Source organism: Candidatus Marivariicella framensis, assembly GCF_982709265.1.
Genome location: NZ_CEXPNT010000013.1, coordinates 1 through 42,176 on the forward strand (window position 1 = coordinate 1; position 42,176 = coordinate 42,176).

The window sequence follows — 42,176 nt, forward strand, 5'->3', positions numbered from 1 at the left end:
ATTTTCACTCATCATTTTGTTAGCCATTGCAAGATCACTTTGAAGTTTCGTGAATTCATTCCTATAAGAGTTATAAGTTTCATAGTCTGCCCCCTTCAGAACTCCATCACGAATAGAGTTTACATCAAAATTAATTGGACCATCCAATAATTTATATTTTCCATTAGCTTCTAAATATATGCTAGCACTATACTTTCCAGGAATAGCCATAGGGCCTCCCCAGCTTCTCCATCCTCTTCCCTGCCCTCTTGAAACTCTATCTGGATCAATCGGAGTAGATGAAGAATGTCTTAAGTTCCAAGATATTTTTCGAGTCCCTTTTTTAGCTGGTTGACTTATATTATTAATTATGTTTCCATCTGAATCTTTTATATTAAGCCAAACCATCGATTTTTTTTCATTTTTTTCATCTTCTAAAGCGTCCCATCCAGGAAAAGGAATATTGGAATTTGCTTTGTTTAGCTTACCCTCTTTTTTCATTCTTTTTTGCTTGATGGTAGAAAAGTCTCCATTTAAATGATATGTAAAAACAGCACCAAAAACTGGATTTTCAGCAAAATAATAATCTGCTCCCGTGTTACCCGTAGTGCTTTTTGGATTATACCATTTTGCAGGTCTAGGACTATATAATTTTGCTTCTTTTTTCAAATTATCTGGAGTCATTTCTCTTAATGCACTATAATCATCAAGTACAAAGAAGCCTCTTCCAAATGAAGCAGCAACCAAATCATTTTCTCTTTTTTGAATAACTAAATCTCTAATTCCCATATTAGGCATTCCAGGAAGTCTATTCCATGAATTACCTGAATCTAAAGAAGTGTAAACTCCAGATTCAGTAGCTACAAAAAGTAAGTTTTTAGCAACTGGATCTTGAACCATTCTCCATATTAGAATCCTGTCTGGCAGGTTTCCTTTAATCGATTTCCAAGTAACGCCCTTATCTGTACTTTTAAAAATATAAGGGTTGAAATCTCCTTCTTTATGATTATCTAAACTTACATAGACGGTATTTTCATCATATAAATCAGCTTTAATATCGTTAACAAAACTTCTAGAAGGTATACCTAATTTAGTAACTGGGATTTTCATCCAGCTTTCACCACCATTAGAAGTTACTTGAATAAAACCATCGTCTGTTCCAGCATATATGAGACCTTCTTTTACTGGAGATTCTGATAAGGAAGTTATTGTATTGTAATTTGACATCGCTCCAACATCCCATGCATTATCCCAACTCTGTTGACGTCCCATGATAGGTAAAGTTATTCTCTCCTCATTTCTTGTCAAGTCTTCTGATATTGGGATCCAATCATCCCCTCTATTTTCAGATTTCCAAACTCTTGAAGATGCAAAATAAAGTCTTGATGCTTTGTGAGGACTGACCAAAATAGGCGCATCCCAATTAAATCTTTCAAAAGGATCTCCTAGATCAGGCTGTGGCTGAATCATTATTTGGTCACCAGTAGTTAAATCAATTCGATGAAGCCCCCCTTGTTGTGTTTCAGCATATATAATATCGTTAAATTCAGGGTCAGTTGCAGATTGGTGACCATCTGCTCCAAGAGTTTTATACCAATGCTTATTACTTATTCCTTCTCTTTCATCAGTAGCAGAAGGGCCTCCAGCTGATCCATTGTCTTGTGTTCCTCCAAAAATATGATAAAAAGGCTCATGGTTATTTACCGCAACTTTATAAAACTGTGTTAATGGGAGGTTCTTTATGTATCTCCATGTATCAGCTAAATCGAAACTTTCATAAATTCCAGCATCTGTTCCTATCATTAGGTAATCTGGATCATCTTGTTTAAAAACTAAAACATGATTATCAGAATGCTTTTTTTCTTCTTTTAATTGATTGAATGTTTTCCCTCCATCTTCTGATTTAAGAACTCGAACATTCATCAAATATAATCTGTCAAATTTATGAGGACTAGCATATAGTTCTTGATAGTAATGAGGTCCAGTGGCTCCAGAAACAGTATTTGACATTTTTTTCCACGATTCTCCTTTATTTTCTGATCTGAATACACCTCCTTTTGTTCTATCTAGTTCGACAGCAGCATAAACAACATCAGGATTCTGCGGAGAAATTGCCAAACCAATTTTACCTTTATTGGATTTTGGGATTCCATTATTTAATTTTTTCCAGTTATTACCTCCATCATCTGAGCGGTAAATTGCAGTTCCTGGTCCTCCACCCATTAATGCAGCAACAGTTCTGTGACGATCCCATGTAGCAGCATATAAAGTGTTTGGATCTCTTGGGTCAATTAAAATATCTGTAACTCCTGTCCATTCTTTATTTCCTAGAGTCTGAACCCATGTTTTACCACCATTTTCAGTTTTATATAATCCTCTTTCCCCTCCTTTACTCCATAAAGGACCCTGAGCAGCTACCCATACAATATCTGGATCTGTAGGATGAACTATAATTTTTGATATATGTTCAGATTTTTTTAATCCCATATTCTTCCATGTCTTTCCTTCATCATCAGATCTGTAAACACCATCTCCATAGGCAACATGACGACCACCCACATTTTCTCCAGTTCCAAGCCATATAGTTGATGGATTGTTATTATCAATAGTTACACATCCAGTAGAGTATGAAGATTGCTTATCAAACAAAGGGGTCCAAGTTGTTCCTGCGTTTTCAGTTTTCCATAAACCTCCAGAGCCCACAGCAACATACCATGTGTTTTCTTTGTTTGGATGTATTGCTATATCAGCGATTCTACCTGACAAAAAAGCAGGGCCAATATTTCTAAATTTAAATGCTGATAAATCTATCCTATTTGTAGTTTTTGATTCTTGTTTTTTTTGCCCTCTCTTTTTTTGGGCATTTGTAAATGAAGAACTAAACATAAATAGAACACTAAATACTAATAAACTAAATTTTTTCATTTTATGGTTTTTAATTGGGTTTTAATTTATATTGATATGAACATCAATTATATAGACTATAAAAAAATTAAAAGGTTTAATTTTTAACCTTATCAAATAAATATATAAATTTTTTATGTTTTTATATGAAATTTATTATTAGTAAATTCAAATTGAAAAAAAATAATGATCTTTATACCCTATGGAATTTATTGTTGAATATTTTAATAACATACCCACCCTTCATAGGGCAATAATTCTAGTAGGAGGTATTTCGTTTTTTTGGATTTTAGAAGGTGCTCTTCCCCTTTTTTTATTTAAATACAAAAAATGGAAACATGCCATTCCAAACTTTTTTTTCACAACAACAACAATTTTAATAAACTTCTCATTAGCCTTTTTACTTTTAGCTATTTCTGATTGGGTTGTATATAATAAATTTGGATTTATATATCTTTTTAATCAACTCCCATTAATTCTTGAAGTTTTCATTGCAGTTCTTTTACTTGACTTTTTTGGTGCTTTTCTGGCTCATTATGTTGAACATCAATTTAATTCTTTATGGATGATTCACCTTGTCCATCATTCTGATCATAAAGTGGATACAACTACAGCAAACAGACACCATCCTTTAGAAAGCTTAATTAGATTTAGCTTTACTTTACTAGCAATATTAATTGTTGGAGCCCCAATAGCATATGTTTTGCTATACCAATCCCTTTCTGTTATTTCTACTCAATTTAATCATGCAAATATTAAACTTCCTAAAAAAATCGATAAATTAATAAGCTATGTTCTGGTTTCTCCAGATATGCATAAAATTCATCATCATTATAGATTGCCATACACAGACGCCAACTATGGAAATATATTCTCGATCTGGGATAGAATTTTTGGCACCTATATGGATTTAGATAGAGAAAAAATAGTTTATGGAGTTGATGTTTTTCCAGATGAGAAAAAAAATTCTAAAATAGTAGATTTGTTGAAACAGCCTTTTCAAGTTTATCAAAGGCCAACAAAATCAGAAAAAATTTAAAATTTAGATAAATTTTTTAATATTTTTATCATGTCAACTAATGGATATTCATTTTGCTCTCCAGAAGACATATCCTTAAGAGTAAATTTTTTATTTTTAAGTTCTTCATCTCCAATTATCACAACAAAACCAATATTTTTCTTGTTTGCATAATTTAACTGCTTACTCATTTTAATTTCGGAAGGGTAAATTTCGCAAATAACTCCAACTGATCTTAATTTAGTTAAACTACTGAAAGCAACATCAGAACTGTTCACTCCAAGGTTTAAAAATAAAATTTCTGTATTTATTTCTATATTTTCCGGGAACAAATCTAGTTCTTCTAAAACAAGATATATTCGATCAAAACCAAAAGAAATACCAATTCCACTTATGCCTTTCATTCCAAAAGAACTAGTCAAATCATCATACCTTCCTCCTCCTCCAATTGATCCCATTTTCACACTTGGAGGTCCATCTACCTCGACTATCATACCTGTGTAATAATTAAGACCTCTAGCAAGAGTAAGATCAAAAGACAACTTTACAGATTTCAGAAGACCTACTTTATTTAATTTATCAAAAACAAACCTTAACTCCTCAACTCCATTTAATCCCTCAGGGATGTCCTTAAATAAAAACTCTAAATCAAGTAATATTTTATTAATATCACCTTTTAAAGAAATAATAGGTTTAATTTTTTTTATTGAATCAGCTGAAAAACCCTTAGACAACAATTCGTTTTCAACGCCTTTAAGACCAATCTTATCAATTTTGTCAACTGCAACAGTAAAATCGATTAATTGATTATCATTACCAATTAACTTTACAATTCCTTCAAGAATTTTTCTGTGATTAATTTTTAAAGTTACTCCTTCTAGTTTTAGATCAGAAAATACTCGATCATAAAGTGAAATAATTTCAACTTCTTGCCACAGCGATCTTTCACCAACTATATCAGCATCACATTGACAAAATTCTTGAAAACGTCCATGTTGTGGTCTGTCAGCTCTCCATACATTTTGAATCTGATATCTTCGAAAAGGAAAAATCAAATCATTTTGATTTCCAGCTACATATCTGGCAAAAGGAACAGTTAAATCATAACGTAAGGCTTTTTCGCTCAAAGAATTAGAAAATTCTTTCAAAGAATTATTTTTAAGAGAATTTATATCAGCTTTTTTTAATTTCTCACCAGAATTAAGAATTTTAAAAATTAGTCGGTCTCCTTCATCCCCATATTTGCCCATTAAAGTTGTTAATTTTTCAAATGATGGTGTTTCAAGTGGTTCAAATGCAAAAGATTCAAAAGCTTTTTGCAAAATCATCTTAAGGTAATTACGTTTAGACAACACTTTAGATGAAAAATCTCTTGTGCCTTTAGGAGTAGTTGGTTTTAATGACATAATAATTATCTACAAAACAAATATCTTACTTTTCACTTGATTTTAAAAGTCTTTCATCATACATAATAAATAGTTGACCCTCAGAAATTTGTGAACCCTTTGAAATCAATGAATAAATCTCATTATTTTTATCAGTATTAAATTTTTTAGTTGATTTTAAAACTTCAATATTATTGGAATGTAAATTATTTAAAAGCCAAACTTGACCTTCAGAAGAATTTAAGTTAATTGAAGATTCACTAGATTTAATTATTATTGAATCAATTGAGTTTTCATTACACTTAAAAAGAAAAAGATGAGTTGAGCTAATGTTTTCAATAAATTTTACTTTCTGGAGAATGTCATCCCAGACTAAATCACTAAATAAGTCTAAAATATGATCAACACTTTCTTTTGAACTTATTTTAATCTTATCCCATTGTTTAGAATCAATAGACTGTGACGCCAAGAAAAGAGAAAATTCATCACTAAGAGATTCAAATTGTTCTTTTGTTAATCTAGAGTATTTCAATATTATATATAAAAAAACCCCATAAAATGGGGTTTAAATTTAATTGTTAAGTATTTAAGCCTGAGCAGTAATTTCAAATGGAAATTGAATACTCACGTCTCTGTGAAGGCGAATGCTAGCTTCATATTTACCAGTTCTTTTGATCGATCTTCCTGGGATACTTATGAATTTCTTGTCAACAGATTCACCTTTAGAATCAAAAAAAGCAACTATATCTTGTGAGGTTATCGAGCCAAAAAGCTTATCCCCACTTGAAACTTTAGAAACTAGTTTCATTTCAATTTTCATTAACTTATTACCGAAAGACTTTGCTTCTTTAACAATTTTTTCTTCTTTGAAAGCCCTTTGTTTTAAATTTTCATTTAAAACTTTTTTGGCTGAAATAGTAGCTAAAACTGCTTTTCCTTGGGGAATTAAAAAATTACGGCCATATCCATTTTTTACCTCTAAGAGGTCATCTTTAAAACCTACGTTTTGAACATCTACTTTTAATATAATTTGCATGATATCTATAATTTATTTTAACATATCTGCCACATATGGCATTAAGGCAAGATGACGAGCACGTTTTACGGCAATTGAAACCTTTCGTTGGTATTTTAATGAAGTTCCTGTTAAACGTCTCGGTAAAATTTTACCCTGCTCATTTACAAACTTAATTAAAAAGCTAGAGTCTTTGTAATCAACATACTTAATTCCAGTACGCTTAAATCTACAATACTTTTTTTTATTTGTTGTGTCAATATTAAGAGGAGTTAGATATCTAATCTCTCCTTCTTTTTTTCCACTATTTTGTTCTTCAATTTTTGACATAAATTATGCTTTTACAGTGTTCTTTTTTCTTCTTTTTTCAGCCCATGCTAGAGAGTGTTTATCTAGCTTAACAGTTAGATATCTCATTATACGTTCATCTCTTCGAAAAGAAACTTCTAACTCGTCTATTGTATCACCAATAGCTGTATATTCAAACAAATGATAAAAAGCACTTTTTTTATTTTGAATTGGGTAAGCTAGTTTTTTTAAGCCCCAGTTTTCTTTACTGGTTATGCTTCCACCTTCGGAAATCAGAAATTTTTCATATTTCTGAACTGCTTCCTCTATCTGGGTTTCAGACAGAACGGGATTTAGAATGAAAACAGTTTCATAATGATTCATAATTTTTATTTTAGTCTGCAAAAGTAGTAGAACTCATTTGAACCACCAAGTAATTAGGTTTTTTTCTATATTATTTTTTAAAAATATTATACTAACAAGGATCAACATCAATAATAAATTTTGTGCTTTTAAAAGAAGCTATGCTTTCAAAGCTTTTTTTAGTTTTTTGTAAAACTTTTTTAAAATGCAGTCTAGATGATTTGGTGTCAAGCTTAATAAGTAATTGTTTATGGTAATAATTTCTAACTCTTGCAACTGGAGGATAAACCGGACCTAAAATCTTTCCACGGAAAGACTGACTCAAAACATTCAAAAACCAATCAGAAGCTATTGAAAGTGTTTCTATATTTCTATTTTTTAAAGTTATTCTAACTAACCTTACAAAAGGCGGGTAAGAATGTAATTTTCTATCCTTTAATTCAGAATCAACGAAGGAATTCATATCATTATCAATCACATTTTTAATCACTGGGTGGTGAGGCTGGTATGTTTGAATTAAAACTCTACCCCTTTGATCAGATCTTCCCGATCTTCCTGCAACTTGAGTAAGCATCTGAAAACTTCTTTCATAAGACCTAAAATCAGGAAAGTTGATTAAATGATCTGCATTTATAACACCCACTAAATGAACATTTTTAAAATCTAATCCCTTAACAACCATTTGTGTCCCAACTAAAATTTTTATTTCTTGCGATGAAAACGAATTAATAATTCTATCAAAATCATTTTTACCCCTTGTACTATCCCAATCCATTCGAGCTATAGCTACATTTGGAAAAAGATCATTTAATTGTTTTTCAATTTGCTGAGTTCCAGTTCCTTTAGTAGTTATATTAGGAGAGCCACAGGAATGACACATTACAGGAATAGGTATATTATATCCACAATAATGACATTGAAGTTTACCGCTGTTTTTGTGATGAGTCAATGTTACATCACATTGAACACATTCAGGCATATGTCCACACGTTATACATTCTAAAATTGGAGCATAACCCCTTCTATTTTGAAATAAAATCACTTGTTTATCCGACTCTAAAGTTTTAGAAATTGACTCAATTAAATCAATAGATAAATCCCCTTTAATCTTCTTTTTTTTATGAGCATCTTTTAGATCGATAGTTTTAATTTCTGGCAACTTTACGCCTCCAAATCTCTTTTTCAGATTAACAAAACCATATTTCTTGTTTTTTACATTAATCAAAGTTTCTAGACTTGGAGTCGCAGATCCTAAAATGACTTTCGAATTTGAAATATTTGATAAATAAATGGACGCATCTCTAGCATGATATCTCGGAGCTGGGTCAAATTGCTTGTAAGATGTTTCATGCTCTTCGTCAACTACAATTAGATCAAGGTTTTTGAATGGTAAAAAAAGTGAAGATCTTGCTCCTATAATAACTTTCGCATTGTCAGCCCCTTCGTAAACATTCCTCCAGACTTCAGTTCTCTCATTTAAGCTAAATTTAGAATGATAAACTTGAACTAGACTTCCAAAATAAGCTTGAAATCTTACAACCATTTGTGAGGTAATTGAAATTTCTGGAAGTAAAAACAAGACTTGACCGCCTTTCTCAATAACTTCCTTGATGTATTTCATATATACTGCAGTTTTACCTGAAGACGTAACTCCTTGTAGAAGAACTACTTTTTTATCATTAAACTCCTTTTTTAATGAAACAAAGGCCTTCTCTTGATCAATAGAAAGCTGCTGAAGAGATGCTTCGACTTTTCCTTTATATACAAATCTTTCAATTTTAATATATTTTTCCTCAATAATAAATTTACTCAAAAGTGCTCTAGAAATTGAACTTGACGTATCTGACTTTTTAAAAATTGTTTTTGCACTTATCCATTGATTTTTATTATTTCCTAAGGCAAATAAAGACATTACAAAATCTCTTTGCTTGGGAGATCTGTTTAGGGAAGTGAAGAGCTTTTCAAATGTTTTAGATTCTATGACTTTTTGATTTATTCGAAAAACTCTTTCTGTTTTTGCTTTATATTTTTCTTGAATATTTTGATGAATAATTACAGCTCCCATTCTAACTAAAGGCTGAAGTAATTTAATAGCATTTCTTTTTCCTGAAATTTTTACAACATGTTCAATTTTTAAAACTGACTTTTCTAGAGCCTCATAAACAAGGTATTCTTCGTCTGAAAGAATATTTTTATCAATTGAAAGACTAGGGTTTTTAACAATATTAGTTTCACTCTCCAAAAGCAATGTTGCAGGTATTGAAGCTTTCAGAACTGATCCAACTGAACATTGGTAATAGTCAGCTATCCATTCCCAAAATTCAATTTGAAAAGAATAAACACAGGGTTTATCATCTAAAATTGATTCTATGTTTTTCGCTTCATAAGTTTGAGGTGATACATTATGTTTACGAGCAACTATACCTGTATAAATTTTTGATTTACCAAAAGGAACAGCAACTCTATATCCTGGAGAGATAATTTTAAATTCTTTCTCGTTTACTAAATAAGTAAATGGTTTTGGCAAAGCCAATGGTAAATAAACATCAACAAAAAAATGCATATTCAAAATTAATAAAAGTTCATGTCTTATTCTTTTTTTGGAACTTCATTTTTTAAGCGCATAAGTGTTGCGTTTAACTCAAAACCAAGAAGAAGCACGTTTGAATTTAACCATATGTAGAGCATGAAAATTAATAATGCACCTATTGAGCCGTATAGTTGATTGTATGTGGAGAAATTTTCTATATAAATTCCAAAAAGCCAAGTAGTAAGCATTATCAATAATGTTGTCATCAATGCACCTGGAGAGAAAAACTTTGACTTTCTACCTTCGATTGTTCCAAAGTAATACAAAATAGAAACCGAGAAATATGTAAGTACAATATAAAAAAATGACTGTCCCAATCTTATCCAATCTAAAGTATTTTGAAGCAGCTGTTTAAAATGTTTGTATATGTATATTTCAAAATAGACAGCAAAAACTACAGCTAATAATAAAGTAAATGCTAATAATATTGCAACGCCAACAGAATATAAGTATTGCTTAAAGAAATTTCTAGAAAGCTCAATATGGTATGACTCTTCAAAGCCTGAAAATATTGCACTAACTCCATTGGCTGTTAGAATTACAGATAGTATAAAAACCGAGGACAACAAACCCCCACGAGGTTTATTCTGAATATCTTGAAAAATTTGAGAAAAAAACCCTTGACTATCATTTGGAACTAATAACTCTATAAAGTTTAATAAAATTGAATCAAAATTATTAATTGGGATAAAAGGTATAAGATTTAAAATAAAAAGAAGAAAGGGGAAAATAGCCATGAAAAAACTAAAAGAAATACTTCCAGCTCTTGCAGTAAGAGCTCCCTTTATAATTCCTGAAAAATACATTTCAAGTAAATCAAAAAAAGAAAAACCATTAAAACCTGGTAGTTTAACAGAATCCAAAAGTTCAATTATTGACTTTAATAAGGGAATGTTTTTAAATCGATTTCTCAAAATTCATCTTTTTCAATTCAAATATAACATGGAATTATAGATTTTAAATGTGTTAATTATTTAATCTCCATTATTTTTGTAATATGGAGATCGTACTATTAAACGTAAATAAGACTAAAAGTAATAATCTAAAGAATTTATTGAATGATTACAAGCAAAGGATAGGGCATTATATTTAATTTTCAACTATTAATACTTCTGATAAAAAAAACTCCAAAAACCTGTCTCTTAAAGGAAAAAAGAAAAGGAAGGAGTTTTGATTCAAATAAAATTAAAAAATGGAGATTTGTGCATCTTGCTTGATGAATCAGGTGATTCATTAAGTTCTAATGATTTTGTAAAATTCTTAAATAAAAAAGATGATGCTAATTGTAAAAGAATAGTTTTTGTTATTGGAGGTACATATGGGTTTTCAGAATCTATTTATAAATTAAAAAATCAAAACATATTTTTGTCATAAATGACCTTTACTCATCAAATGACTAGACTGTTTTTTTATGAACAATTGTATAGAGCTAATACTATATTGAAAAATGAAAATTATCACCACACATAAAATGACTCTGGTTTTTGCCACTAACAATCAAAATAAAATAAAAGAAATAAAAACTTTTATTCCAAAGTTCATCAAAATATTAAGTTTACAGGACATTGGGTGCTTTGAAGAAATTGAAGAAACAGGAAAAACAATCTCTGAAAATGCATTTATCAAATCAAGTTATATAAAAAATAATTATGGATATAATTGTTTTTCAGATGACTCTGGACTAGAAGTTGATAAGCTTGGAGGTGAGCCGGGTGTTTTTTCAGCTCGTTATGCTGGTATACCAGTAGATTCTGATAAAAATATTGATTTGATTTTAAAAAAAATGAAATCAATAATAAATCGTTCTGCGCAATTCAGAACATGTATATCGTTAATTACAGAAAATAAAAGTCAACTATTTGAAGGAATTGTAAAGGGTAAAATTATTGATTCTCCAAGGGGAAGCGCAGGATTTGGTTATGATTCTATTTTTAAACCTGATAATTTAAATAAAACTTTTGCAGAATTAAGTTTAAAGAAAAAAAATGAAATAAGTCACAGAGGAATTGCTTTAAAAAAGTTAATTAAATATTTAATAAAACTAAATATATAGATTTGACTTTAAAGACCTTTATATTTGTATTAATCACAATTATATTCGGTATAATTAAATGAAATATTTTTTCTATATAGCATGTTTTCTGAGTTCTTCCTTAATAGAAGCTCAAGATAAAATCAAGATTTTTAAAGGGTCTGTTGAAAACGAGATCACTGAAGCTCCAATGCGAAGTGTTCATGTTATTAATCTTAATAGAGTAATCGGAACAATAACAAATCAGAAAGGAGAATTTGAGATTGAAGCATCTCTAAATGATACTTTGTATTTTTCTTATGTGGGTTATAAACCATTAAAAATATCAGTAACAGGAGATATGATAAAATTTGGAAATTCTAAGTTTAAATTGACTGGCTTAGCTTTTGCTTTAGAAGAAATCATTTTACGTCCATACGAACTTACAGGATATTTAGAAATTGATGTGAAAAATGTACCAATAAATTCAGCAGCAAGGTATAGTATTTCAGGTCTTCCTAATTCTGGATATGAAGCAGGAAACAGAAACAAAGGTGCTATTAGTAAAGCATTAAGTACTTTATTTAACCCTGCAGATTTTCTTCATAATCTGTTCGGAAAAAACCCAAAACAGTTAAAAAAACTCAAACAAGTGAGAGCAGATGATGAAATTAAAAACTTACTGATTTCTAAATTTGACAGGGAAGTTTTAGTTCAACTACTTGGTATTAAAAAAATTGATTTAGAAGAAATTATTCGGAATTGCAATTATTCTGATTTATTTATTAAACAATCTAATGACTTACAAATTTTAGAAGCAATTAGTTCTTGTTATGAAGAATACAGAATAATGCTTGGAACTCAATAATTTAATTATAAATTAAAAGAAATGTATCTTTGTGGACCAATTTATATTAAATATGTTGCTAACAGCATTAAATGCGATTTCTCCTATTGATGGTAGGTATAGGTCTAAAACAAAAGTTCTATCAAATTATTTTTCTGAAGAAGCTTTAATTAAATATAGAGTGCAAATTGAAATAGAGTATTTTATTTCTTTGTGCAAACTACCCTTACCTCAATTGTCAGAATTCAATAACTCATTATTTGAAGATCTTCAAAGTATTTACATACATTTTAGTTCTGATGATGCTTTAGAAATAAAAGAAATTGAAAAAAAAACAAATCATGATGTAAAGGCAGTTGAATACTTTATAAAACAAGAATTTGATAAACTTGATTTACAAGATTATAAAGAGTTTATACACTTTGGCTTAACTTCTCAAGACATAAACAATACCGCAATTCCTCTATCAATAAAAGAAGCAATCAATAAAGTTTATTTGCCTGAATTAGAAGAAGTTTTAACTAAAATGTCTTTGCTTTCAGAAGATTTTAAAGATATACCGATACTTGCAAGGACTCATGGTCAGCCTGCTTCTCCTTCTAAATTAGGTAAGGAGTTTATGGTTTTTATTGAGAGAATTGAAAATCAAAAAGTATCTCTATTACAAATTCCACATTCAGCTAAATTTGGAGGAGCTACTGGTAATTTTAATGCTCACCATGTAGCATACCCAAACATTGATTGGAAAAGTTTTAGTACAAATTTAGTTGAAAAAAACTTTGGCTTAAAACATTCATTTCCAACAACACAAATAGAGCACTACGATTCATTTGCTGCTCTATGTGATTCCTTAAGAAGGATTAACACAATTTTAATTGATTTTAATAGGGATATTTGGTCTTATGTATCAATGGATTATTTTAAACAAAAAATAAATGATGGAGAAGTTGGATCTTCTGCTATGCCTCACAAAGTCAATCCAATAGATTTTGAAAACTCTGAAGGGAACCTTGGACTTGCTAATGCAACCTTTAGCTTTTTTTCAGATAAGCTTCCAATATCAAGGCTTCAACGTGATTTAACTGACAGTACTGTTTTAAGAAACATTGGTGTCCCATTAGGTCATACAATTATTGCACTTAAATCTACACTAAAAGGTTTATCAAAATTATTAGTTAATAAAAATAAAATTCATGATGATCTAGAAAAAAACTGGGCAGTAATAGCTGAAGCAATTCAAACAATATTAAGAAGGGAAGGTTATCCAAACCCTTATGAAGCCTTAAAAGATTTAACAAGGATTAACACCAAAATAACTAAGGAAAGTATGTCAGATTTTATAGACAAATTAAATATAAGTGATTCTATAAAAACAGAACTCAAAGCAATTACTCCCTTTAATTATACAGGAATTTAAATCAATGAAAATTTTAAAACACATACTAATTTTGATTTTGTTTATCAGTTATGGTTGCTCAAAAGATAAAGATGATAATTTAATTGAACTCAGTGATAATCTTGAGATTAGTGATTTTATATGGAAAGGATTGAATGAATTTTATTATTGGCAATCTGATGTTCCAAATCTTGCTGACACTATGATTGAAAATCAAAATACATACACCCAGTTTATATCCCAAAATTCTAACCCTGATTCATTTTTTGATTTATTATTATATTCAGCAGATAGATTTAGCTGGATAGTTGATGATTATGTTGCTCTGGAAAATTCATTACAGGGAATTGTAGCGTCTAACGGATTGGAGTTTGGTTTAACAAGACAATGTAGCGGATGTGATGATTTAGTTGCCTATGTTAAGTATGTTCATCCAGAATCTGATGCTTCATTAAAAAATATTTTCAGAGGTGATTTATTTACGATAGTTAATGGTTTTAATTTAACGATTAGTAATTACAGAGATTTATTATTTAGTGATGAAGCAATGACTTATACCATTACTCTTACTAATTATGAAAGTGGTAGCTTTATTCCAAATGGTCAAAACATAACATTAACCAAAGAGGAGAATTTTGAAAAAAATCCAGTGCATGTTAGTAAAACTATCCAATCTGGATCAATAACTGGTTCAGTAACAGGCACATATAAGATTGGATACTTAATGTATAATCAGTTCGTTTCTAGTTACGAAAATGAGTTAAATGATGTTTTTGCTGATTTTAAAGCTGAAAACGTAACTGACCTTGTTCTAGACTTAAGATATAATAGAGGAGGATCAATTAATAATTGTATCGTTTTATCTAGTCTAATAACTGGTCAGTTTACCGGTGAAGTTTTTTCTAAACAAAACTGGAATTCTAAACTTAACATGTATTGGGAAGAAAAAAAAGAAGATCTGAATGATTATTTTGTAGGTTCACTATCTAGTGGCATGGCGCTGAATAGTCTTAATGTCCAAAAACTATATGTTTTGACATCAAGTGAAAGTGCTTCTGCGAGTGAACTTTTAATAAATAGTTTAGCTTCATATATAGATGTAATACAAATCGGTGACACAACTACAGGAAAAAACGTAGGCTCAATTACCATTTATGACTATATAGATAATGATGGTAATAAGAATCCTAATCATAAATATGCAATGCAACCAATTGTTTTAGCAATCGCAAATAGTGAAGACTTCTCTGATTATACTGAAGGATTAAAACCAAATTATGAATTTAAAGAAAGTGTTTCTCAACTCGGAGCATTAGGAAGTCCAGATGAACCATTATTTTCAAAGGCAATAGAAATAATTAATGGTATTAATTTTGCGGCGCGAACGCCGTTTTATCAAGATAATCTTATTGAAAATAGGGTTATTGACCCTGAAATGGAAAGAGAGCAAAGATTAATTATAGAAATTCCTGGTTTTGGAATAGTTAAAAATTAGTAAAAACTATTTAGTCAAATACATTTTTCTTCTTGAATATAAGTTATAGAATTCATCATCTTTAAGGTCATCAATAAATAAAATACTTTCTCCTGTACTTTTCATTTCAGGACCCAATTGCTTATTTACATTATGGAATTTATCAAAAGAAAAAACTGGTTGTTTTATAGCATAGCCTTTTAAAATGGGATTAAATTTAAAATCACTCACCTTTTTATCTCCCAACATTATTTTTGTAGCATAATTAACATATGGCTCATTATAAGCCTTTGATATAAATGGAACTGTTCTAGAAGCTCTCGGATTAGCTTCAATTATATATACTTTATCATTTTTAATTGCAAATTGAATATTAATCAATCCTTTTGTTTTTAGAGCTAATGCGATTTTACGAGTGTGATCTTTAATTTGTTGAAGTACATACTCGCCCAAATTAAAGGGAGGTAAAGTTGCATTAGAATCTCCAGAATGAATACCGCACGGTTCAATATGTTCCATTATTCCAATAATATAAACATCTTCTCCATCAGAAATAGCGTCAGCTTCAGCCTCTATAGCCCCGTCTAAATAATGATCTAACAAAAGCTTGTTGTTAGGCATTTTTCTTAATAAATCAACAACGTGAGCTTCTAAATCTTCTTTGTTTATAACAATTTTCATTCCTTGACCGCCTAAAACATATGATGGTCTGACTAAAATAGGAAAACTCAACTCTTCTGTTAATTTGATTGCATCTTCTGCAGTTTCAGCAACACCAAAATCAGGGTATGGAATATTATTATCTTTTAAAAGGGTTGAAAAACTTCCTCTATCCTCTGCTAAATCAAGTGATTTATAGCTTGTGCCAATAATTTTAATCCCATATCGGTCAAGCTTTTCAGCTAATTTTAAAGCTGTTTGACCACCTAATTGAACAATGACTCCATAAGGTTTTTCATGTCTTATAATGTCATATATGTGCTCCCAAAACACAGGCTCAAAATAAAGCTTATCTGCTACATCAAAATCTGTAGAGACAGTTTCGGGGTTACAATTAATCATTATGGTTTCATAGCCTGCCTCACTTGAAGCCAAAACACCATGAACACAACAATAATCAAACTCAATACCCTGACCGATCCTATTTGGACCAGACCCAAGTACAACAATTTTCTTACGATCACTCACAACACTTTCATTAACACTAAAGGCTTTGTTAGAATTTGCTAATTGCATTTTTTCTTCAAAAGTGGAATAATAGTATGGAGTTTTAGCTCCAAATTCAGCTGCACAAGTATCAACCAACTTATAAACACGCTGAATACCAAGCATATCTCTTTTTTTATAAACTTGACTTTCTAAACAATTTAACATATGAGCAATTTGTCTGTCGGCAAAACCCTTCTGCTTAGCTTCTAACATTAAAGGAGAAGCAATTGTTTCTATTGAATAATTTGTGATTTCACATTCTAGCTTGAACAGCTCTTCATACTGCTTTAAAAACCACATGTCAATCTTAGTAAGATCATGTATTGTTATTAAAGGAATCCCTATTTGTATTGCATCATAAATAACGAATACTCTATCCCAACTAGCATTTTTTAATTTATATAAAATTTGATCATAATCAGTATAACCTTTACCGTCAGCACCTAAACCATTTCTTTTAATCTCTAGTGATTGTGTTGCTTTGTGAAGAGCTTCTTGAAAAGATCTTCCAATTCCCATAACCTCACCTACAGATTTCATTTGCAAGCCAAGTGTTCGATCAGATCCTTCAAATTTATCAAAGTTCCATCGAGGAATTTTAACAATAACGTAATCTAGAGCTGGTTCAAATAGCGCTGATGTGGATTTTGTTATTTGATTTTCTAATTCATCTAAAGTATATCCAATTGCTAATTTAGCTGCTATTTTTGCTATTGGATAACCAGACGCCTTAGATGCTAAGGCTGAAGAACGAGAAACTCTTGGGTTAATTTCTATAGCTATGATATCTTCTTTTTTATCAGGGCTTACCGCAAATTGAACATTACAGCCACCAGCAAAATCTCCAATACTTCTCATCATCTTAATAGCCATATCTCTCATTCTTTGAAAGGTATGGTCAGAAAGGGTCATTGCAGGAGCTACTGTTATCGAATCTCCAGTATGAATACCCATTGGATCCATATTCTCAATAGTACAAATAATTACTACGTTATCGTTTTTATCTCTTAATAATTCTAATTCATATTCTTTCCATCCTACCAAAGCCTTATCAATAAGGACTTCGTGAATGGGGGATGCTTCTAGACCACGCGTTAATAATTCGCTAAAAGCTTCTTCCTTATGAACAAATGACGCACCAGTTCCACCAAGAGTAAATGAAGGTCTAATAACTAAGGGAAAGCCAAATTTTTGAGCAATTTCTTTACCTTTTAAAAATGAGTTAGCGGTTTCAGCAGGTGCTACTGGAATATTAATTTTTTTTAACAATTGTTTAAACTGTTCACGATTCTCTGTTATTTGAATTGCGTCAATATCGACACCTATGATTTTAACATTAAAATCATTCCACACACCTTTATCATCAGCCTCTATACATAGGTTTAGAGCAGTTTGTCCTCCCATAGTAGGTAAAACAGCATCTATATTATGTATTTTTAAAATTTCAATTATGGATTTAGTTGTTAAAGGTTTTAAATAAATATGATCTGCCATGGATGGATCAGTCATAATAGTTGCAGGATTAGAATTGATCAAAATAGTTTCAATTCCATCTTCTCTAAGTGAACGAAGAGCTTGAGTTCCAGAGTAGTCAAATTCACAGGCTTGCCCAATTATTATGGGTCCTGAACCTATTATTAGTATACTTTTTAATTTATTATTTTTTGGCATTAATCTAAGGTTACTTTATAACTTCAATATAAAAAAAAAGGTGCTACTTAAAAAAAGTAACACCTTAATAAATTTTCATAATGTCCAGCATTATTTTTTATGTCTTGGTTCTGAGGAAACAGATATCTTATTTCTACCCTTAGCCCGACGACTAGCTAGTACTCTTCTACCGTTAGCACTTGCCATTCTCTCACGAAAACCATGCTTATTACGTCTTTTTCTTCTTGAAGGTTGAAATGTTCTTTTCATATTTTAAACTTTAAGGCAATATGTGCCTTACAAAAGCCGTGCAAATATATAACATCTTTTTATTTAACAAAACCTTTAGTTGATAATTCCAAACCTTTTTTTTTACCTTTGATAATTAAATCAAAAATTATGTTTCCAAAGATTATTAAATTATTTTTTGCTTTCTTTTTATTTGCATATGCAATATATCAATTTATTGAGAACTACATTGGAAATGGAATTTTCAGCTTACTACTATTTGGGATGTTTATCCTTTTATATTTTAAAAATGAAATAATATTTTTAGCATTTTTAAGACTACGAAAACAAGATTTTAATGGAACAGAAAAATGGCTAAACAAGATTACCAATCCTGAATCAAGTCTTGTGAAAAAACAACAAGGATATTTTTACTACCTACATGGAATTATCAAATCACAAACTAATTTAACAATTGCTGAAAAGAATTTTAAAAAAGCAATTAGTTTAGGACTTTCTTTTAATCACGATTTGGCGATGGCTAAGATGAGTTTAGCCGGTATATCAATGCAAAAAAGAAGAAAGCGTGAAGCAGTTATGTTGCTTGCTGAGGCAAAAAAATTAGATCGTCAAGGAATGCTTAGTGCTCAGATGAAATTAATGCAACAGCAATTAAAAAAAATATAAACTTTCAATCTAAAATCAGTTTAGGTAAATTATCATTAAGCCAATTAGCTTGAGTCAGTATTAAAGCATGAGAACCTTTAATCTTTATAACTGGCTCTTTAATTTGTCGAATTGGAAATATATTATCTTTTTTTCCGTGAATATGAATAACAGATTCAATATTGTAATCCTGCTCCCAATTAACTAAAGCGTTAATTGCCCAATCTAGATATTCAGGATCTCTATGTGATAAATATTTTTTATAAAGATTTACTCTGACCTTAATTGAATCACCAAAAACAAAAAGTGCTAAGTTTTCAATATTTTTTATCCATTCAAAAGGTAAAAGCCTATGAGCTTTTGTATGTTTAGACATTTTCATGTGGATTGGCAATTCACTCTTTGATTTAATACTAGAAATAATAATTACTTTTTCACAATTAATTATTTTAGATATTTCTTGCACCAATATACCACCTAACGAGACTCCAATAAGTATAGGGTTTTTATGTTTTATCAACTTACTGATTCTATAGGCATAATCTGATAACTTTTCGTTTTTGACGGGTGGTATCCATGATAAAAATTCGACAGAAAAAGAGCTAGGGAATTTTAATAACTCAAAAATTTTTGTGCTTGCAGCCATTCCTGGCATTAAATATATATATTTATTTTCCATATTTTAACTTACAACTACTTAATGATCAACTATTTTTTTGTAAATTTGAGGCCCTTTTAATTTTTATTTATAATCGTTTTCAGACCTTTAAGGGTACATTTCTTTAAAAACATAAATCAATTCAATATGGCAAATATAGTTCTAGAAAACAATGAATTCCTAAGACAGTTTGAAGTTAAAGTAGATAACACCTTAGCGCGTATTGAATATGCCGAACAAGAAAGAAAAATATTTCTCACAAAAATAATTATACCAGACGAAGTTAAAGATAAGAATTTTGAAGAAAAATTTATACGTTGTGTTTTAGAAGTTTTAATAGAACGAAACATGAAAGTTGTTCCTACATCTCCAAAAATTGCAGGATTTGTTCGCAGAAACAAATCATACAAATCAATTCTGCCTGTTGGAATAAAACTATAAATCTTTACTCCTTAAATATCCTTCATTATCTATTTCATGTAGCTTAACAACTTTTATTTTATTTGTTAATTCTGGATTCCAAGGTGTTCTAACTTTCACATAGTTCTCTGAAAAACCATACATATATCCTTTTTTATTTTCTCCCTCAAACAATACACTTAACTTTTTACCAAGCTGAGATTCATAAAAAGATCTGCGTTTTTTAACAGATAATGTTCTTAGCATTTTACTTCTTTTAATTCGAATATTAATAGGTATACTATTTTTCATTATTGAAGCTTCTGTACCCTGTCTTTCCGAATATGTAAAAACATGTAGATAGCAAATAGGTAGATTATTTAAAAAATTATAAGTTTCAATAAAATTATCATTGGATTCGCCAGGAAAACCTACTATAACATCAACTCCAATACAAGCGTTTGGAATTAGTGTTTTAATCTTTAAAACACGTTCTGAATATAATGATGTTAAATACCTTCTTTTCATTTTTTTTAATATCAGATCACTGCCACTTTGCAGAGGGATATGAAAATGGGGAACAAAACGCTTACTTTTAGAGATAAACTCAATAGCTTCATTTTTAAGTAAGTTAGGTTCTATAGAGGATATTCTTATTCTTTCAACAGGTTCAACATCATCTAACGCTTTAATCATGTCTAAAAAAGTGTGATTGTGCTTTTTATTTCCATCCTCTCCTTTTCCATAGTCTCCAATATTAACTCCTGTTAATACAATTTCTTTTATTCCATTTGAAGCAATTTTTTTTGCATTTGATATAACATTAAACAAACTGTCACTTCTTGAAACTCCTCTTGCTTTAGGTATAGTACAATATGTACATTTATAATCACATCCATCTTGAACTTTTAAAAAAGATCGTGTTCGATCATGCAATGAAAAACTTCCAACATATTTACTTACCTCATCAATTTCACAAGAGTGAATTTTTCCAGTTTCTATTTTAGTTAGATCATTTAAATAATCTGGAAGCTTAAATTTTTCATTTGCACCCAAAACCAAGTCAACTCCTTTAACTGATATAAGCTCTTCAGGTTGTAATTGAGCATAACAACCTATTGCAGCAATAAATGCTTTATTATTTAATTTAAGTGCCTTTTTGACTAATGATTTAAATCTTTTATCTGCTTTCTCAGTAACTGAACAAGTATTAATAACGTATACATCAGCAATATCAGTGAAATCAACATGCTCATATTTTTTATAATCAAATTCACGTGAAATAGAAGCTGTTTCAGAAAAATTAAGCTTACAACCTAATGTATGAAAAGCAATGCGAGAACGAACTGAGCTTTTTTTATTAACATTTAACTTGGTGTCAACAGAAAACAAGAGAGTAGAATTAATTTAAGAAGGAACAGATCTTAGGTTGATTAAACGAATATACAAAGTAATATATTACTTCTTAAACTTGGAATATTTGTTTTTAAACTTATCAATTCTTCCTGCAGTATCGACCAACTTAGACTTTCCTGTGTAGAAAGGATGTGAAGTCCTGGAAATTTCAAGTTTAACAAGGGGATATTCAACACCTTTAACTTTTATGATTTCTTTTGAATCAACGGTAGATTTAGTAATAAAAACATCTTCGTTTGACATGTCTTTAAATGCAACAAGTCTGTAGCTTTCTGGATGGATATCTGTTCTCATTTTATATATTTGAAGGATGCAAATTTACTTTTTTTTTCAAAACATACAAAACAGTAAAGCTTATTTTAATAATAAAAATTACATATAAAAAACTATTTTTGTAAAAACAACATTAAAAAATGGATAAATCAACAATTCAAACATCATCATATGCATTAAACTTTGGCACTCTGCTTGGTACAGCCTCAGTGATTTTTTCGCTAATGTTATTCTTTTTAGATGCTCATTACCAAGGTGATACCCTCTCTTCAACTGTGCCTTTAATTTTAAGTGTAGGTTTTATCAATTTTGGTATATATGAATTCAGAAAAGATAATGATGATTTCATGTCACTCTCGCAAGGTCTTAAAGTTGGTGTAGGAATAGCACTGGTTTCTGGGGTCATAGGAACTATTTACGGAATTATCTTAACCGAATTTTTAGATCCACAATTTATGGATAAAACCTTTGAAATTGCAAAACAAAAAATGTTAGATGCAAATCAAGAATTATCACTTCAAGATGCAAATCAAGCGATAGAGATGTCAAAAAAACTCACAACACTTCCTATTAGAATAGCTGGTGGATTACTTGGCTCAATTTTTATAGGTTTTTTTATTTCTCTTATTGGTGGTTTAATTCTAAAGAAGTCAAAGCCTGAATAAGCTTCAATTTTTGTAGATTTGTTATAAATATTTTAATGTGCATCTTTCTATTGTAGTCCCCTTATATAATGAAGAAGAGTCTTTAATAGAATTACATCAATGGATTAAATCTAGCCTAGATCCTACTGACTATTCATTTGAAATCATTTTTATTGATGATGGCAGTTTAGATAACTCCTGGATAATAATCGAGGGTTTATCAAAAAGAAATAAAAATATTAAAGGAATTCGTTTTGCTAAAAACTATGGTAAATCTCAAGCATTAAACGCTGGTTTTAAATCTGCTAAAGGCAAGTTCATAGCTACCCTGGATGCTGATTTACAGGATTCGCCTGAAGAACTCCCCTCAATGATAAAAAAGCTAAATAAAGAAGATTTAGATTTAGTGTCAGGTTGGAAAAAAACTAGACACGATAATTTATTCCTAAAAAACATACCTTCTAAACTTTTTAATTTTGCAGCAAGATTAGTTTCAGGAATTAAACTGCATGATTTTAATTGTGGAATTAAAGTTTATACTAAAAATGTAGTCAAAACTATTGATGTAAGTGGAGAAATGCATAGATATATTCCATTTCTAGCTTCTCAGGCTGGATTTAAAAATATATCTGAAAAAGAAGTAAAGCATCAATCAAGAAAATACGGGATTACTAAATTTGGTCCAGAAAGATTCTTAAATGGTTTTCTAGATTTATTAACATTATGGTTTTTAAATCAATTTGGAAAGCGACCAATGCATTTTTTTGGCCTTCTGGGAAATATTATGTTTTTTGTAGGTTTTGGATTTACTCTATATCTTGGAATTGATAAATTGTTTTTTAATATAAACTCCAGACTTATTACTGATCGACCTGAATTCTTTATAGCATTAGTTACAATTATTATTGGGGTTCAATTTTTTATTGCTGGGTTTATAGGTGAGCTTTTAGTAAGACAAAAACCTAGTCAAAATAATTATTTGATTTCTCAAACCACCTTGAATGAATAAGATTAAAGAAAAAGCTTTACAATGGTGTAAATCTCCTTTTGATATTCAAACTCAAAAAGATGTTAAATTTCTATTTGATCATCCGGATAAGCTCGAGGAGGCATTCTATAAGGAATTAGAATTTGGAACTGGTGGAATGAGAGGAATAATGGGAGTTGGAACTAATAGAATTAATAAATACACTTTAGGAAAAGCCACGCAGGGACTTTCATCATTTCTAAAAAGTAAATTTATTGAAGATAAGATAAAAGTTGTAATAGCATATGACTGTAGGCATAACAATGAATTATTTTCAAAAATAGTTTCAAATGTATTATTAGCCAATGGTATAGAAGTATATATGTATTCATCACTAAGAACTACTCCGCAACTTTCTTATTCTGTCAGGTATCTTAACGCAAATTGCGGTATTGTTTTAACAGCATCTCATAATCCTCCAGAATATAATGGGTTTAAAGTTTATTGGAAAGATGGTGGACAATTAGTCCCTCCTTTTGATAAAGAGTTAATGGATGAAATTAATTCAATAAGTTTCGATGAAATTCTTTTTAAAGGACTGAATGACAATTTAAAAATAATTGATAAAGAGTTAGATGATGCATTTATAGATACATGTACTAATCTTGCCATACAAGATGATATTAAATCAAACAATATAAAAATTGTCTACACTTCTCTTCATGGAAGTTCGATTGTTTCAATTCCTGAGGTTTTAAAAAGAGCAGGATACAAATCTTTGATTATTGTTAATGAACAAGCTAAACCTGATGGAGGTTTTCCGACTGTTAAATCTCCAAACCCTGAGGAACCAGAGGCTCTTAAAATGGCTATAGATATAGCCAAAGTTGAAAATGCAGATGTTGTAATAGGTACAGATCCAGACTCTGACAGACTTGGAGTCGCTGTAAAAAATAAAAAAGAAAAATTTACAATTCTTAATGGCAATCAAACTATGCTAATAATGGCTCATTTTTTATTAAGTAAAAGAAAAGAAAAGGGACTTATAGATTCTAAGGATTATATTGCATCAACAATTGTTTCTTCTTCAATAATGAAGAAAGTAGCAAATCGATTTGGAATAAAATATTTGACTACTTTAACTGGATTCAAATGGATTGGAAAAGAAATTGAAGAAAGAAAAGATCAAAATTTTATATTTGGAGGAGAGGAAAGTTGTGGCTACTTAATTGGAAATAAAATCAGGGACAAAGATGCTGTTACATCCGCTCTTTTAATATGTGAAATTGTAGCTGTATTAAAGGCCAAAGGCAAAACTTTATATGACTATATGATTGAGTGTTATAAATTATATGGCCCACATAAAGAACGTTTAATAAGTTATAAATTAGATGGGATAAGTGGAGAAAAAAAAATAAAAGAAATGATGAAAAACTTCAGAAATAATCCCCCAAAAAAAATAAATAATCAATCCATCTATTTCATTGAAGACTATTTAAATTCATCTAAAACCGATGTTAATACTAAAATCAAATACGAAATAAGTCTTCCTGAATCTGATGTAATCATATTTACTCTAAAAGACAATAGCAATATTGCAATTCGCCCTAGCGGAACAGAACCTAAAATTAAGTTTTACTTTGGTGTTAATTCCAAAAATTTTAAAAATAACGATTGGGAACTAACCGAAAAAGAGTTAGATAAGAAAATTGACTCAATTATTTTTGATTTAAATTTATAGAATGGGATTTTTCAAAAAAATTTTAAAATATGCTATTCCATATAAAGGGTATGCTTTACTAAATATATTTTTTAATGTTTTATATGCATTTTTTAGTGCACTTTCAATGATTGCTTTTATTCCTTTACTGGAAGTTCTTTTTCAAAACACAAAAAAAACAATAATTAAGCCAGAATATTCTGAATTTAACTCTCTTAAGTCTTACATAGAAGAATGGCTTAGTTTTCAAGTAAATTATCAGCTTAGTAAGGATGTAGGAACTACTTTAATCTATGTTGTTAGTTTAGTAATAATTCTTTTTCTACTTAAAAACTTATTTAATTACTTGGCTTTATTTTTCATTACTTATCTGCGTAATGGTGTTTTAAAAGATATTAGAAATGCACTATTTGATAAAATAATTAATTTACCTGTTGCGTTTTTTACAGAAAAAAAGAAAGGAGATCTAATGGCTAGGATATCTGCAGATGTTATAGAAGTTCAGGTGTCTTTCTTGTCAATTCTTGAGCTATTAATCAGAGAGCCGCTAACTATTATTTTTACTTTAGTAGCTATGCTAACAATAAGCTCAAAACTTACACTTTTTGTTATAATATTTATTCCAATTTCTGGTTTTTTTATATCATTAATTGGAAAAAAATTGAGAAAAGATTCTGATTTAGTTCAAAAAGAACAGGGTAATTTCTTATCAATAATAGACGAAACAATCAACGGTCAAAAAGTTATTAAAACATTCGGAGCAGGAAATTTATTTATAAGTAAATTTCAAAACTCTACAAAGAGATTTTTTAATTATTCAAATCGCTTACTTCATAGAGCAAATTTAGCCGCTCCAAGCAGTGAATTTTTTGGAATTACAGTTATTGGAGTTTTATTATGGTATGGTGGGCAAATGGTCTTAATTGATCAAACTATTAAAGGAAGTACATTCTTAGTTTTTATTGGATTAGCTTATAACATACTCACTCCAGCTAAAGCAATAAGTAAATCTGTTTTTAGTATACGAAAAGGAGATGCTGCTGCAGCAAGAATTATTGAACTACTCGAAGCTGAAAACGCATTAAAAGATAAAGTCGACGCTATCGCTAAAACATCTTTAACATCAGAAATAGAATTTAAAAATGTTAAATTTTCTTACGATAATCAAATTATTATTCCAGATTTAAATTTGATAATTAAAAAGGGAGAAACAGTTGCGCTAGTTGGCCAATCAGGAAGTGGAAAAACTACAATAGCTAACCTTTTAGCTCGTTTTTATGATGTTCAGTCTGGATCAATTAGTTTAGATGGTTTAGAGCTTCCAAAACTCAAAAAAACGTCTCTTCATGAAATGATTGGAATCGTAACTCAAGATTCTATACTTTTTAATGATAGTATTAAAAATAATCTAATTATAGGAAAAAAAGGTGCAACTAAAGAAGAGGTGATTCAGGCAGCAAAAGCAGCAAATGCTCATGATTTTATTATAAATATGGAAGATGGTTATGAAAGCAATATTGGTGAGAGTGGAAATAAATTATCAGGTGGTCAAAAACAAAGAATTTCTATAGCTAGGGCCATACTCAAAAATCCTCAAATTCTAATATTAGATGAGGCAACCTCATCGCTGGATACTAAATCAGAAAAACTAGTTCAAGAAGCTTTAGAGTTTATAATGAAAGGTAGAACAGCTATTGTAATTGCTCATCGACTTTCTACTATTCAAAAAGCAAACCTTATAGTAGTTATGCAAAACGGAGAAATAGTTGAAAAGGGATCTCATGATCAACTTCTTTCTAAAAAAGAAGCCTACTATAATCTAGTTCAACTTCAACAAATTTAAATTTTTTAAAATTGCGTCTAAATGAAATGGCATTATAATTTACTAATTGGAGTTATTAATGGTCTAGAAGAAATTTTTTTACTTAATAAGCCAGCAATTAAAGTGGTAGATAAATTAATTGATGAAAATAAAAAGTGGGGGGCACGTGATAGAAAATTTGTTTCATCAACTATTTTTGATACTGTCAGGTGGATAAGAAAGTATGGATACTGTTCTAATATTAAGGAGCTAGCTACAAGAAAAAACTTGTGGGATATTTTAGGAACTGCTATAGTTCTCAAAGGCCAAATTATTCCAAATTTAATGGAGTTTTCTAATATTAATTCCAAAGAAATATTAAAAAATGAAAGTGAAATAATTAATAATAGAAAAATAAACGAATCTATTCCTGATTGGCTAGATCAAATAGGAATAAATGATTTTGGTGAAAGTTTATGGAATAAGGAAGTAAGTGCCTTTAACACTAGATCATCACTAGTTCTTAGGTGTAACACATTAAAAACAAATATTAAAGAATTAAAAAATTTACTTAAAGTTGAAAATATAGATACAGTCTTAAAAAAAGAATATCCAGATGCATTATTTGTTAAAGAACACAAAAAAGTTATTAATTTAAACTCATATAAGTTGGGATTATTTGAAATTCAAGATGCAAATTCTCAAAAAGTTGCAACATCATGTAATTTAAAACCTGGAATGACAATTATTGATGCATGTGCTGGAGCAGGAGGGAAAAGCATACATATGGCTAGTATTATTAAAAATGAAGGAGAAATCATTGCTTTAGATCCTCATGATAGTAAATTGAAAGAACTAGAAAAAAGAGCTAAAAGAAATGGTGTTAAAATAATCAAAACACTAAACACTTTTAAAAGTAAAAATATTTCAAACTTAATAGGAAAAGCTGACCGGGTATTAATTGATGCACCATGTAGCGGACTAGGAGTGCTTAAAAGAAATCCTGATGCTAAATGGAAAATGAATCCTGAAAAAATAAAAAAATTAATTAACACTCAGCAATATTTGATTAATTTTTGGTCAAAGTATATTAAACCTGGAGGAGAACTTATTTATGCTACATGTTCAATATTTCATCAAGAAAACAAGGAACAAATTAAAATCTTTTTAGACAATAAAGTTGGAAAAAAATTTATTATAAAAAATGAAAAAACATATTTTTCTCACACAACTGGGTTTGATGGTTTTTACATTGTTCAACTCAAAAAAAACTGTGAATAAATATTGAAATATATTTTGTTGTGTTTATATCATTAGTTCTATAAAAAAGTATTTTTACAATGATATATATATTAATATGATTCAATTTTTTGGAGAGCAAAGCCAAGCTGTTTATGCTGTTAAGAGTGCTTCAAGTTTAAATAAAAAAACACAAGACAAATTAATCTGGTTATTTGATAATAGTCCTTTCATAAAAGAAAAATCTATTTCAGGAAACTATATAGGGCCAAGGGCTAACATGCTTACTCCTTGGAGCACAAATGCAGTGGAGATACTTCAAAATATGGGAGTAAATCATGTTTTAAGAATTGAAAAATACTTTGTTATAAATAAAGGCCTCAATTTTGACCCTATGTTACAAGAGAAATTTACAAAACTTGATCAAAGTTTATTTAATTTAAATGATAGTCCAGCACCTCTACTCAATATTAAAAACATAAGTCAATTCAATCAAAAAGAAGGATTAGCATTAAGTAAAAATGAAATAAAATATTTAGAAGATTTAGCTTTAAAATTAGGAAGAGAATTAACTGATTCTGAAGTTTTTGGCTTTTCTCAAGTAAATTCAGAACACTGCAGACATAAAATTTTCAATGGAAAATTTAAAATCGATGGAAAATTAAAAAAAGATTCACTTTTTGATTGGATCAAAAAAACTTCTAGCAAAAATCCAAATGGAATTATTTCTGCTTACAAGGACAATGTTGCTTTTATTGAAGGTCCTCAAATTGAACAATTTGCCCCATCTAATGGAGACAAACCCAGTGTTTATTTAAAAACAGAAATAAATAGTGTGATTTCATTAAAAGCTGAAACTCATAATTTTCCAACAACTGTTGAGGCATTTAATGGTGCTGCAACAGGATCTGGAGGCGAAATAAGAGATCGTTTAGCTGGTGGTCAAGGATCAATTCCTTTAGCAGGTACTGCAGTTTATATGACTCCTTACTCCAGAGTAACTGATGACAGAGTTTGGGAAAACAAATTTCCTAAAAGAAATTGGAGATATCAAACCCCTCTAGACATATTAATAAAAGCATCTAACGGTGCCTCAGATTTTGGAAATAAATTTGGACAACCTTTAATTTCAGGATCTTTGTTCACTTTTGAACATCAAGAAAATGATATGAAGATTGGTTATGATAAAGTGATAATGCAAGCTGGTGGTGTTGGATTTGCTAATAGTGATCATTCTAAAAAACATATACCAAAAAAAGGAGACGTTATTGTAGTTTTAGGCGGTGACAATTATAGAATTGGAATGGGAGGTGCTGCTGTATCATCAGCAAACACAGGAGTCTTTGAAAGTGGAATAGAACTAAATGCTGTTCAACGTTCAAATCCTGAAATGCAAAAAAGAGTTGCTAATGCAATTCGCAGTCTTTGTGAACGGGTTAAAAACCCTATTATCTCTATACATGATCACGGAGCTGGAGGACATTTGAACTGTTTATCAGAACTGGTTGAAGAAACTGGCGGAAAAATTATTATTAACAAACTTCCTGTTGGGGATTCTTCACTATCAGATAAAGAGATAATTGGAAATGAGTCTCAAGAAAGAATGGGGTTAATAATTGCTCAGAAAGACATAAAGACTCTGAAAGGTATTTGTGAACGTGAAAGAGCTCCTATTTATGTTGTAGGTGAAGTTACAGGAGATGAGCATTTTACTTTTTTAAATAACACAACCAATCAAAAACCTATTGATCTAGAGTTAAAGTTTCTTTTTGGAAACCCTCCTCAAACTCAGATTCAAGACAATACTTCAAAGCAAGATTTTAGTGAAGTTGATTTAAGTGGAGATCCAAAAGTAATTTTATCAAAAGTATTAATGTTAGAGGGTGTGGCATGTAAAGACTGGCTAACTAGTAAAGTTGACAGATGTGTAACTGGTCGAGTTGCTCAGCAACAAACTGTTGGAGCTATTCAATTGCCATTGAGTAATTGTGGAGTTGTTTCTTTAGATTATAGAGGGGAAAATGGAATAGCAACTAGTATCGGCCACTCTTCAGTTGTTGGGTTAATTGACCCTTCTAAAGGGAGTATAAATGCAATTGCTAAAGCGCTAACTAATATAGTTTTTGCTCCTCTAGAAAAAAAGTTAAATTCTGTATCTCTTTCTGCAAATTGGATGTGGCCATGTAATAATCCAGGTGAAGATGCTAGACTATATAAGGCTGTTGAATCATGTTCTAAATTTACTCAGGAATTAGGTATTAATATCCCCACAGGTAAAGATTCATTATCAATGAAGCAAAAGTACGCAGAAGGAGATGTCACAGCTCCAGGCACAGTAATTATTTCAGCAACAGCGCATTGCTCTGATATTAAAAATATCATTACTCCTGATGTTAAAACTGATGGTGGTTCTTTGTACTATATTGACTTTTCTAGTGATAAAAATTATTTAGGTGGAACTGCATTTGCACAAGTTCAAAATAAAATAGGTAAAAAGGCATCAGTAGTCAAAAATACTGATTACTTCAAAAAAGCATTTAATACAGTTCAAGAATTGATAAAAGATGGGAAAATCTCATCAGGTCATGATATAAGTTCTGGTGGTTTTATAACCACTCTTTTAGAAATGTTTTTTTCAACTCCAAAAGTGGGTGCAACAATTAAGCTAAGTAAAATATACAACGCTAATAAAGACTTGTTTTTTGAAAACCCAGGAATCATTCTTCAATCAAACTCACCTTTAGCAGGTTACTTTAATGAAAGAGGGGTTAAATGTTTAAAAATAGGAGAAGTCAATTTATCTGGAAAAATTACAATTGAATATGGTGATGAGTTAATGAACTTTGAAATAAGTCACTTCAGAGACATCTGGTATAAAACATCTTCAGATTTAGATAGTCATCAAACTTCTAATAACCTATCATTAGATCGTTTCAAAAACTATAAGAATCAAATTTTGAATTATAATTTTCCTGATTCATTTTCGGGGAAACTTACATCTAATTCATCCAAGAAAAAAGTTAAAGCTGCAGTAATTAGAGAAAAGGGAAGTAATTCTGAAAGAGAGATGGCTTACGCAATGCAAATTGCTGGTTTTGAAGTAACGGATATCCATATGACTGACTTAATAAATGGTTACTCTGATCTTTCAGAGTTTAGATTTATAGTTGCTGTTGGTGGATTTTCAAACTCTGACGTTTTGGGTTCTGCAAAAGGCTGGGCTGGATCTTTTATTCATAATGAGAAAGCTAAAAAAAGTTTAAATGCGTTTTTCAAAAGACCAGATACTTTATCCCTCGGGGTATGTAACGGTTGTCAATTATTCGTTGAATTGGGTCTCCTAACACCTGAGCTAGAAGATAAACCTAAAATGTTACACAATGATTCTGGTAAATTTGAATGTATTTTTACTGCAGTAGATATACTAGATTCTTCGTCTATTATGTTAAAAGGACTTGAAGGAAGTACTTTGGGTATATGGGCTGCTCATGCAGAGGGTAAGTTTTATTTACCTGGATCTAAAAATCAATATCAAATACCAGCAACTTATCATTACGATAAATATCCTGCTAATCCAAATGGTTCTGATCACAATGCAGCTATGCTTAGTAGTAATGACGGAAGACATCTTGTAATGATGCCCCATCTAGAGCGTTCAACATTCCCATGGAATTGGGCTTACTATCCGGAGAGTCGAAAAAAAGATGAGATTTCTCCATGGATTAAGGCTTTTGAAAATGCAGGTGAGTGGCTTAAAGAAAACAAGTGAAATCAGATTTATTTTTTATAACTTGGAATAATTAATTTGTACTTTACATTTGAAAACCAAGCATATGAAACCTACTCGACTATTTGATTTTTTAGAATACGCTAAAATAAACCATCCCCTTGACAATGTTTTAAACACAAAACATGATGGAAAGTGGGATAATATTTCAACTTATGATTATGCTAAAAAAGCAAATTATATAAGTTCCTCCTTAATAAATATGGGAATTAGTTCTGGAGATAAAATTGCAATGATTTCTTCTACAAATAGATCTGAATGGTCAATTATTGATATGGGATTGTCTCAAATTGGAGCAATAAATGTACCCCTCTACCCTACTATTTCTTCCAAGGACTATTTATATATTTTAAATCATTCAGAATGTAAACTTTGTTTTGTTAGTGACAAAGAAGTTTACGATAAGGTTTTTGCCATAAAAGATCAAGTTGATAGTCTTAAAAATATATATTGCTTTGACAAGATTGAGAATTGCATTAATTGGAAAGAGTTAATCGACTCTGGCAAAGAAAATCTTAATCTTGACCACATAGAGAATCAAAAATCAAAAGTAAAACCTAATGATTTAGCTACAATTATTTATACCTCGGGTACAACTGGAACTCCTAAAGGTGTAATGCTTAGTCATAATAATATTGTATCAAATGTATTGTCAACGTCAAATAGATTTCCATTTGAAACTGGAAAAGAAAGTGCATTAAGTTTTTTACCAATATGTCATGTTTTTGAAAGAGTTGTGCTTTATAGTTATTTATACAATGGTCTTAGAGTTTATTTTGCTGAATCATTAGAAACTATCACTGATAATCTTAAAGAGATTAAGCCTGAAATAATGACAGCAGTCCCCCGTCTTTTAGAAAAAGTATATGATAAAATATATTCTAAAGGAGAAGAACTAGATGGAATAAAACAAAAATTATTTTACTGGGCTGTAGACGTTGCACTTAAATATGAGCCTTATGGAAAAAATGGGGTTTTTTATTCATTTAAGCTTGCCATTGCTCAAAAGCTGATTCTTTCAAAATGGAAAGAAGCACTCGGTGGAAACCTAAAACTTATAGCTTCAGGAAGCGCACCTCTTCAACCTAGATTAGCTAGAGTATTTACGGCAGCTGGAATGACTATAGTAGAAGGATATGGATTAACTGAAACATCTCCTGCAATTTCACTAAGCGATATGAGAGATGGAGGTTTTAAAATTGGAACCGTAGGTAAACTTGTCGATGGTGTTGAGGTAAAAATAGCAGCAGATGGGGAAATACTATGTAAGGGTCCCAATGTAATGATGGGTTATTATAAAGAGATTGAAAAAACAAAAGAAGTTATGTCTGGAGATTTTTTTCATACTGGAGATATTGGTATTATTGATTCTGATGGATTTTTAAAAATAACAGATAGAAAGAAAGAAATGTTTAAAACATCTGGCGGTAAATATATTGCTCCAGCTGTAATTGAAGGTGAAATGAAGCAATCTCTATTTATTGAACAGATAATGGTTGTTGGTGAGAGCGAAAAAATGGCAGCAGCGATAATACAACCCAATTTTGAATACCTCAAAAGCTGGGTTAAAGAAAGAAAAATAAATGATTCATTTGATGACATTTGTAATAATGCAGATTTAATAAGTGCTATTCAAAAAGATATAGAATATCATAATCAAAAATTTGGTCAATGGGAGAAAATCAAAAGATTTGAATTAACTCCAGAAGCATGGACCATAGAAAGCGGACTACTGACCCCTACAATGAAACTCAAAAGGAAGGCTATCAAATCAAAATACTTACATTTAATTGAAAAAATATATTCTTAATTAAGAATATTTATACTCCTTACAAATTCCAAAATAATAATTAAAAAGTTTTGAATATTATTATGCACGCATAATAATTTATATTATATTTGGATTTAATAAAATGGAAAAATCTAAAACTTTTGATTATGCACTTAGATCCACTTGGCAAAGTGTAAGTAATATGTATAATAAAGCTGCTTACAAGTTTGAATCAACAATGGCTACTGGTTTTGCATTACTAAGTATTGAGCCCGATGGAACTCCCTCCACAGCATTAGGTCCTTTGATGGGTATGGAGAATACTAGTTTATCAAGGTTACTTAATTCATTAGAGGAGAGAAGTTTTATTGAAAGGAGACCAAACCCAGTAGACGGAAGAGGCCGTTTGGTTTACTTGACTAGACTTGGATTAGAAAAAAGAGAAATATCAAAAAAAATTGTTTTAAAATTTAATAATTCCATTTCAAAAAAATTAACTAAAACTGAAATCAACACCTTTTTTAAGGTTATAGATTGCATAAACACACAAAGTCAAAACACATTAACACAACATGAAAATGATAACTGATACAACAAAAGAAATAGTAAAAGGAGGAGGATTTATAATTCATAAAGCTGATTCTAATAGCACAATTTTTACACCTGAGGATTTTTCAGAAGAACAAATCATGATGAGAGACTCTGTTAAAGAGTTTATCGATAGAGAGGTATGGCCTCATAAAGAACGTTTTGAAAATAAAGATTACGAATTCACAAAAGAAATAATGGAGAAAGCGGGAGAGCTTGGTTTTCTTGGAGTTTCTGTGCCTGAAGAATATGGGGGGCTTGGAATGGATTTTGTTTCAACTATGCTAGTTTGTGATTATATTTCGTCAGCTACTGGATCATTATCAACTGCTTATGGGGCTCATACCGGTATAGCTATTCTCCCAATTACACTTTATGGAACTGAAGAACAAAAACAAAAATACATACCTAACCTTGCCTCTGGAAAATGGTTTGGCTCATATTGTTTAACTGAACCAGGAGCTGGTTCTGACGCAAACTCTGGTAAAACAAAAGCTGTGCTTTCAGAAGATAAAAAACATTATTTCATTTCTGGTCAAAAAATGTGGATTTCAAATGCTGGTTTTGCAAGCATCTTTATAGTATTTGCAAGAATAGAAAATGATAAAAATATAACTGGGTTTATTGTTCCTGCAGATTATGATAATGGAATTGTATTAGGAGATGAGGAGAAAAAACTAGGAATTCACGCTTCATCAACTAGACAAGTATTTTTTACCAATACCAAGGTTCCAGTTGAGAACATGTTAGCAGGAAGAGGTGAAGGGTTTAAAATTGCCATGAACGCTCTTAACGCTGGTAGAATAAAATTAGGTGTAGCGGTAGTTGACTCCCAAAGAAGAATAATAAATGGTTCAGTGAAATACGCAAACGAAAGAGTTCAATTTAAAACACCAATTTCACAATTTGGTGCTATAAAAGAAAAAATTGCGAAAATGTCAGCCAATCTCTATGCATGTGAATCTGGATGTTACAGAGCTGCTTCAGACATCAAAGATCATATTGAATTTTTGAGAGGTCAGGGAAAGTCTCATCAGGAGTCTGAGTTAAAAGGGCTAGAGGAATTTGCAATCGAGTGTTCTATGGTTAAAGTTTTCTGTTCTGAATCCATGCAAAACTCTGCTGACGAAGGAATTCAAATTTTTGGAGGAATGGGTTTTTCTGCAGAAACACCAATGGAAGCTGCATGGAGAGATTCTCGAATTGGTAGAATATATGAAGGAACCAACGAAATCAATAGAATGGTTTCAGTTGGAATGCTATTGAAAAAAGCAGCTAAAGGTCATTTGGACATCATGAATTCTGTGATGCAAGTTGTTGAAAAAGTAAAGTTAAATAATATTGAAAAGTCTCTTAGCGATTCACCATTTGCTCAGGAGGAGATGCTAGTTCAAAACCTTAAGGATATATTTTTACTTTTAACTGGTGCTGCTTTTCAAAAATATGGATCTGATCTTGAAAAAAATCAAATGATACTCTTAGGGCTTTCAGATATTTTGATTGAATCATATTTTACTGAATCAACCCTTTTAAGAACGATAAAAAATCATGATAGAGATGATAAAAATTATACTGAAACTCATAAAGACATGACTCAATTATTCTTATTTAACTCTATAGAAAAAGTAAGAAATAAAGCAAAAGAAATAATTTTAAGTATTTCGGATGATAAAGACAAAGTAGGATTACTTAAAAGTATTGATTTAATGACCAGATATATAAACTATCCGAATATAGTAGAATTAAAGAATAAGATAGCTGACACAGTTATTGAAGAAAATGAATACAAACTGTAATGATTAAATTTTGGACAGTTTATTTAATTAGGTTTGTTTCAATATATTTTATATTTAGTGTTATTATTGCGGGATTTTTATATCCAGGAGGTAATATATTTGAACCTGATCAAGTTGGGTATTCTTTTACAAAAAATTATTTAAGTGACCTAGGAGGATATATGAGTCGATCCGGAGAAATAAATTTTCTTTCTTCTTTTATTTTCAATACTTCAATGCTTTTTTATGCCGGTTCAGGAATTGGATTTTTATTTGTTCCAAGTCTTTTTAAGGATAATAAAACAATATATAAATTAGCACTTATAGGAAGTTTCTTTTTTTTTATTGGCTCCTTTTGCTTGGCAGGAGTCGGTTTAACCCCTCATGATATATATCTGGATCTACATGGTCATTTTGCAAAAAACGCATTTAGACTTTTTGTCCCTGGGTCTATTTTCTATGTTATTGTTTTATTTAAAAGTACCGTTGATAACAAGTATTCATTAGTTACTCTGGGGTATTTAATTTTTACTTTTGCTTACGTAATGTATCAGTTTTTGATTGAAGATGCTTTGAAAAGTCCCGATTCTCTAATGGAATCGGTTACCATTCAAAAAATAATTGCTATTGTCAGCACGATTAGTATTTTTTCACTAAGCTTTGCTTTTTCTTCTAAATTATCTGAAAAAAGTAAAAGCTGAATTTAAATTTTGTTTACAATTATAACTATAAGTTTTGATGTTTTTTTGTAATTTTTAAAAAAAATTATGCGACAAATTTTCTTCATATTATTACTTCTTGCTTGTAATTATACTAATTCTCAAACTTCAAATGATTTCTATGATATAATAGATGAAGTTAATGTTGAAAGAATAAAAAGTGATATTACTGTTTTAGCCGATTTTGGAACTAGACATACTCTCAGTGATACTATTTCGAACTCAAGAGGTATTGGGGCTGCCCGAAGATGGATAAAATCAGAGTTTGATAAAATCTCTAAAGACTGTGAGGGTTGTTTAGAGGTCTTTTACCAAAAGAACTATTTTACTCAAAAAGATGGAGCTAGAATTATTAAACCTACATGGATAAACAATGTAGTGGCTATTCAGAGAGGAAAAAAATTTCCTAACAGGTATATTATAATGAGTGGTGATATTGATTCAAGAATTTCTGATCCAACAAATTATAAAGATGATTCTCCGGGAGCTAATGATAATGCATCAGGAATGGCAGGAACAATTGAAGCAGCTAGGGTCTTGTCAAATTATGAATTTGATAGTAGCATTGTCTATTTAGGGCTTTCAGGAGAAGAGCAAGGGCTTTTTGGAGGAAAAGGCTTGTCAGAATACTCTAAGAAAAATAAATGGGAGATTATAGGAATACTAAATAACGATATGATTGGAAATATAGAAGGAGTTGATGGTGTAATAGATAATAGAACTTTTAGAATTTTTTCTGAACCAACACCCCCTAATGAATCTGAAAAAGAGAGAAAAGCTAGACGATTCTATGGTGGAGAAGTAGATGGAATATCGAGACAACTAGCTAGGTACATTCACAAAACGGTAAAAAAATATATGCCAGAAATGAACCCTCTTTTAATTTATAGATTAGATAGGTTTGGAAGGGGTGGACACCATCGTCCATTTAATGACATGGGTTATGCAGGAGTTAGAATTATGGAAGCTCATGAAAACTATAACCGACAGCATCAAGATATAAGATTTGAAGATGGAATAAATTATGGAGATGTTTTAGAAGGTGTGAATTTTAAATACGCTAAAAAACTAACTGCAGTAAACGCGATCAATCTAGCAAGTATAGCATGGGCGCCTCCGGCTGTAAAATCACTTTCTATTGGAGGGGTAGTTGAGCCTTCGGTTAAATTCCGATGGGAAGCAGTTGATAATAATACTGTTAAAGGCTATAAAATATACTGGAGAGACACAACAAGTCCAATATGGCAAAACAGTCGTTATATCGGCAATGTCTCAGAATATACTTTAGATGGAATTGTAATTGATAATTTCTTATTTGGTATTTCTACAGTTGGAAAAAATGGTATAGAAAGCCCTGTAGTTTTTCCAAATAAAGTGTTTAGAGATTAGTAGTAATTATCAATACTTAATCTTCGGTAATCACCTCGTCTATTTCTTAGATAAGGACTGAAATCAAAAGTCAAAAACACTTCAAATGTGCTAGGAGAATAGGCTTTAGCTGGATTTTTCCTGGAAGGGAAATTATAAAGCGTTCCAAATTCAAAATTTTCATATGATAATGCAACTGATATTCCCACATTTAACATCGAAAAACTCTCAGTACTTTTCATAATTTCATTTAAGCCGATAGAAAATTCTCCAAATTGAACTTCTTGGGAAAGATATATATCTGTGCTATAGGCAGATTTTGAAATATTAGTAAAGGCATACAGTGTTGAATATCTCGGTAAAAAACCTTGATCATAGGGGTTTATATCAAACTCATAACCAGCTTGTAAAGAAAACCGTATAGGCATTTTATATTCTTCATTCTCTTTGTTGTATGATATATTTGGTTGGTTAAGATGTTGAGCGCTAAATCCAACCAAGTACTTATCTGAATGAATAATGAATGACGCTCCTAAATCTAGATAATTAGCATCCCCAATTAATGGCGCAAGAGGATCATTAGAGAGAGCCTGAAGATAACCAGAAATAAGGGATAATTGATCTTCAAAAACTAACTTACTTACATCTAGCTTTGAACTCCCCATTCCCAATGTAATTGAAGGCAAGAGGAAGTCTTGATTATCTAATTGAATTTTATAAATAAAACTTATTGCAGGTTTTGAATACACCAAGCCGGCATTATCCATTGTATAAGAGTACATGTCAACTCCTAAAGAAAAATAATCTGAATCGAAAGATATAGAACCAAAAAAGTATCTGCTTTCAATTCCTTGATTTGAAACTAAACCAACACTGTTATATAAAACACCCGTTTTATTCATATTATTTATTCCCATAAAACTAGGATTAGTTTTTTGCATAAACCTTGAGTGACTTATTATCAGATCATCCTGAGCTGATAATTTGAAAACAAATATCAATAATAACAATATGTAATTAATTTTTTTCATGTTGTCATCTTAAGAGTATAAATGTTCCATCTCTAAATACTTTCACGCTATCTATTGTTTGTCCTTCCAGAGTATAGATGAAATATGGTGTTATTATTTCTTTTCCATCATCAGCAGACAAATCTGGCCCACACCAACCAGTAAGAGTTAAGGCTTCTATTGCTGGGTTTGTTGGAGGTACTCCTATTTCTTCATAAAGGAGAGCTCCTTGAGCATCATAAACTCTAAATGTAACTTCAACTAATCCGTTAAACAGAGGTTTAAAGCATTGATTATATATATCACCATTAGGTGTAAACACATTTGGAGATAAAACATTATAGCCTTTTCCAATTTTAATTGTCTGGGTTAATTGTACAACACATCCAATATCATTATAAATATTGAGTGTAACATAATACGTTCCTGATATAGCATATTCATGTGTGATTGGATCAGGCTGATTTCTCTCGAGTCGTTCTGTTTGTGTACCGTCACCAAAAATGAACTCAAATGAACTGTATTCATCTTCTGATAAATCTCTAAAAGTAATATCTTCTCTTGCAATATACTGTGAAGATTGTTGGAAGCTAATAGAGCTAAAATCAAATAATGGATCACCAATTCCAATATTAATTTGTCTAGCAATTCCGCAACCTGCTCCATTTAAAACTTCTAAACGAGCAGATGTAACTGGGTTATCTATTTCAAGTATATATTGGTCTTCTCCTACTGTTTGGCTCGTAACAAGATTTCCATCGTAGAAAAATGAAAGTGGGCCTGTTCCTCCATCAAAAACATCAATATAAATAGTCCCTGCTAATCCACTACATAATTCTGGATCTACAAGTGGACCTTGGCGAATTTGTAATACGTTTTCATCTAACACAGTAACAACTCCTGTAATCTGGTTGTTTTGCGAAAGATTTGAACCTACACAATTTGATAGACCTGCTGGGGTTATGGTGTATCTATAATTTCCTTCTGATAAATTATTTAAACTAGTATAACCAGTGTAATTAACTGTTGCATTGGTTCCATCCAAAGAGGTCCAATTAGCTGCACTAACTGATGAGTTTAACATTTGAAGACGTGTGCTTTTAGAAACAACTTCAAGAGCAATTGAGGCGCCCGAAACCGAACTTATATTGATTTGGACATCCTGTGGCGTAGCACTACCATTAGGAGCCGCTTGAACAGAAGTAGAATATTGAGGTGAGTTATCTATTACTTGTGCCATTTCTTGAACAACTGATACAATTGATTCATTTGGAGTTTGCGTTGTATAGGTGAATGGAAGGCTATTAATTAGTACAGCATAAACTTCTAAACTGTCTGCAGAGGCAGAAATTCCTTGAAATAATAGAATTGCTTCATTATCATTTGATGTTGCGCCCTGAATCTCCCATGTTATTTCATATGGTGGAGCCGATGATCCATCTTGATTTTGAACAGAAATTGCTATCATTCCATCTTCAGCATCTAATTGACAACTCACTGCTGAACTAAATGAACCTGAAGCGTCAGCAACACCTGAAACTAAAATATCATTAAATTCAGAAATAAAATTAAATTGAACAGTTTCTTCATTACCACTTGAATCAATGATTGTACAACCATTTTTATCTTGAACACCTAATTGGTAAACACCAGGTAGCGGAAAGAAGTCTACATTATTAGTTAGACTATTAAAGATAGTTGAATTAGCCGTAGAATTTGGATCAGGAAAATAAGTCCAGGATAAACCATAGTAGGGTTGTCCGCCAGAGTCTAAATATGGTGTTCCTCCACTGACAAGGAATTGATCAAAAAATGGACCTTGGTAACTATCATAACAAGCACTGATTGTGAAATCTGTTTGTCCTGAATATTTAATTGGAAGCAAGTCTTCTATTGTAAAACCGAGCAACACTACACATTCTGTTTGAGTATTTTTAACTTCTAAATTGTATGAATTAGGTTGAAGGTTTTGAATTAATACAATATTTGTAGACAGGTTAGGAGTATATGTGTTGCCAGAAAGGACATTTGTAGTAAGTGAACTTGACGGTGTTGAGGAAACAGATGAACCATTTGAAACCGTGCTTTGAAGAAGACTTCCATTTAAAGTAAATTCAAACACCGATGGGTCAGGAATCAAGTCAAACTGTCCATTGCCTAATTTGAAGCTAATTGAAGCCGTGCTTTTAACACATGTAATTTCATCAAATTCAACATCCTGAATTTGTAATTTACTAGGATCATCAATCTCAAACACATAACCCCCTTCTGTTAAATTTTCAACTAATATATCACCACCACACCCTGATGAGTCAGAAACGATACCTCGATAATAACCTATATTTAGTCCAGTTAAAACTTCCTGCCCAGCAGTGTTAGAAACTTCATTCCAAACCGTTTGAGTTGTAATTGTAATAGGCGATAAATTCATTCTTAGACCGTAAACCGATGCAATTGAACCAGCTTGTGCAGAATTGATTGTCTGAGATCTAACTATAATACTTGATCCACTCAGATATGCTTCAAGTGTTGGATCGTTATTAATTGTAATTGCTAAGTCTACAGCTAAATCTAAAATACTAGTTGTATTGTTAACTATAATTGATGAAGTAAACGTTGTACCATTAACAACTACTCCAAAAGCTCCAATTTCTGTAGGGGAAATACTTCCGGTAAATGCAATTGAGAATGTGTCTAAATCCAACTGTGACCTTCTCTCCCACTTTATTGTATAAGGAGCAGTACCTCCACTAGGTTGTCCATCCATTTTTATAGTAGGTCCATCAACACTTGGTGTAGAAGAGGAACAATCTTGAACCCCTGTTAAATTTGCTGCCGCAACAAGATCTCCAACAGATTCAGTGGTCATTGTAACTGTAATACTTATTGGAGGATTACAATTTGACTCGTCTGTCACAAAAACTTCATAAGCCCCAACATTTGGTATGTTCAAAGCAACTATGTCTTGTCCAGGAACAACACTAGTGTTTAAAATATAATTACCATCTGCAGAAACAA

Annotated in this window: 33 protein-coding genes and 1 pseudogene; 19 read left to right on the forward strand and 15 right to left on the reverse strand. The window is 30.7% G+C overall.

Annotated elements, in window-relative coordinates:
* Window positions 1-2,904 (reverse strand): WD40/YVTN/BNR-like repeat-containing protein (locus AC34EU_RS05855; protein WP_489696104.1); only part of this gene is annotated, 2,904 nt, incomplete at its 3' end.
* 181 nt (window positions 2,905-3,085) lie between these two features.
* Here AC34EU_RS05855 and AC34EU_RS05860 point away from each other — a divergent pair.
* Window positions 3,086-3,922, forward strand: coding sequence for a sterol desaturase family protein (locus AC34EU_RS05860; RefSeq protein WP_489696105.1), 837 nt, complete (start codon window positions 3,086-3,088; stop codon window positions 3,920-3,922).
* Here the strand turns inward: AC34EU_RS05860 and hisS are convergent.
* From hisS to AC34EU_RS05895, 7 genes are all read right to left on the reverse strand, one after another.
* Window positions 3,919-5,307, reverse strand: a complete 1,389-nt coding sequence (hisS, locus tag AC34EU_RS05865; protein WP_489696106.1) for a histidine--tRNA ligase — start codon at window positions 5,305-5,307, stop codon at window positions 3,919-3,921. The genes AC34EU_RS05860 and hisS overlap by 4 nt on opposite strands.
* 25 nt (window positions 5,308-5,332) lie before the next feature.
* Complete coding sequence (locus AC34EU_RS05870; RefSeq protein WP_489696107.1) at window positions 5,333-5,818, reverse strand: DUF6495 family protein; 486 nt, start codon at window positions 5,816-5,818, stop codon at window positions 5,333-5,335.
* Between the two features lie 54 nt (window positions 5,819-5,872).
* Complete coding sequence (gene rplI, locus AC34EU_RS05875) at window positions 5,873-6,322, reverse strand: 50S ribosomal protein L9 (RefSeq protein WP_487534054.1); 450 nt, start codon at window positions 6,320-6,322, stop codon at window positions 5,873-5,875.
* Window positions 6,323-6,334: 12 nt separating this feature from the next.
* On the reverse strand, window positions 6,335-6,631 hold the full coding sequence (gene rpsR, locus AC34EU_RS05880; protein ID WP_487534055.1) for a 30S ribosomal protein S18: 297 nt from the start codon (window positions 6,629-6,631) through the stop codon (window positions 6,335-6,337).
* Window positions 6,632-6,634: 3 nt separating this feature from the next.
* Complete coding sequence (gene rpsF, locus AC34EU_RS05885) at window positions 6,635-6,973, reverse strand: 30S ribosomal protein S6 (protein ID WP_487534056.1); 339 nt, start codon at window positions 6,971-6,973, stop codon at window positions 6,635-6,637.
* A 91-nt stretch (window positions 6,974-7,064) separates the two neighbouring features.
* Window positions 7,065-9,515: a replication restart helicase PriA gene (priA, locus tag AC34EU_RS05890; RefSeq protein WP_489696108.1), complete on the reverse strand. Its 2,451-nt coding sequence runs from the start codon at window positions 9,513-9,515 to the stop codon at window positions 7,065-7,067.
* Between the two features lie 26 nt (window positions 9,516-9,541).
* The gene (locus tag AC34EU_RS05895; protein WP_487534058.1) at window positions 9,542-10,456 is read right to left on the reverse strand and encodes a YihY/virulence factor BrkB family protein; all 915 of its coding nucleotides are present in this window, start codon (window positions 10,454-10,456) and stop codon (window positions 9,542-9,544) included.
* 83 nt (window positions 10,457-10,539) lie between these two features.
* Between AC34EU_RS05895 and AC34EU_RS05900 the strand changes: the two are divergent.
* From AC34EU_RS05900 to AC34EU_RS05920, 5 genes and pseudogenes are all read left to right on the forward strand, one after another.
* Window positions 10,540-11,012 (forward strand): annotated as a pseudogene (locus tag AC34EU_RS05900) (23S rRNA (pseudouridine(1915)-N(3))-methyltransferase RlmH).
* Entirely contained in the window at window positions 10,990-11,595 is a 606-nt protein-coding gene (rdgB, locus tag AC34EU_RS05905; RefSeq protein WP_487534059.1) for an RdgB/HAM1 family non-canonical purine NTP pyrophosphatase, read from the forward strand. Before AC34EU_RS05900 ends, rdgB begins: the two are co-directional and overlap by 23 nt.
* 58 nt (window positions 11,596-11,653) lie before the next feature.
* Window positions 11,654-12,421: a carboxypeptidase-like regulatory domain-containing protein gene (locus tag AC34EU_RS05910; RefSeq protein ID WP_487534060.1), complete on the forward strand. Its 768-nt coding sequence runs from the start codon at window positions 11,654-11,656 to the stop codon at window positions 12,419-12,421.
* 52 nt (window positions 12,422-12,473) lie between these two features.
* A complete protein-coding gene (purB, locus tag AC34EU_RS05915) occupies window positions 12,474-13,817 on the forward strand; it encodes an adenylosuccinate lyase (RefSeq protein WP_487534061.1) in 1,344 nt (447 codons plus the stop codon).
* A 4-nt stretch (window positions 13,818-13,821) separates the two neighbouring features.
* Window positions 13,822-15,291: a GFO_1087 family putative carboxy terminal peptidase gene (locus AC34EU_RS05920; RefSeq protein WP_487534062.1), complete on the forward strand. Its 1,470-nt coding sequence runs from the start codon at window positions 13,822-13,824 to the stop codon at window positions 15,289-15,291.
* A 6-nt stretch (window positions 15,292-15,297) separates the two neighbouring features.
* Here AC34EU_RS05920 and carB read toward each other — a convergent pair whose 3' ends face one another.
* Together carB and rpmH are read right to left on the reverse strand one after the other, a co-directional pair.
* The gene (gene carB / locus AC34EU_RS05925; protein ID WP_487534063.1) at window positions 15,298-18,150 is read right to left on the reverse strand and encodes a carbamoyl-phosphate synthase large subunit; all 2,853 of its coding nucleotides are present in this window, start codon (window positions 18,148-18,150) and stop codon (window positions 15,298-15,300) included.
* A 90-nt stretch (window positions 18,151-18,240) separates the two neighbouring features.
* Window positions 18,241-18,399, reverse strand: a complete 159-nt coding sequence (gene rpmH, locus AC34EU_RS05930; protein WP_487534064.1) for a 50S ribosomal protein L34 — start codon at window positions 18,397-18,399, stop codon at window positions 18,241-18,243.
* Between the two features lie 129 nt (window positions 18,400-18,528).
* On the opposite strand from rpmH, the gene AC34EU_RS05935 reads away from it, so the two are divergent.
* The gene (locus tag AC34EU_RS05935; protein ID WP_489666627.1) at window positions 18,529-19,044 is read left to right on the forward strand and encodes a DUF2892 domain-containing protein; all 516 of its coding nucleotides are present in this window, start codon (window positions 18,529-18,531) and stop codon (window positions 19,042-19,044) included.
* Window positions 19,045-19,048: 4 nt separating this feature from the next.
* On the opposite strand, the gene AC34EU_RS05940 is transcribed toward AC34EU_RS05935, so the two are convergent.
* Complete coding sequence (locus AC34EU_RS05940; RefSeq protein ID WP_487534065.1) at window positions 19,049-19,702, reverse strand: alpha/beta hydrolase; 654 nt, start codon at window positions 19,700-19,702, stop codon at window positions 19,049-19,051.
* Between the two features lie 126 nt (window positions 19,703-19,828).
* Here AC34EU_RS05940 and AC34EU_RS05945 point away from each other — a divergent pair, with 126 nt between their 5' ends.
* Window positions 19,829-20,122, forward strand: coding sequence for an N-acetyltransferase (locus tag AC34EU_RS05945; RefSeq protein ID WP_487534066.1), 294 nt, complete (start codon window positions 19,829-19,831; stop codon window positions 20,120-20,122).
* Here AC34EU_RS05945 and mtaB read toward each other — a convergent pair.
* Together mtaB and AC34EU_RS05955 are read right to left on the reverse strand one after the other, a co-directional pair.
* On the reverse strand, window positions 20,117-21,472 hold the full coding sequence (mtaB, locus tag AC34EU_RS05950; protein ID WP_487534067.1) for a tRNA (N(6)-L-threonylcarbamoyladenosine(37)-C(2))-methylthiotransferase MtaB: 1,356 nt from the start codon (window positions 21,470-21,472) through the stop codon (window positions 20,117-20,119). The genes AC34EU_RS05945 and mtaB overlap by 6 nt on opposite strands.
* A gap of 66 nt (window positions 21,473-21,538) precedes the next feature.
* Window positions 21,539-21,790, reverse strand: a complete 252-nt coding sequence (locus AC34EU_RS05955) for a type B 50S ribosomal protein L31 (protein WP_487534068.1) — start codon at window positions 21,788-21,790, stop codon at window positions 21,539-21,541.
* 119 nt (window positions 21,791-21,909) lie between these two features.
* On the opposite strand from AC34EU_RS05955, the gene AC34EU_RS05960 reads away from it, so the two are divergent.
* The 11 genes from AC34EU_RS05960 to AC34EU_RS06010 all read left to right on the forward strand — a co-directional run bounded on the left by AC34EU_RS05960 (window position 21,910) and on the right by AC34EU_RS06010 (window position 38,169).
* Window positions 21,910-22,434 carry a DUF4199 domain-containing protein gene (locus tag AC34EU_RS05960; protein WP_487534069.1) on the forward strand — a complete coding sequence of 175 codons (525 nt, stop codon included), beginning with the start codon at window positions 21,910-21,912 and terminating at the stop codon, window positions 22,432-22,434.
* 37 nt (window positions 22,435-22,471) lie between these two features.
* Window positions 22,472-23,422, forward strand: coding sequence for a glycosyltransferase family 2 protein (locus AC34EU_RS05965; protein WP_487534070.1), 951 nt, complete (start codon window positions 22,472-22,474; stop codon window positions 23,420-23,422).
* Window positions 23,415-25,121, forward strand: a complete 1,707-nt coding sequence (locus AC34EU_RS05970; RefSeq protein WP_487534071.1) for a phospho-sugar mutase — start codon at window positions 23,415-23,417, stop codon at window positions 25,119-25,121. Before AC34EU_RS05965 ends, AC34EU_RS05970 begins: the two co-directional genes overlap by 8 nt.
* Window position 25,122: 1 nt before the next feature.
* Window positions 25,123-26,943 (forward strand): ABC transporter ATP-binding protein, encoded by a 1,821-nt coding sequence (locus tag AC34EU_RS05975; protein WP_487534072.1) that lies wholly within the window; start codon window positions 25,123-25,125, stop codon window positions 26,941-26,943.
* 21 nt (window positions 26,944-26,964) lie between these two features.
* On the forward strand, window positions 26,965-28,182 hold the full coding sequence (locus AC34EU_RS05980; protein WP_487534073.1) for an RsmB/NOP family class I SAM-dependent RNA methyltransferase: 1,218 nt from the start codon (window positions 26,965-26,967) through the stop codon (window positions 28,180-28,182).
* Between the two features lie 76 nt (window positions 28,183-28,258).
* Window positions 28,259-31,909, forward strand: a complete 3,651-nt coding sequence (purL, locus tag AC34EU_RS05985; RefSeq protein ID WP_487534074.1) for a phosphoribosylformylglycinamidine synthase — start codon at window positions 28,259-28,261, stop codon at window positions 31,907-31,909.
* 64 nt (window positions 31,910-31,973) lie between these two features.
* Complete coding sequence (locus tag AC34EU_RS05990) at window positions 31,974-33,737, forward strand: AMP-dependent synthetase/ligase (RefSeq protein WP_487534075.1); 1,764 nt, start codon at window positions 31,974-31,976, stop codon at window positions 33,735-33,737.
* Between the two features lie 103 nt (window positions 33,738-33,840).
* Window positions 33,841-34,287, forward strand: a complete 447-nt coding sequence (locus AC34EU_RS05995) for a MarR family winged helix-turn-helix transcriptional regulator (protein WP_487534076.1) — start codon at window positions 33,841-33,843, stop codon at window positions 34,285-34,287.
* A complete protein-coding gene (locus tag AC34EU_RS06000) occupies window positions 34,277-36,082 on the forward strand; it encodes an acyl-CoA dehydrogenase FadE (protein WP_487534082.1) in 1,806 nt (601 codons plus the stop codon). Before AC34EU_RS05995 ends, AC34EU_RS06000 begins: the two co-directional genes overlap by 11 nt.
* Entirely contained in the window at window positions 36,082-36,762 is a 681-nt protein-coding gene (locus tag AC34EU_RS06005; protein ID WP_487534077.1) for a hypothetical protein, read from the forward strand. Before AC34EU_RS06000 ends, AC34EU_RS06005 begins: the two co-directional genes overlap by 1 nt.
* 66 nt (window positions 36,763-36,828) lie before the next feature.
* The gene (locus AC34EU_RS06010) at window positions 36,829-38,169 is read left to right on the forward strand and encodes a M28 family peptidase (protein WP_489696109.1); all 1,341 of its coding nucleotides are present in this window, start codon (window positions 36,829-36,831) and stop codon (window positions 38,167-38,169) included.
* On the opposite strand, the gene AC34EU_RS06015 is transcribed toward AC34EU_RS06010, so the two are convergent.
* Window positions 38,166-39,089: a type IX secretion system membrane protein PorP/SprF gene (locus AC34EU_RS06015; protein ID WP_487534079.1), complete on the reverse strand. Its 924-nt coding sequence runs from the start codon at window positions 39,087-39,089 to the stop codon at window positions 38,166-38,168. The two genes, AC34EU_RS06010 and AC34EU_RS06015, sit on opposite strands and share 4 nt — an antisense overlap.
* Before the next feature lie 94 nt (window positions 39,090-39,183).
* Window positions 39,184-42,176 (reverse strand): PKD domain-containing protein (locus tag AC34EU_RS06020; protein WP_489696110.1); only part of this gene is annotated, 2,993 nt, incomplete at its 5' end.

Excerpts from the sequence above, each read along its gene's own strand:
- AC34EU_RS05860 (WP_489696105.1), top strand. The coding sequence starts at position 3,086 with ATGGAATTTATTGTTGAATATTTTAATAACATACCCACCCTTCATAGG.
- AC34EU_RS06015 (WP_487534079.1), bottom strand. The coding sequence starts at position 39,089 with ATGCAAAAAACTAATCCTAGTTTTATGGGAATAAATAATATGAATAAA.
- AC34EU_RS05920 (WP_487534062.1), top strand. The coding sequence starts at position 13,822 with ATGAAAATTTTAAAACACATACTAATTTTGATTTTGTTTATCAGTTAT.
- AC34EU_RS05980 (WP_487534073.1), top strand. The coding sequence starts at position 26,965 with ATGAAATGGCATTATAATTTACTAATTGGAGTTATTAATGGTCTAGAA.
- rpsF (WP_487534056.1), bottom strand. The coding sequence starts at position 6,973 with ATGAATCATTATGAAACTGTTTTCATTCTAAATCCCGTTCTGTCTGAA.
- AC34EU_RS05935 (WP_489666627.1), top strand. The coding sequence starts at position 18,529 with ATGTTTCCAAAGATTATTAAATTATTTTTTGCTTTCTTTTTATTTGCA.
- AC34EU_RS05960 (WP_487534069.1), top strand. The coding sequence starts at position 21,910 with ATGGATAAATCAACAATTCAAACATCATCATATGCATTAAACTTTGGC.
- AC34EU_RS05940 (WP_487534065.1), bottom strand. The coding sequence starts at position 19,702 with ATGGAAAATAAATATATATATTTAATGCCAGGAATGGCTGCAAGCACA.
- AC34EU_RS05955 (WP_487534068.1), bottom strand. The coding sequence starts at position 21,790 with ATGAGAACAGATATCCATCCAGAAAGCTACAGACTTGTTGCATTTAAA.
- rpsR (WP_487534055.1), bottom strand. The coding sequence starts at position 6,631 with ATGTCAAAAATTGAAGAACAAAATAGTGGAAAAAAAGAAGGAGAGATT.
- rplI (WP_487534054.1), bottom strand. The coding sequence starts at position 6,322 with ATGCAAATTATATTAAAAGTAGATGTTCAAAACGTAGGTTTTAAAGAT.
- AC34EU_RS05995 (WP_487534076.1), top strand. The coding sequence starts at position 33,841 with ATGGAAAAATCTAAAACTTTTGATTATGCACTTAGATCCACTTGGCAA.
- AC34EU_RS05910 (WP_487534060.1), top strand. The coding sequence starts at position 11,654 with ATGAAATATTTTTTCTATATAGCATGTTTTCTGAGTTCTTCCTTAATA.
- hisS (WP_489696106.1), bottom strand. The coding sequence starts at position 5,307 with ATGTCATTAAAACCAACTACTCCTAAAGGCACAAGAGATTTTTCATCT.
- AC34EU_RS05990 (WP_487534075.1), top strand. The coding sequence starts at position 31,974 with ATGAAACCTACTCGACTATTTGATTTTTTAGAATACGCTAAAATAAAC.
- purB (WP_487534061.1), top strand. The coding sequence starts at position 12,474 with ATGTTGCTAACAGCATTAAATGCGATTTCTCCTATTGATGGTAGGTAT.
- AC34EU_RS05975 (WP_487534072.1), top strand. The coding sequence starts at position 25,123 with ATGGGATTTTTCAAAAAAATTTTAAAATATGCTATTCCATATAAAGGG.
- AC34EU_RS06010 (WP_489696109.1), top strand. The coding sequence starts at position 36,829 with ATGCGACAAATTTTCTTCATATTATTACTTCTTGCTTGTAATTATACT.
- AC34EU_RS05945 (WP_487534066.1), top strand. The coding sequence starts at position 19,829 with ATGGCAAATATAGTTCTAGAAAACAATGAATTCCTAAGACAGTTTGAA.
- AC34EU_RS05970 (WP_487534071.1), top strand. The coding sequence starts at position 23,415 with ATGAATAAGATTAAAGAAAAAGCTTTACAATGGTGTAAATCTCCTTTT.
- rdgB (WP_487534059.1), top strand. The coding sequence starts at position 10,990 with ATGAAAATTATCACCACACATAAAATGACTCTGGTTTTTGCCACTAAC.
- AC34EU_RS06000 (WP_487534082.1), top strand. The coding sequence starts at position 34,277 with ATGATAACTGATACAACAAAAGAAATAGTAAAAGGAGGAGGATTTATA.
- AC34EU_RS06005 (WP_487534077.1), top strand. The coding sequence starts at position 36,082 with ATGATTAAATTTTGGACAGTTTATTTAATTAGGTTTGTTTCAATATAT.
- carB (WP_487534063.1), bottom strand. The coding sequence starts at position 18,150 with ATGCCAAAAAATAATAAATTAAAAAGTATACTAATAATAGGTTCAGGA.
- purL (WP_487534074.1), top strand. The coding sequence starts at position 28,259 with ATGATTCAATTTTTTGGAGAGCAAAGCCAAGCTGTTTATGCTGTTAAG.
- rpmH (WP_487534064.1), bottom strand. The coding sequence starts at position 18,399 with ATGAAAAGAACATTTCAACCTTCAAGAAGAAAAAGACGTAATAAGCAT.
- priA (WP_489696108.1), bottom strand. The coding sequence starts at position 9,515 with ATGCATTTTTTTGTTGATGTTTATTTACCATTGGCTTTGCCAAAACCA.